We start from the raw sequence: 47,336 nt of genomic DNA, 5'->3' as shown, positions 1-47,336 counted from the left end.
CGCGCAAACAGCGCCATGTCGGTACAACTGGTCGCCCCGCACAACGTCGCCATCAGCGCAATGAACAAAATCTCCGTAAGATCGTGCAGCGCATTGTCTGCGCGCGGGTCGGGCAGGTCTTCGAAGCACTCCGAGAATCGATCCATCGGCAGCTCCTTACATCTCAGGACCACCTTCAGAATCGATTTTTGACCGGATCACAATGCCTTACAGCGTAATTTCACATGCGATTGCCCTGCCCTCCAGGGGAGGGTGGCAGCGGGGCTGCACGCCGCGGAAGCGCTCGCGAGGCGGGTAGACGCGATTCCGTGGAAGCACGTTATGTTGAGGGGACGGCGGTCTTCAAGGCGGCCGCGGCGCGCTCCGCCGCTTCGACACGCCGCGTCCGGAAGGGCGCGATCCGCTCCAGCATGCGTGACAGCACCTCCGGTGGCGCCGTGTCCGGCGAGCCCGCGGTGAAGGGCGGCTCGGGGTTGTATTCGAGCCTGAGCTGAATCGCTTCGGCCGTCGGCCGGTCGACGAGCTGCGCCACGACGGTCAGCGCGAAATCGATGCCCGCGGTGACGCCGCCGCCCGTGATGCGGTTGCGGTCGATGCAGACCCGTTCCTTGCTCACGGTTGCGCCGAACAGCGGCAGGCACTCGCGCGCGCTCCAATGCGTCGCGGCGCGATAACCGTCGAGCAGACCGGCCGCGCCGAGCGCCAGCGAGCCCGTGCATACTGAGGTGATGTATTTGGCTCCCTCGGCCTGGCGGCGGATGAAGCCGATCACCTCGGCATCCCCGAGGATGGCGTCGACACCGAACCCGCCGGGAATGCAGATCACATCGGCTTGCGGGCAATCGGCGAAGGTCGTCGTCGGCATCAAGGTGAGCACGGAGTCCGTCGGAATCGGCTCGATTCGCTTCCAGACGAGATGCAGCGTGGCCCCGGGCACGCTCGAGAACACCTGGACCGGGCCGGTGAGGTCGAGCTGGGTCAGGTTGGGAAACAGGACGAGGGCGATGGACAGCGGTTCGGCCATGACTGCGCTCCCTGACGTTACGGGTTGACGGGAAACACCCTGCATGATCCGCTGCTTGTCTCATATGGCGAATTTCCCTCGATTTCAGCCAAGCCATTCAGTTAGTCCCTTGGTGGAGCGACCCGCATGATCGGCGTGCTCATCTTTCCCGACTTCCAGCTGCTCGATGCCGCCGGGCCCATCTCGGTGTTCGAGATCGCGGCCCGCTACACGGGCGCCGCGCCTGCGATCAGGGTGGTCGCCGCGACGCCGGGGCCGGTGCGGTCGTCATCGGGCGCCGAGATGCTGGCGCGCAAGTTTGGTCGGGTGTCGGGACTGAAGACCCTGCTGATCGCCGGCGGCGAGGGCGTGGAGGCGGCTAGCCGCAATGCCTGCACGCTCAATTTCGTGCGCAAGGTCGCCCAGCGCGGCACCCGCATCGCCAGCATCTGCTCCGGCGCCTTCGTGCTGGCCGAAGCCGGCCTGCTCGACGGACGGCGGGCAACGACGCATTGGCAGCGCACCCGTCAATTCCTGCGCATGTATCCGAACGTCAAACTGGAGCCGGACAGCATCTATGTCCGTGACGGCCAGGTGTGGAGCTCGGCGGGCATCACCGCGGGCATCGATCTCGCGCTCGCCATGGTGGCGGACGACCACGGCGAGGAGATCGCGCAGAAGACGGCGCGGCAGCTCGTGCTGTATCACCGGCGCAGCGGCGGCCAGTCGCAATTCTCCTCGCTGCTCGAGCTGAAGGCGCCGAGCGGGCGTTTCGCCGAGCTCTTGACCTGGGCGCGCGAGCATCTCGACGAACCGCTGACGGTTGATGATCTCGCGGATCGCGCCGGCATGAGCACGCGCCACTTCACTCGTGCTTTCGTCGCCGAGACCGGCACCACGCCGTCGAAGGCGATCGAGCGGCTCAGGCTCGAGGTCGCGCGCGATCACGTCCAGGCCTCGCATCAGCCGATCGAGCTGGTGGCGGAGACGACCGGTTTTCGCGATCCCGAGCGGATGCGCCGCGCCTTCATCCGCGCCTTCGGCCAGCCGCCTCAGGCCTTGCGGCGTGCGGCGCGGGCCGGATAGGCTCAGCCGAGGTCCGTAAGAGATCGCGGAGGTCGCGCGATGGCCGGCACTTCGATGAGCTTGGGGATCATCGTCCCGTCGCCCTATGTGATCGAATTCTCCAAGCTGCGGCAGCAGCTGGAGGAGGCGCATCTCGCCTGGGCGCTCGAATGGAAGCGGGAGCAGCAGGACTTCGTGATCGAGAACATCCGCTTCGCGCATGACCCGCACTGGAAGCAGCGCGTGTTCAGCGTGCAGGCGGCGCGCGACGGTAACAATTGGATCTGGCGCGCGACGCGCGTCATTCTCACGTGCAGCGGATTGTCGGTCTGAGCGGAGCGGCGTGGTCTCACCAGATGAAACTCGCAGCCGCAGAAGGTCCGCTGCAGGGCCGGCGTGCTTTGTAGATGTTCAGGCATGTCGGCGCGTGGTTTGCATCCGGCGATGCCGGACCTATAGTTCGCGGCTTGAAGATATCAGCAGATCGGGGTCATGCGCGTTTCCATCATCACCGGCAGCGGAGCCGGCATCGGCGCTGCCGTCGCGCGCCGTCTCGCAGGGCCGGGGCAAGGCCTGATGCTTCACGGCCAGGGCGCTGATGAAGCTGGGCTTGCGAGGTTGCATAAGGTCGCCGAGAGCTGCCGTGAGGCCGGGGCCGAGGTGGCCATCTATCGCGGCGATCTCGCTACCGCGGGCGCTGCATCTGATCTCGTCGGGGCTGCGCGTACCAAGTTCGGCCGTATCGATGCGCTGGTCCATGCGGCGGGCTTCGCCGATCGCCGCGGCTTTCGCGACCTGCCGCGCGAGGGGCTGGAGCGCTCGCTCCAGGTGATGCCGGCGGCCTTTCATGAGCTCGCGAGCGCGGCGCTGCCGGAGCTGTTGCAGAGCGCGCAGGCGCGGGTCGTCGCGATCTCCAGCTTCGTGGCGCATCGCTTCGTGCCGGGCGGCACCTTTCCCGCGTCGGCCGCCGCCAAGGCGGCGCTGGAGGCGCTGGTGAAATGTCTCGCGATCGAATTGGCCGCGACCGGCGGCTCCGCGAATGTCGTGATGCCCGGCTATACGCGCAAGGACGAGGGCCGGCTCGGCTCGCTCGATCCGGCGGCGTGGCAGAAGGCGGCGGCGGCCAATCCGCAAGCGCGCTTGGCTGAGCCCGACGATATCGCGGCCGCCGTGACCTTCCTGCTGTCGCCCGACGCCGGCCACATCACCGGCGCGGTGCTGCCGGTCGATGGCGGCCTGACCCTGATGTAAATGGATCGATTGATGATGCAGAATGGACTTGAGACCGCCGACGTGGTCGTGCTCGGCGCCGGAATCGTCGGCGTCTCCACAGCCTTCGCCAACCGGGAGCGCGGGCTTTCGGTGGTGCTGGTCGACCGCAAGCTGCCGGGCGAGGAGACCTCCTACGGCAATGCCGGCATTCTGTCCTCGGGCTCGATCCTGCCGCTCAACAAGCCCTCGCTGTTCAAGGCGCTGCCGTCCTATCTCGGCAATCAGAACGCGGCGCTGCGCTGGAATCCGTCCTGGACGTTGCGCAACCTCGACTGGGTGCTGCGCTTTCTTGCGAATGCGGTGGAGTCCCGCGTCAAGCCGCGCGCGATTGCGCTGCATGGGCTGATCGGCGCCTCGCTCAAGCTGCATCGCGACTGGATCGTCCGCGCCGGCGAACCGCAGCGCATCCGCGAGACCGGCTGGCTCAAGGCGTGGCGCAGCGATGCGCTGGCTGCCGCCAAGGCCGAGCAGGCGTTCCTGGCTGAATACGGCATCAAGAGCGAGGTGCTCGATCGGCAGGGCATCTCGGCGCTCGAGCCCAACATCGTGCCGGTCTACAAGGTCGGGCTGCAGCACAGCCAGACGGCGTCGGTGGATTCGCCCGGCAATGTGACGAAAGCCTATGCGCGGATGTTCGAGGGGGCGGGCGGCGTGCTGCGCCAGTCCGAGATCCGGGCGCTGCTGCCCGACGGCGACGGCTGGCGCGTGCTGCTCGGCGACGGCGAGATCCGCGCGCGCAACGTCGTCGTCGCGCTCGGGCCGTGGTCGCCGGATCTTTTGCGGCCGCTCGGCTACAAGGTGCCGATGGCGTTCGAGCGCGGCTATCACCAGGAGTTCACGCCGAACCCGAACCGCACGCTGTTGCGGCCGATCAACGATGCCGAGGGCAGCTTCCTGATGACGCCGATGGAGAACGGTGTGCGCGTCACCTCCGGCGTCGATCTGACCGATCGCGACGCGCCGTCGAACTTCTCTCAGCTCGAACAGGTGGTGCCGCAGGCGCGCGGCGTGATCGAGTTCGGAGAGGCCGTGGCGCAGCCCTGGCGCGGCGCGCGGCCGACCTTGCCGGACTCGCTGCCCATCATCGGGCGGGCGCCGCGGCATTCCGGCCTGTGGCTTGCATTCGGCAACCAGCACATCGGCTTCACCACGGGGCCGGCCACGGGAGCTGCGATCGCCGCGATGATCGCGGGCGAGGCGCCGTCCTTTGACGCCTCCGCCTTCGCGCCGAGCCGGTATCTCTGATGAGCCGCGACCGCGTCACGCCGGAGCCAAGATGAACTACACCTGGGACTTTGCCATTCTCACCAAGTACAGCCATCTGTTCTGGGTGGGGCTCGGCTGGACCATGGCCTATACGCTCGGCACGATCCTGCTCGGGACGGTGATCGGCCTGCTCGTCGGGATCATCCGGCTGCGCCGCCTCGCGGTGATCGACTGGCTCCTGATCGGCTATATCGAGCTGTTCCGCTGCACGCCGCTGCTGGTGCAGATCATCTGGTTCTACTACGCATTCCCGGTGGTGATCGGCGTCAACATCCCGGCGCATGTCGCGGCCGTCACGGTGCTGTCGCTGTATGCTGGCGCGTTTTATGCCGAGATCGTGCGCGGCAGCATCGAGAGCGTGCCGCGCGGGCAATGGGACGCGGCCCGGGCGCTGGGATTGCGTCCCTGGCGGATGATGCGGCTGGTGATCCTGCCGCAGGCGCTGAAGCCGATGCTCGCGCCTTACGTCAACCAGTCGGTGACGCAGCTGAAGAACACCTCGCTGGTGTCGGTGATCGCGGTGCCGGATCTCGTCTACAACGCGACCCTGATCAATGCTGATACCTACCGACCGCTCGAGGTCTACACCATCATCGCGATCATCTATTTCGCGATCCTGTTCCCGGCGACGTTGTTGAGCCGCCGGTTCGAACGGGGGATGAGCTACGACAAGGCGTGAGTTCGTTGCATTGGCCCCGCCGTCATTGCGAGGAGCGAAGCGACGAAGCAATCCAGAGTCTCGCGCGCGGTCCTGGATTGCTTCGCTTCGCTCGCAATGACGGCGGAGAGAGCCGCAGCTTCCCTCAGATATTCACTTCCACCGGCACGTCCTCGGCCTTGACGCCGGCCAGGCCAAGGCCCTTGACGAACCATTCGCGCATCTGGCCGATGCCGCGGTTATAGTCGACCCACACCGCGAGGAAGTCGCGCCAGCGCTTGTCCTGTTCGCGGCGGACGCCCATGCTGGAGGGGATCGCGACTGACGGCGACTGCAGGATCTTGTAGGTGCCGAGATTGGGGTTCTTGGCGATCGCCGTCAGCCCCAAAATCAGCGCGTTGACGACGACGTCGACGCGGCCCGAGGCCATCTCCAGCATCACCTCGTCGCGCGACTTCAGCGACTTGATCGTCGCGTTCGGCGCAAACCGCCGCGCCACGGCTTCGTTGGCGGAGCCGACGTCGACGGCGATCTTGACCTCGGGCTTGTTGATGTCGGCCCAGGTCTTGGCTTCCATGCCCTTCTTCAGCATGGCGCCGAACGGATGCGGGAACACCGTGCCGCAGAAGTCGATGACGAGCGCGCGCTGCGGCGTCGGATTGAGCGCGAAGCCGAGATCGATCTTGCCGGCCTGCAGGTCGAGCACCGAATTGCCGTAGGTCGATTCGACATATTCGAGCTTCACGTCGAGCAGCTTGGCGATGTCGTTGGCCATCTCGATCGAGAAGCCCGACCAGGTGCCGGACGCCAGGTCCTTGTTGAAATAGGGCAGCTCGCCGGGCAGCACTGCGATGCGCAGCACCTTGTTGGCGCGGACGCGGTCCAGCGTGTTGTCGCCGGCCGCCTGCGCCGAGGCGGGCGTCGTCGTCATCGCCGACGCGAGCGCCGCGCCGGAGCCGATCGCGAGCGCATAGCGCAAGGCCTCGCGGCGGTCCTCGGAAATCTTCTGATCGTCTGATGTGGTCACATCAACCTCCTGCACCAATGGCGCGGAGCGTAGCGTCGGCGCCGCACGCCAGCAACAAGCATCTCGGTGCTGATAGCTGTCCTACGCACGACACGCAGCCGCGATGCTGCGCTGCCTCATTCGCGTGCAGGGCTGATCGCCCCGTGATCAGTCCCGCCGGATGGAAGTGATGAGGATCGCAAGCGGTCGACGACAGGTCGCAACAGTTGCGGCGCGAGGTGAATGGGAAACTGGCTCATCGCAAAGTAGAGCCAAGTCATGCCGGGAATTGCGCCGTCGGTCGCCGCGAGCATCAGCCCCATGTTGCGAAGCGACACCATCACGCCCAGCGCCATCGCCCGCTCGCGGCCAAAGCGGCGAAACAGCAGCATCGTGATACCAAGAAGCAGGAAGAACACCGCGAAGGCGAGCACGGCCAGTCCCAGCATGCGGAACGGGCTCGCGACCAGGTCGATCAGGAAATGCGCCATGATGGCGGAGGCGAACACGAACAGGATGAGGATATTGAAGCCGTCGATCGGCGCGCGGTAGCGGCGGATACGGTCGCTGCCGAAGGCGAGGCGGATCACGGCGGCGACCGCCAGCGCGGCTGCGAGGATGCCGGCGAGCTTCAGCCCCAGCGCGGCCGGCGACAGCGCCAGTGTCTCTCCGAGAAAGACATAGGCGAACAGCGGCGCCGTGAAGGGCACCAGCGCGGTCGATGTCACCAGCGTGATCAGCACGAGCGTCGCATCCAGCCCCATCAGCGCCGCGAGCGCGGGCGAGGCCATCATCGGCGAGGCCGAGGCCTGCAGCATCAGCGCGAGATAGAGACCCGGCGCGGCGGCATCGGCGCCCGTGATGTGCCCGATGCTACCGACCAGGGCAGGGACCGCGATCGTGGTCCAGGCGGTTGCCAGGAGCACCAGCCGCGGCCGGCGCAGATGCGCCGACAGCATCGCGATGTCGACGCGCATGAAGGAGATGCAGAGCAGCAGGAAGATCGCGTGCGTGACGTAGGGTCGCGTCAGCTCGCCGACCGGCGGCACGGCGATCGCGACCAGCAGCACCGCCGCAACGGCGCGGGTGCCCTGGTCGCCGAGCCAGCTCAGGGCCCGCAGCGGAACAGCGAGTGGCCCGGAGAACGGCATCGGAATTCCAGTCGATGTGAATCAATGAACGCGCGAACCATGGGCTGGCCGCGCGTTCATGCAAAGTCACATCTGGTTACGGACGATGTCGGCGCCTGATCTCACTGCGCGCTGGAGCCGCCGACCACGATCTTCTCGTTGAGTTTGAAGTCGACGGTCTGCACGGTCTGGTCGATCTCGGGATTGGGCATGCCGATCTGCTGCGCGATCAGCTTCACCAGCAGGTCGACACGCTCGATGAAAGGCGCGCCGGCGGCGACCGCGCGCGCCGCCGACGACGGCTTGAGCAGGCTCTCGGCCGCCTTGGCGTATTTCTCGAACGGCACCTGGTCGCTGGGATCGGCGCCGAGCTTGCGCGCGATCGCATCGACATGCTCGTAGATCGCCTTGGACTGCGCGAGATTGCCGTGCACGGCATCGCGGATCGGCTGCGGCTCGCCGCGCGTGATGCAGCGGTAGTTGCCGGTCAAGAGCATCGACCATTTCGCCAGCGGCACGAACAGCGAGTCGAACACCTTCAGCTTGACCGGCACATCCTGGCCGTCGAGCGTGACGGCATCGATGTCGCGCTCCAGCTCGCGCAGCAGCGCATTGTGCTTGGCGTCCTCGAAGGCCGCGGCCTTGAAGTTCGTCGGCAAGCCGACATGCAGCACGTTGGCGCCTTCCTCCGGAGGACGAAACGCCTGCGGATCGGGCGAGCACAGCGTGACGAGGCCGGGCGTGAAGCGCTCCCACACCGAGGCATTGGTGTAGGCCTCCTCAAGGTCGACGTTGGCCAGCGCCGGAATGCGCTTCAGATAGGGCAGCGGCGGCATGTTCATGATCGAGAGGCACGGCAGCTTCGCCTCGGCGATCTTGACCATCAGCACACGGATCGTGTGATTGGTGTATTGCGGCTCCTGCATCGCCAGGCCGACGAGATCGTAGCGGGAGAGATCGACGGCGTCGGGCGAGACGGCGTCGAGCTTGCCGGGCAGGTCGCGCGAGAAGATCGAGCGATGCGCGGGCTCGTCGCGCAGCTTGATGCGGACCTCCGTGCCCTCGCGATTGATCAGCTCGGCGGTCTTCTTGCGGCACACCAACGTCACGTTGTGGCCGGCCATCAGCAGCTTGGTGCCGAGCAGGGAGCCGTAGGAGGCTCCGAGAATCAGGATATTGCGTGCCATTCCTTGGTTTCCCCAGTGATTGGTTTGCGTTCGCGCTTTTTTATTGGCGATCATGTCGCTCAGACGCCGCCGGACGCCACGGGCCCGGCGAAGCGGTATCCCCGGCTTCGATGTCCGTGGCATACCACGGCTTTCATCCCATGGAATGGGCGATCTGGCAAGTGCAGCGCACCAAAACCGCGGGCCGGCGCGGCCTTCAGCTCAGCGCCATATAGCGCCCTGGCTTGTGGTTGATCGCGATGATGATGTTGACGATCACGATGCCGAGCACCGACAGGGCCAGCCGGTCGACCGGGATGACGAAGAACGCCGCGAGCATGATGAGCCCGTCGACGGCGAGCTGGAAGTAGCCGGCGCGGATCTTCCAGTTCTCCTGCAGGTAAAGCGCCAGGATGTTGATGCCGCCGAGGCCGGTGCGGTGGCGGAACAGCATCAGCAGTCCGGTGCCAGTCAGGCCGGCGCCGATCACCGTCGCGTAGAGCGGGTCGATATGGCTGATGTCGACCCACAAGGCCGTCAGCCGCGAGAACAGCGCGACGAGCCCAACCGCGACGAAGGTGCGGATCGTGAACGGCCAGCCCATGCGCCGCACGGCCAGCGCATAGAACGGCAGGTTGATCAGGAAGAAGCTGACGCCGAAGCCGTAGCCGCTGACATAGCTCAACAGCAGCGACAGGCCGGCGGTGCTGCCGACCAGCAGCAAAGTCTTGCTGTAGATGAGCATGCCGAGCGACACGAACAGCGTGCCGAGCGTCAGCGCCATCGCGTCCTCGTAGAGCTTGTGACGCTCCTGCACCGCGGCCTCGGTCACGCCGGTCATCTCGACGCTCGCTGCCCTCAGAGCGACTTGAACAGGCCGGCGACGCGCGCGACGTCGGCGAGCTTCAGGCCGGCGATGTTGATGCGGCCGGAGGTCGGCATGTACACGCCGTGCTTCTCGCGCAAGGTCATGACCTCCGCCGGCGTCACCGGCAGCAGCGAGAACATGCCCTCCTGGACGCCGATCGCCACGGTGTTGGACCAGCGGCCGCCGAGCGCCTCTGCGAAGGCGCCGCGCAGCGCCGCCAGGCGCTGGCGCATGGTTTCCAACTCGCTGCTCCAGTCGGCGTACAGCTCCGGCGTGCCGAGGATCGTCTTCACGATCGCCGAGCCATGGTCGGGCGGCATCGAATAGCTGGTGCGGGCGAGCGCGACGAGATTGGAGCGCGCGGTCTCGGCCGTGGCCTGCGCCGCGGCGACGGCGTACAGCGCGCCGGTCCGCTCGCGATAGAGGCCGAAGGATTTCGAGCAGGACACCGCGAGCAGCGCCTCGGGGACGGCTGCGATCATTGCCCGCAGGCCGGCGGCGTCGCCGTCGAGGCCGGCGCCGAACCCCTGATAGGCCGAGTCGATCAGCGGCACGAGGCCGCGCGATGCGATCACGTCGGTGATGCGGGCCCAGTCCTGCGCGGTCAACGGGGCCCCGGTGGGGTTGTGGCAGGAGGCGTGGATGAGGACGGCATCGCCCGGCGCGGCGCGCCGCAGCGCCTCCAGCATGCGATCGAGCTGGAGCGTCTGCGAGGTGACATCGAAATAGGGATAGGTCTCGATCGCGAGGCCCGCGGCTTCGAAGATCCCGGCGTGATTGGGCCAGCTCGGCAGGCCCAGCCAGATCTTACCGGTGCCGGCCTGGCGGATCAGGTCGGCGGCGAGCCGGAGCGCGCCGGAGCCGCCGGGGGTCTGCACGCCCGCGGCATGGACGGAAGAGGCCTTGCCGCCGACCATCGACCACAGCAGGTCGAGGAAGGCCTGGTCGCCTTCCGGTGCCACATAGGCCTTGCTGCTCTGGCTCTCCCAGATCAGGCGCTCGGCTGCCTTCACGGCGCGAAAGATCGGCGAATTGCCGGCCTCGTCGCGATAGACGCCGACGCCGAGATCGACCTTGTCGGCCCGCGTGTCGGCCTTGAAGATGCCGATCAAAGCGAGCAGGGGATCATCGGGCTGGCGGGTCAGTCGTTCGAACATCGGGGCAATCCTGTCGGCTGGCAGCCCTGCGGGCGGCCATTGCCGTCCTCGCGGGCGCGCGGACATTATCCGGGTTGCAGCGCAAAAACAGCCGGATTTTCCGCAACGCTCGGCCGCACCCCGCGAATGCGCAATCGGCAAACCATCATCCGCCCAGCGGGGTCAGATTCGCGGCTTCGGCGCGGGCACGCGGTCGGCGTCGCCGGAGTTCGGTTCGCCCTTGGGTTCGATGAGGAGCACCTTGACCTCCTTTGCCGCGCGCGGGCGGTGAACGACGCCTTTGGGGACGACGAACAACTCGCCGGCCTTCACCGTCCGCGACGGCTGCCCCTGGATGTCCATTTCCATTTCGCCTTCGAGCACGAGGAAGAAGTCGTCCGTCGTGTCATGCTTGTGGAAGGGAAATTCGCCGATGAATTTCACGACCATCACGTCATTGTCGTTGTAGTCGGCGACGACGTGCGGGTCCCAATGGCTCGTGAATTGGCTCAGCTTGTCGGCGAGGTTCACGGTCTTCATGGGGAAGTCTCCTGCTGCGAACAAGACAAATGTGAGCGGTACGGTCGGCTTGCACGGCATGTCGTCGCTGTTCACGCGCGAGCAAGCCGCTCTCGCACGAGCGGAATTCATCACATCCGAGAACGCGCCCCGCGAAATCGCCGGGCGTGTGCCATCTCGAGCGCAGCGTGGGGATGCTCAGATGCCGCTTGGACGATCCAGCTGCTTCAGCCATGCGCCGATGTCGCGCGCGGCTACATTGGCCTGGTCGAGCAGCTTGCCCATGGTGAAGAAGCCGTGGAATTGGCCGGGATGGGTGCGATGCGTGACCGGCACGCCGGCCTCGCGCAGGCGGCGCGCGTAGTCGTCACCTTCGTCGCGGAGCGGGTCGGCGCCGGCGGTGAGCACATAGGCGGGCGGTAAGCCGGCGAGCGTCTCGGCCTTCGCCGGCGAGGCGCGCCAGTCATGGATGTCGGCGGCGCTGTTGAGATAGTGATCGCGAAACCAGCGGATGACCGAATGCGTCAGCAACACGCTGGTCTCGGGCTCGCTGTGCGAAGGATGGCTCATCGCAAAGTCGGTGGCCGGATAGATCAGCACCTGGCCGGAGAGCTTCGGGCCGTTGCCGTCACGTGCTGAGAGCGCGACCACGGCGGCGAGATTGCCGCCGGCGGAATCGCCGCCCACGCTGAGGCGTGACGCATCGATGCCGAGCGACGCCGCATGGGCGGCGACCCATTGCGTAGCCGCGAACGCGTCGTCGACGGCCGCCGGAAACTTGTGCTCGGGCGCGAGACGGTAATCGATCGAGACGACGATCAGCTCGCTTTCATGCGCGAGCGCACGGCAGACCACGTCGTGCGAGTCCAGATTGCCGATCACCCAGCCGCCGCCGTGGAAGAACACGAGGCCCGGCGCGAGGCCACCGAATTGTCGCACGGATTTCGGCCGATAGAGCCGGGCGAGGATCGCGCCGTGCGGGGCGGGGATGGCGAGGTCCTTGACCTCCGCGAGCTCCGCCGGCTCCGGATTGCTTACGGTGCGCGCGGCGAGATAGTAGTCCCGCGCCTCCTGCGGTGTTAGCGTCTCATAGGCCGGACGGCCGGCCTCCTGGAACGCCTTGTAGACGGCGGCGGCATCGGCATCGAGTTGAACGGGCATCGCAGAGAACCTGTCGCTTTGAAGAGAGCTGTTAAGGTGAAAGATTGTCAGGCGGCGGTGCGGCCGCCGTCGACGGTGTAGGCGGCGCCCGAGACGTAGCTCGCATCGTCCGAGGCGAGGAAGGCGACGATTGCCGCCACCTCCGCGCCCTGTCCGAGGCGGCGTGCCGGCACGCGGTCCACGACCTTCTCGATCGGAACGGCAGGTCCGCTGCGCCCCTCGATAATCGCGCTGAGCATGCGGCTGTCGATCAGGCCGGGGCAGATGCAGTTCACGCGCACGTTCGTGCCGGTGCATTCCCATGACGCGCTCTTGGTCAGGCCGATCACCGCGTGCTTGCTGGCGCTGTAGACGGCGATCTGCGGCGAGCCGATCAGGCCGGCGATCGAGGCGGTGTTGATGATCGAGCCGCGGTTCTGCTTCAGCATCACCGGCAGCACGTGCTTCAGGCCGAGGAAGACGCCGACGACGTTGACGTCGAGCACGCGACGGAAGGCGTCGAGCGGATAGTCGGTGATCGACTTGATCTCGCCCTCGACGCCGGCATTGTTGAAGAACACATCGATGGTACCGAAGCGATCGCAGGCCTCGCGGACATAGGATGCGACCTGCGCCTCGTCGGTGACATCCGCCGTGATGGCGAGTGTCTCGGCGCCGGCGGGGAGGGCGCGCGTCGCTTCGTTGAGGTCCTGCTCCCGCCGGTCGACGGCGACAATGCGGGCGCCGCGCGCGGCGAGGAACTGCATGGTCGCGGCCCCGATCACCCCGGCCGCGCCGGTGACGACGGCGACCCTGCCGTCGAGACGGATCGAATCAGGCATCTGTTTCCTTCCCGTGCGCCGCGGCTCGGGGCCGCGGTCTTGTCGCGTGTTGGTTTCACGCTATGTCTTGATCATGCAACTATCTCATTGGATGAACCAGATGGCCACCTCGCGGTGCGCTGGTAAGTCGCCCTTTCCCCGCCGTATTCGGCGTGTTAACGGGAGGGCTGATCGAGAGCGGCGGATGGGTCATGACGCGATTTGATTGTCCCGAACCCCGATTCGCCTGATAAAGCCGCGCGAGATGCACCGAACAATCGCCCTGACCGGTATCGCGGCATTGCTGGCCGCCACATCCCTCACGCTGGCTGCGCCTGCGCACGCGCAGATCGGCACCATTTTCTCCGATCCTGTTCCCCGGCCGCCCGGCAACATTCCGCGTCGCGGAGAACCAATGCCGCCGCCCGACGAGGAGGAAGAGGTTCCCGAGCTGCCGCAGGGGCGTGTGCTGCCGGCGCCGACGCGGCCGCCGCCAGGGCAGGGCGCCGCCTTGCCGGGACCGGTGCAGTCGCAGCCCTTGGCGCCGCCTCCAGGAACGACGATCCTGCCGCAGAACAATCCGCCGGTTGCGGCCGCGCCGCCGGGCGGCCAGCCCGGCGCTGCGCCCGGTCAGCGGCCGGCCCCCCGTGGCGCGCCCCAGAACGCGGCCATTCCGCCGAACGGTGCCGTGCCGCAGACGCCGGCGACCATTCAGCCGGGCGACGAGGTGGTCACCGAGCTGCCGACGCAGAAGATCGTGAACAAGAAGGCGAGCTTCTCGGGGCTCGACAAGATCACCGGACGGATCATCAATTTCGACGAGGATATCGGCGAGACCGTGCAGTTCGGCGCGCTCCGGGTGAAGACCGACGCCTGCTACACGCGGCCGGCCACGGAAGCCGCCAACACCGACGCTTTCGTGCAGGTCGACGAGATCACCTTGCAGGGCGAGGTGAAGCGGATCTTCTCCGGCTGGATGTTCGCGGCCAGCCCCGGCCTGCACGGCGTGGAGCACCCGATCTACGACATCTGGCTGGTCGACTGCAAAGAGCCGCAGAACACGGTTGCGAGCGCCGCGCCCGATCAGAAGCCCGCGGCAGCCCCGCAGCCGGCGCAAAAGCGCCCGCCGCAGCAGAAGCAGGCCGCGCCTCGGCCGCCAGGACCACCGCCGCAGTACCAGACGCAGCAGGTGCCACCGCCGCCCCCGCCGCCCCAGTCGGGCGGACCGTTCGGCGGCGTGTTCCGATAGACGGCCTCAGCCGCGCGCGGCAATGATCGCGAGCGCGTCGGCCCCCGCAAGGGGCCGGTCTACCGGTAGCCTAACGAAATTCGCGGCCGGCCCGGTCAGCGCCTTTTCCAGCAGCACCGTGTAACGGCGGCGTGGAATCTCCACGGCGCCGAACGTCTTCAGGTGATCGGTCACATACTGCGTGTCGAGCAGCTCGAAGCCGCCGGCGATCAGCCGGGCCACAAGATGCACCAGCGCGACCTTCGAGGCGTCGCGGGCGCGGTGGAACATGCTCTCGCCGAAGAAGGCCCGGCCCAGGCTGACGCCGTAGAGGCCGCCGACCAGCTCGCCGTCCTGCCAGCACTCGACGCTGTGACAATGGCCCATCGCATAGAGGCCGCTGTAGAGCTCGCGGATGCGCCGGTTGATCCAGGTGTCCTCGCGGCCGGGCTGCGGCTCGGCGCAGCCATCCATCACCGCCTTGAACGCCTGGTTCACGGTCACCGTGAACGCGTCGGAGCGCACGGTGCGGGCGAGCCGGGAGGCGACGCGGAAGCCGTCCAATGGAATGAGGCCGCGCAGCTCCGGCTCGACCCAGAACAGCGAGGGGTCGTCGGCGCTTTCGGCCATCGGGAAGATGCCGCAGGCATAGGCACGCAGCAGGACCTCGGGCGTGATCTCGGACGCTGCGGAGTCGCGCGAATTCATGGTGTGAGCATAGCAGGCGGCGACGCGTCGCGCGACGGTCGCGTGGCGGCTAGCCGACGGCGGCGGCGGCCGGCTTCGGCGCATCCTTTACGAGGCGGAAGCGGACCACGATCTTGGTGCCGGAATGGCTCGGATCCGGACCGAACGTCGCATCGAGCTTGGTCGCCATCGCGCTGACGATGCGCTGGCCCATGCCGGTTGAGCGCGGGTCGCTGGTGGCGTTGAGGCCGACGCCGTTGTCGGCGATCGACAGCACGATGTCGTCACCGATGAGCTTCAGCTCGACATGGATCGGACCGGGTCCATCGGGATAGGCGTACTTCACCGCGTTCATGACCAGCTCGTTGACGACGATGCCGATCGCCACCGCGCGGTCCGGATCGATCTCGACCGGCTCCGCCTTCAAGGTCAGCCGCGACATCCGGTTGCCCTCTGCCGACCGGCGAAGGTCGTCGAGCAGGGAGTCGAGATACTGGTTCAGCATCACGCTCTTGAGGTCCTGCGACGTGTAGAGCCGGCGGTGCACCTGGGCCACGGCGGCGACACGGCCCATGGCGTTGGTGAGCGCGGCCTTGACGTCGTCCTGGGTGCTCGAATTGGCCTGCAGATGCAGCAGCGAGGCGATGATCTGCAGCGAGTTGCCGACGCGGTGGTTGACCTCGCGGAGCAGCACCTCGCGCTCGGCGGCGAGCGCGGCAAAGCGGTCGCGCGAGGCGCGCACTTCGGCCTCCGCCTCGTCGCGGGCCTTCTGCAACCTCGCCTGGCGCACCGCACCTTCGGCCGCGACCTGCAGCAGCGGAACGAACTCGCCCTGCACGTCCTTGACGAGATAATCCGCGGCGCCCGCCTTCAGTGCGGTGACCGCGATCTTGGAATCCTGCGAGGCGGTGACGAACACCACCGGCGGCGCCTCGGGCAGCGCCATGATGCGTTCCAGCGTCTCCAGCCCGTCGAGACCCGGCATGTACTGATCGAGCGCGACGACATCGATGCCGCCGCTCTTGAGCCGATCCAGGCCCTTGCTGCCGTCGAGGGCGTGCTCCACCGTGAAGCCCAGGCGCTTGAGCCCGCGCTCCACCAGCCGTGCCAGCGCCGCGTCGTCGTCGATGTAGAGCAGCGTGGGGCCGGCGGTTGTCATGCTGCGGGCGGAACCTGGATGACGGAGAAGAACAGGCCGAGCTGGCGGATGGCGTTGGCGAAGCTCTCGTAGTTGACCGGCTTGGTGATGTAGACGTTGCAGCCGAGCTCGTAGCAGCGCTTGATCTCCTGGGAGTCGTCGGTGGTCGTCAGGATGACCACCGGCGCGCTCTTCAGGTAGCTGTTCTGCTTGACCATCTTCAGGATGTCGATGCCGGTCATGTCCGGCAGATTGAGGTCGAGCAGAATCAGGAGCGCATTGCCTTTGTGATCGAGGCCCGTGCCGTCAGCGCCCATCAGATACTTCACCGCATCTGTACCGTTGGTGAACGGCTTGATCTCGTTGTTGACGCCGGAACGGCGGATGTTCCGCTCGATCAAGCGGGCGTGGCCTTCGTCGTCCTCGATCATGATGATCGTCACGGGCATGGTCATCTATCTGAGTTCCGGTTAGAGGCGTTCCAGTTGATCGGGAGCGTGATGGTGAACGTGCTGCCCTGGTCGAGTTCCGAGGCGACCGACATGGTTCCACCGAGCCGGCGCACGAGAGCGCGTACATGGGCCAATCCGATCCCCTGACCCGGACGGTCCTGGGTCCCGGCGCGGCGGAACAGATCAAAGATACGCTGGTGGTCACGGGGATCAATCCCCCGGCCGTTATCCGTGATCTCGAAGATCGCAAAACCGAGCTTGGTGCGGGCGCGGATGGCGATGTCGCCGGGAACCCCCGGCTTGAGATATTTGATCGCGTTGTCGATCAGGTTCGAGAAGATCTGCTCCAGCGCCAGGCGGTCGCTGACGATGGCCGGCAGGGGTTCAACGCGGATCGTGGTGTCGGTTTCCGCCGCCTGATGCGCCATCGTCGAGACGATGCCTTCGATCAGTTCGCGGGTGTCGATGCGGATGGGCACGAATTCGCGGCGGCCTTCGCGCGTCAGATTGAGGATCGCGTTGATCAGCCGGTCCATCTTGCCGATCGAGGACTTGATGAAGCCGAGGGCCTCGGAGAAATCCTCCGACAGCTGCTTGTCGGCGCCCTCGAGTTCCGGCTCGCTGCCCTCGGCCGGCGGCGGCGCGTCGGACACGGCCCGCGCCAGGGTCGCGATGCGGCGGAAGATGTCGTTGCGCAGCTCGTCGAGCTCGCTGGTGAAGCCCATGATGTTGACCAGCGGCGAGCGCAGGTCGTGGCTCACAATGTAGGCGAAGCGCTGGATTTCCTCATTGGCCTCGCGAAGATCGGCGGTGCGCTCGTCGACGGTCGATTCGAGGTTCAGGTTGCTCTCGCGCAGCTTGGCCTCGGCCTCGTCGCGCGCCTGCGTCGAGCGCCGCACCAGGAGCACCGAGATGATGGCGAGCAGGACCACCAGCGCAGAACCGGTGACGGTGACGATGGTCGCGAGCTGCTGGCTGTGATCCGCCGCGGTGGTGCGCGTGGCGAGCAGGCGCTCCTCTTCGATGCGCATCGCTTCCGCCGCGGTCCGCATCGTGGTGCTGCTGTCGGTCGAGGCGGCGTCGCGTACCAGGGCGATTGCGGCCGGGAGATCACCGGAGGCAACGAGGGCCTTCTCGCGGTCGAACTGCGAGAGCCGCATCTCGATCACGCTGCGCAGCCTGGCGAGGTTGTCGACCTGTACCTGGTTGTCGGCGACGAGCGTTGCGAGCTTGTCGAGCAGCGGCCGGATCGCGCTCACGGCGTTCTCGTGATCCCGCAGGAAGTCAGGGCTCTGCGTCAGCAGGTAGGCGCGCGCGCCGCTCTCGGCGCGGCGCACCTCCAGCAGCACGGCGTTGATCTGGTTCTCGGCCTCGACGGTATGGACGACCCATGCGCTGTCGCTGCGGGCCTTGTTGACCAGCAGGACCGAAGCGGTGCTGACGATGACCAGCACGAGAAATCCCGCCGACAACAGCAGGATTTGTCCCAGCGTGCGCCGATGTCTGACCTCAGGCGCCACCGCTTACTCGCATGTCGATGATAATTCTTGCCCCCTCAGCGGAACCGCCGACACAGCCAAACGCGTGGCCGGTTGAAGAGTTCCCGGTCGGGGACGCGAATTTTGCGCTTCCAGCTCAGTCGGTCTTCTGGCCGGCCAGATACTGCTCCAGCCAGTGGATGTGGTAGTCGCCGTCGATGATGGCGGGCTCGCGCACCAGCGCGCGGAACAGCGGCAGGGTGGTCTCGATGCCGTCGACCACCATCTCGTCCAGCGCCCGGCGCAGCCGCATCAGGCATTCGACCCGGCTCTTGCCGTGGACGATCAGCTTGCCGACCAGCGAGTCGTAATAGGGCGGGATCACGTAGCCCTGGTACACGGCGGAGTCGATGCGGACGCCGAGGCCGCCGGGCGGGTGGTATTGCTGGATCTTGCCGGGCGAGGGGCGGAAGCTGACCGGGTTCTCGGCGTTGACGCGGCACTCGATCGAGTGGCCGTTGATGACGACCTGGTCCTGGGTCATCGGCAAATCGCCGCCGGCGGCGATGCGGATCTGCTCCAGCACGAGATCGATGCCGGTGATCATCTCGGTGACGGGATGCTCGACCTGGATGCGGGTGTTCATTTCGATGAAATAGAACTCGCCGTCCTCGTAGAGGAATTCGATGGTGCCGACGCCGATATATTTCAGCTCCTGCATCGCCTTGGCGACGGTATTGCCGATTTTCGCACGCGCGGCTGCGTCCAGCACGGGCGAGGGGCCTTCCTCCCAGACCTTCTGGTGGCGGCGCTGCAGCGAGCAGTCGCGCTCGCCAAGATGGATGGCGCCGCCGCGGCCGTCGCCGAGCACCTGGATCTCGATGTGGCGCGGCTTCTGCAGATACTTCTCGAGATAGACCGAGGCGTCGCCGAATGCCGACTTGGCCTCGTTGGCCGCGGTGGTCAGCGCCAGCTGCAGGTCGGCCTCGGTGTGCGCGACCTTCATGCCGCGGCCGCCGCCGCCGGCGGCTGCCTTGACCAGCACCGGGAAGCCGATCGCCTTGGCGATGGCCATCGCGTCCTGATCGGGCGTCACCGCGCCGTCGGAGCCCGGCACAACGGGAATCCCGAGCCGCTTGGCGGTCTTCTTGGCCTCGATCTTGTCGCCCATCAGGCGGATGTGCTCGGCCTTCGGGCCGATGAAATGCAGATTGTGGTCACCGAGGATCTCGGCGAAGCGCGCGTTCTCGGACAGGAAGCCGTAGCCCGGATGCACGGCGTCGGCGCCGGTGATCTCGCAGGCGGCGAGCAGGGCGGGGATGTTGAGGTAGCTGTCCTTCGACGGCGGCGGCCCGATGCAGACGCTCTCGTCGGCGAGGCGAACATGCATCGCATCGGCGTCGGCGGTGGAATGCACCGCCACGGTGGAGATGCCGAGCTCCTTGCAGGCCCTGAGGATGCGAAGAGCGATTTCGCCGCGGTTGGCGATGAGGATCTTGTCGAACATGGTGCCTCGGGCGCGAGTAGCGGATAGTGATGCGCGGGCGGGGGGAATGCAGACTAATCGCCGCGCGCGATCCGCGCTTATTCGATGATGACGAGCGGCTCGCCGAACTCGACCGGCTGGCCGTCCTCGACCAGGATCTGCGTCACCGTGCCGGCGCGCGGCGACGGGATCTGGTTCATCGTCTTCATCGCCTCGATGATCATCAGGGTCTGGCCGACCGACACCTTGGAGCCGACCTCGACGAACGGCTTGGCGCCGGGCTCCGGCGCCCAATAGGCGGTGCCGACCATCGGCGAGGGCACGACCCCGGGATGCTTTGAGAGGTCGGCGCCGGCGGCAGCCGCCGTGGCGGCGGCCATCACGGGGACGCCCGAGGCCGCGGCCGGGACCGCGGACGGCACGGCCGCTGCGATGGTCACGTTGCGGGCGACGCGGATGCGCAGGCCGGCCCGCTCCAGCTCGATCTCGGTCAGGCTGGTCTCGTCCAGAAGCGCGGCGAGCTCGCGGATGAGCCGGCTGTCTTCGGACTTCGCGGTGGTGGTGTCGTCGGTCTGGGGCGCCATGATCTGATCCGAAACGTTGGGTGGCGTGAAAGCGAGGACGTCAGGCTTGCGCTAGATGTCGGTGGTCGTGGTGGCCAAGGGAGCGGCTTTGGCACCGATCTTGGCGGCAAGGCCGGTGATCGCGAGTCGGTAGCCGTCGATTCCAAAGCCGCAAATCGACGCAAACGCGGCCTTCGCGGTGAAAGAATGGTGCCGGACGCCGCCCGCGCGGGCGTGGATGTTGCCGAAATACACCTCGACCGTGGGGATTTTGACTCCCGTCAGGGCGTCATGCAGGGCGATCGAGGTATGCGAGTAGGTGCCGGCATTCAGGACGATCCCGGGCACGCCGCGGCTGCGAGCCTCATGGATGCAATCCACAAGCGCGCCCTCGTGGCTGGACTGCCGGCAGTCCGTCACCAGTCCGAAACGGGCCGCCGTCTCGACGCAGAGCCGTTCGACGTCGGCCAAGGTGGCACGGCCATGCGTCTCCGGCTCGCGGGTCTCCAACAGATCGAGGTTGGGTCCGTTGAGGACGAGAATCGTCTTTTCCGCGTCGTCGGCCATTCCTATCCCGGGCGGTGTGGCTGCAGTGGGCGGCGTTATAGGTAACAAACCCGCCAAGGGGAAGCCTTTCGGCGCCCGGCAGGGCTCGGTCCATGCTGCTCCGCCACGCGAAAAAATCCGGCCAAGCCTCGGAAATCGCTGGTTAACCAGACCGGCGGACAGGTCTGCACGTCTGGCGTGTGGCGGCGCGCCGCCGCTCTTTGCACAACAAAGGGGCGGGCATCGCTGCCCGCCCCTTTTTCTCGTCACCCGCCTGGTCGGGGATCAGGTGTCGAGGACTGCAACGATCTCGTGGGTTCGCGGATCGAGCACGATGATCTGCTCACGAACCAGGATGTAGTCATATCCGCGCCATTCCGGATAGATCGTGACCACTTCGGTCGGGAGTGGGTAGAAGCGGACGTCCCGCGGCACCCGGGTGCCGACGGAGATGTTGAAGTTGACGTTGGTCACCGGCTCGACGCGCTGGCTGCGGATCACGCTGGTGATCTTGGTGCGCTGCTCGGTTGTCAGCTTGGCGCTGGCGCCGGCCTGTCCGGTGGTGGTCTGCGAGCGGTCGCCGCCAGTCTTGGTCTCGGCATTGGTGCTGGTGCCGGTCTTGCTGTCGCGGCCCTCGGCCTTCATGTTGTTGTCACGGCCTTCGCGACCCTCGGCCTTCATGTTCTTGCCGCCGCTCTTGTCCATCTCGGAGCTGGCGCCCTTGGTGGCCGGTCCCTTCATGTTGTCCTCGGCGTGCTGACCCTTGGTCGCGCCGGACTTCTGCTCAGACTGGCTCGAGCGCATCTCGGACGAGCCGCCGGCCGACGGCGAGGCGCTGTCGCGATTCATGGCGCCGCCGCCGCTCATGCCACCGCTCGTTGCGCCGCCGGAAGCGCCACCTGCCGCGCCGCCCTGCATCGCCGCGCCGCCGGACTGACCGCCTGCGCCGCCTGCACCACCAGCGCCCTGCGCGTGAGCGAAGCTTGCGCCGGCCAGGAGCGCGATCGCGGCAACGGATACCATCAACCGATTAGTCATCCTCTATCCTCCTCTGTATTGGCACTGCCCGCGCCGACAACTGCAGGACATTGGAGTCGTTCCGCACGCCGCTGATGGTTCCTCAGATTTGTCGCGGCTCGCGACTTTATGAATGGATGCTCATCGTCATGAACGCAGCATGACGAGGCGCAGTCGGTGAGCTATTCGCGCACAGCCGAGTGGATCTCACGCGGCGTGTGCGCCGCGCTCGTCGCGGTGACGTTCCCGCGCGTAGCGCACCAGCGCCATGAAGCGATACAGTCCGTGCACGAACTTGCCGTAGGGCAGCGTGACGAACAATGCGAAGACAGCGCCGAGATGCAGGGCGAGCAACACGCCCATCGCGCTGGTTTCCCGCAGCAGCAGCAGGGCGAGACCGGTTGCGCCGGTCAGGGTCAGCATCGCGAGAAACGCGACGTCCATGCCGCGGCTGCCGCCGTCGAGCAGCGCCGGATCGCGCTTGCGCTTGGCAGCGTAAAGTCCGAGCGGACCGATCACGATGCCGATGCCGCCCAGCGTCCCAAGGACGACCGGCAGATCCCAGAGCGGGTAGGGCGCCTCGCGTTGCAGCAGGTAGTGATAGAGCGTCGCGACGGTGGTGGAGGCGAAGCAGAGCAGGAAGCCGTAGAACGTCAGGTGATGATAAAATCGCCTGATGTCGTCGGGCTTTTCATCCTCGTTGTAGCAGCCGACACCGCCGCCATCGAGATAGCGCAAGGTCGTGGCGTCCTGTATCGCGCGGAGCAGCGGTCGTGGCCGGACGAGCGTCGCGCCCGGCTCGCCGATGTCCTTCCAGAAGCCGCTGATGCCGATGATGAGGGCGACGATGGCCCACAGGAAGGCCGCGCCAAACAGCAGCGCCATCGCGTGATGCGGCATCAGCGCGTAGAACGATCCCGGACCATGGCGGACGGCGAACAACGCCGTGGAATCGTTGACGGCGACGAAGCCGAGAATGAACGCGGCGATGCTGACTGCGGCGATCAGCGCCACCGCCAGCCCGTTGCGCTGGAACAGGGGCGCGAGCGCACGCGGCCAGGCATAGTCGGCATAGCTTTCATGCCGCACGCGGGCGAGCACCGCGGGCACGCGGACGTCGAACTCGTGCGGCGGTGAGAACTGGCAGTCGACGTAGCAGGCGCCGCAGGAATGGCAGAGATTGGCGAGATAATTGAGGTCGCCTGACGTGAAGGCGCGCCGCATCTCCATCGCAGGAAACACCGCGCAAAGTCCCTCGCAATAGCGGCAGGAGTTGCAGATCGTCATCAGCCGATCTGCCTCGGTCAGGGCCTCACTGCGCTGCATGTGTCGCTGCTCCCACGCCGGCGATGCGTCCGAACACGCTGCCGATGGTCATGCCGATGCCGGCGGCGTAGCCGCGACCAAGCACGTTGCCGGCCATGATCTCGCCGGCGGCATACATGTTGGCGGCGGGACCGCCGGATTTCATCATCATTCTGGCGGCGTGATCGACGCGCACGCCGAGATAGGTGAAGGTGATGCCGGGCCGCACAGGATAGGCGTAGTACGGGCCGGTCTCGATGCGCCGCGCCCAATGCGATTTCGGCGGCGTCAGGTTCTCGGTGTGACAGTCGTCGAGGATGTCGGGATTGAAATGCCCCTCGCGCACCGCCGCGTTGAACTCGGCAACCGTCGCTGACAACTGATCGGGATCGAGCTCGAGCTTGCCGGCAAGCTCGGTGATGCTGGCCGCCTGAATCGCCGGGTAGAGCGAGGGCATGAACAGCGTCGACGACTTCGCATCGAAGATGATGTAGGCGATCTGGTCCGGCTGCGCTGCCACGAGCCGCCCCCAGATCGCATAGCGCTTCGGCCAGACGTCCTCGCCCTCGTCGTAGAAACGCTTGGCGTGCTTGTTGACGACGATGCCGAACACGACGCAGTCGAGCCGGGTGATGATGCCGCCGTCATATTTCGGCGCACGCGCGTCGATCGCGACCGCGTGACACTGGGTCGGATCGCCGATGCTGTCGACGCCGGCGCCGAGCAGCATGTCGAGCACCGTGCCGCGGTTGTTGGGCGTGCCGCGGACCAGGAAGTTGCGGGCGATCTCGCCCCAGCCCTCGACCAGCTTGTCGATGTTGGATTCGAAGCCGCCGGCTGCGGCGACCAGTGCCTTGCCGCGGACACGCATTCTGCCGTCCTGTCGCTGGATGATCGCCGTGCGGAAACGATCCTCGTCGACGTCCAGCGCGACGACCTCGGCCTCGTAGAGCACGTCCACGCCCAGCCGCTCCGCGGTCAGATAGAGCGCATTGAGCATGGCGCGTCCGCCGCCGAGAAAGAACGAATTGGTGCGTCCAAGGCTCAGCGTACCGCCGAGCGAGGGCTGGAAGCGCACGCCCTGTTCGACGATCCAGTCCAGCATCTGCTTGGACTCGCGGATCATCAGCCGCGCCAATTGTTCGTTGGTCTGGCCTTCCGTGACGCGCAAGAGATCGTCCCAGAACTCCTCCTCGGTGTAGGGGCCGCTCAACGTCGCGGTGGCCGCGTCATGGGCACAGCGCATGTTGCGGGTGTGACGCGTGTTGCCGCCACGGTAGAATTTGGTGGCGGCCTCCAGCACGATGACCGACGCGCCCGCGCGGCGCGCCGCAATGGCGGCGCAGAGGGCGGCATTGCCGCCGCCGACGACCACGACGTCGTAAGTGGCGGGATAGTCGATGCAGTGGTCTTCCGAAGTCATCCGATCTGCCCAGCAGCCAAAAACGTCCCGCCGCTCGGCAGCGTCACGCCGAGATAATTTTTGTATACTATTGTATACGAAACCATGCAAGAAGTGCTGTTGTTCCACCCGCGCATGTGAGACATTCGCCGGATGTCCTCAGAAGGCCCGCAACTCACCCTCGATCGCGACAACGTCTCGCTCGGCGAAGCCGTGTTTCGTGCCCTGTGCTCGGCGCTGGAGACCGGCCTCTATCGGTCCGGCGACCGGTTGCGCGAGGACGAGGTGGCGCAGAAGCTGAATGTCAGCCGGACGCCGGTCCGCGAGGCTTTCGGCAAGCTCGTCGCCAAGGGCTGGGTGCAGCCGGGGGGCGGGCGCGGGCTGATCGTGAGGAGCCTCGACCCAAACGAGATCCTCGAGCTCTATGCAATGCGCGAGATCCTGGAGGGCGCCGCCGCCCGGCTCGCCGCGCAATATGCCGTGCCGGCCGAGATCGCCGCGCTGCGCGACATCCATGAGCGCTTCTGCCGGGGAGAGGCCGATGCGGCCGAGTTGGCGCGGCTCAACCGGATGATGCACAGCGCGATCCAGCGCGCCGCGCGCAACCGCTATCTCGACGCCGCCCTCGCCGACATGCATGTCGCGATCGCGCTCCTGGGCGCCACGACCTTCGCGGCAGAGGGACGCCCGGCGACGGCGGCGGCCGAGCACGGCGAGCTGATCGAGGCGATCGCGGCGCGCGATCCCGACCGCGCCGAGGCGATCGCACGCAGCCACATCCGCGAGGCGCTACGCACCCGGTTGGGCATGCGGCTGACGGGGTAGGAGCGCGGTCGCCGTCCGGCGTTGGCGTTGCCGCGAACAACCTTCATCAACGCAAAAGGCCGGCTGATCCAGCCGGCCTTTCATGGATGTTCGTGCGAGGAAGCGTGGCGTCAGCAGCTCGCCTTGCCGCAGCGCGCCGTGCTGATCTTCTCGCGGAGACCTTCGACCCCGACGGCGCCGATCACGACCTGCTTGCCGATCACGTAGCTGGGCGTGCCGTTCATGCCCATTTCCTCGGCGAGCTTGAAGTTCTCCTCGATCGTCGCCTTCGCCTCGGGGCTCGCCATGTCCTTCTCGACGCGGGCCATGTCGAGCCCGAGCTCCTTGGCGACGGCGAGCGCGTGCGCCTTGTCGGCCTGGCCGCGGCCGCCGAGCAGTTTCTGGTGGAAGTCGAGATATTTCTGCGGCGCCTGCATGCGCACGGCGACGGCGACCTGCGCGGCCTCGACCGAGCCCTGGCTCAGCACCGGAAACTCCTTGAGCACGACCTTCAGCTTCGGGTCGCTCTTCATCAGCTCCATCATGTCGAGCATCGCGCGCTTGCAGTAGCCGCAATTGTAGTCGAAGAACTCGACGAAGGTGACGTCGCCGTCCTTGTTCCCCAGCACGACGCCGCGCGGCGAGTTGAAGATGGTCTCGGCGTTCTTGGCCACGCCCGCCGCCTGCTTGGCCGCCTCGGCCGCCGTCTGGCGCTTCTGCAGCTCGGCCATCGCTTCCTCGAGCACCTCGGGATGCGCGATCAGGTAGTTTCGGACGATCGTCTCGATCTCGCTCCGCTGGCTGTCGGAAAAGCTCTCAGCCGATGCCACCTGCGGCACGCCGCAGAGCGAGAGCGCGAGCAGCGCTCCGGAGATGAGCGTGCGGAATGACGGCATGAAGGAGGTCCTTTGGGTCAAAATGATCGGGTCCTTGTCGATGGCGTGAAAGGTATTTCGATAGTCTGGTTCGTGATCATAGCAAGGTATCCGGCGGCGCGCCCTGCGCCAAACGCCGCTCTCCGACACCTATTGGTTCGAAAGCGGCTTTGACGTGACGATGTCGTCGGCCTTGACCCATCCCGGCGAGCCCACGGCGAACCGCGTCTTCGCGCGGGAGGCGAGTTCACGCGCCGTCTTGTTGTCACCGCGCAGGAACGCCGCCTGGGCCGAGGCCAGATCGGCCTCCGCATAGTCGCCCTTGCGGCCATAGGCCATCGCGAGCTGGGAGTAGCCGAGCGGCGCCTCGGATTCGCGCGCAACGGCCGCGCGCAGGATCGTGATCGCTTCCTCAGTGTAGGCCTTGTTCTCGGACGCCACCAAGGCTTGGCCAAGTAACATGTTGATGAGCGGCGCGTTATTGGAGAGCTGGGCGGCCTTGCGCAAGGGCGCGATCGCCTCGGCCGGCCGGCCGCCCTCGAGCAGGGCCTGGCCGCGAACCTCGTAGAAATAGGGGTTGTTGGGCTGCGCCTGGATCAGGCCGTCGATCTGGGTGAGGGCGCTGCGCAGGTCGCCGTGCAGATAGGTCGAGATCGCCCGGGCGTAGCGTGCCGGCATGCTGCCATCGGATAGCGGATAGCGCCGGGCGACCGTGTCCGGCCGCTCCATGAAGGCCGAAATCTTGGCGCGCACCATGTCGTGGCGCAGTTGCAGCGCGGCGTCATCCTTCTTGTCCCAATAGGGGCTCTGCCGCGCCAGGCCTTCCAGCGCCTCGACGCGGTCGGCCGGCATCGGATGCGACTGGAGGTACGGGTCGGCGCCGCGCGCGGCGAACAGGCTCTCATTGGTGAAGCGCTTGAAGGTCTCGTACATGCCCTTCGGCGACTGTGCCGTGGCGGTGAGGAATTTGACGCCGGCGCGGTCCGCGTTCTCCTCCTGCTGGCGCTGATAGGACAACAGCGAGCGGCGGATGACTTCGCCGGGTGCCGACAGCGTTGCGGCGCCTGCATTGGCGAGGCCGCTGCCGCCCCCGCGCGCACCCATGGCCAGGGCGCCGGCGCCGAGGATGGTGGCGATGATCATCTGGGTCTGCGCGGTCGCGAGCTGTTGGCGCAGCTTGGCGAGATGACCGCCGGCGAGGTGCCCCGTCTCGTGCGCGAGCACGCCGATCAGCTGGTTCGGATTTTCAGATTGCAGGATCGCGCCGTAGTTGACGAAGATGCGGCGGCCGTCGGCCACGAACGCGTTGAAGCTCGCATCGTTGATGATGACCATCTGGATGTTCTGCTTCTCGAGCCCGGCGACACGCAGGATCGGCCGAGTGTACTCGCGCAGCAGCACTTCCGTCTCGGTATCGCGCAGAATCGGCGGCCCCTTGCCCTGCTGCGCAAAGGCGGGCGCGACCGGCGACAGAGTCATGGCGGCTGCGACGATCGCGGCAAGCCCGCCGGAGAATTTCTTGCGAAGCACGATACGGAGCAACATCAGGCGATCTTTGCAATTGGCGCGAGGCTGAAGACGGGCTATTGCCCACCAAACGGCGGAATGCGGCTCATCTGCGGCGAATGAGGCCCAAGTGCGGCCCATCGATCGGCTCAGAGAGCGGGTCCGAACAGCCGGGGTCAATAGCAGAGTTCGATGGTGGATGCGACAGTGATACCGACGTTGGAACAGCGGATCGCCAGCCTGACCGCGCCGTCCGCGCGCAGCAATGTTCCGCCGTTCATGGTGATGGACGTCATGGCGGCGGCCGAGCGGATCGAGGCGGGGGGAGGGCACGTCATCCACATGGAGGTGGGGCAGCCGGCGGCGCCGGCGCCGCGCGCTGCGATCGTTGCGGCCCATGCCGCGCTCGATCAGGCGCGCATCGACTACACCTCCGCGCTCGGCCTCTCGTCGCTGCGGCAACGCATCGCGCGGCACTATCGTGAAACCCACGGCTGCGAGATCGATCCTGCCCGGATCGTGATCACCACGGGATCCTCGGCCGGATTCATTCTGGCCTTCCTGGCCATGTTCGAGCCGGGCGATCGGGTCGCCGTCACGGTGCCCGGCTATCCGCCCTATCGCCACATCCTGACGGCGCTCGGCTGCGAGCCGGTGCTGATCGAGACCACGGCCGAGAACCGCCACGCGCTGACCGGCGAGGCGCTGCTCGCTGCCCATCGCAAGGCGCCGCTCAAGGGCGTGCTGGTCGCAAGTCCCGCAAATCCCACCGGGACGATGATGTCGCGCGAGGCGCTCGGCAGCGTCATCGCGGCCGCGCGCGACGCCGGCATCCGCTTCATCTCGGACGAGATCTATCACGGTCTCGACTATGCCTTCCCTGCGGTCACCGCGGCCGAGCTGTCGGCGGAGGCGCTGATCATCAACTCCTTCTCGAAGTACTTCTGCATGACCGGCTGGCGCATCGGCTGGATGGTGGTGCCGGAGGCGCTGGTGCGGCCGGTCGAGCGTCTCCAGCAGAACCTGGCGATCTCCGTTCCCACGCTGTCGCAGATCGCGGCGGAAGCGGCGTTCGAGGGACGGGCGGAAATGGAGGCCATCAAGCACGGCTACCAGGAGAACCGCCGCATCCTGATCGAGGGTTTTCCGAAGGCCGGCCTGACCCGGTTCCTGCCGGCGGACGGCGCATTTTACCTTTACACCGACGTTTCCGACTTTACCTCCGACAGCTACGCGTTCGCCAAGCGGATGCTGGAGGAAACCCATGTCGCCGCAACACCGGGCGTCGACTTCGATCCGATCCATGGCCGCAGCTATGTGCGCTTTTCCTATGCACGTTCGGCTGAGGATATGCGCGAAGCCGTTGCACGGATCGCACGCTGGCTGGGTTAAGGGGTCGGATTAGCCGGAAACAGCCAATCCTCCCATCGCCAGCATTGACTCCGCGGCGGATTTGCCCGAGTTGGCCGCGGCAGGGCTGGGACATCGGCCCGTTGGTCTAAGGTGGATGAGGAAGGGCCCATGGTGGCAGCGACTGAAGTCGGGACGGGAAGCGTTCCGTCGCAAACGGGCAAGAAGGCCTGGTACAGCATTCTCTATGTCCAGGTCCTGATTGCCATCGTGATCGGCGTCCTGGTGGGGTGGTTGTTTCCCAACTTCGCCACCAACGACTGGATCAAGGCGCTCGGTGACGGCTTCATCAAGCTGATCAAGATGGTGATCGCGCCGATCATCTTCTGTACCGTCGTATCCGGTATCGCGCATATCGAAAGCGCCAGCAAGGTCGGCCGTGTCGGCATCAAGGCGCTGATCTACTTCGAGATCGTCTCGACCTTCGCCCTCGTGATCGGTCTCATCGTCGGCAATCTGGCGCCGATCGGGCACAATCTCGCCGAGAAGCAGGATGCCGCGGCGGTCGCCGGCTTCGTGAAACAGGCCCAGGCGCAGAAGTCGGTCGACTTCGTCCTCAACATCATTCCCGACAGCGTGGTCGGCGCGCTTGCGCGCGGCGACATCCTGCAGGTGCTGCTGTTCGCGATCCTGTTCGGCTTCGCGCTGATGGCGCTCGGCGAGCGTGGGCATCGGCTGCGCGACGTGATCGACGATACCGCGCACGCGGTGTTCGGCGTGATTGCCATCGTCATGAAGGCGGCGCCGGTCGGTGCGTTCGGCGCCATGGCCTTTACGATCGGCAAGTACGGTCCGTCGGCGCTCGGCGACCTGATCGGGCTGATTGCGGTGTTCTACATCACCGCGGCTCTGTTCGTCGTCATCGTGCTCGGGCTGATCGCGCGCTTCGTCGGCTTCAGCATCTTCAAGTTCATCGCCTACATCAAGGACGAGCTGCTCATCGTGCTCGGCACCAGCTCCTCCGAGAGCGCGCTGCCGCAGCTGATGGAGAAGCTGGAGCGGCTCGGCTGCTCCAAGCCGGTGGTCGGCCTGGTCGTACCGACCGGGTACTCGTTCAACCTCGACGGCACCAACATCTACATGACCTTGGCGACGCTGTTCATTGCCCATGCGCTCGGCGTCGAGCTCACCTGGGGACAGCAGTTCACCATCCTCGTGGTTGCGATGCTGACCTCGAAGGGCGCGAGCGGCGTCACCGGTGCGGGCTTCATCACGCTGGCTGCGACGCTGACCGTGGTGAACCCGGCGCTGGTGCCGGGCATGGCGATCGTGTTCTCGATCGACAAGTTCATGAGCGAGGTGCGGGCGCTGACCAACATCACCGGCAACGGCATCGCCGCCGTGTTCGTGTCGTGGTGGGAGGGCGAGCTCGATCACGATCTGCTGCAGAAGCGGCTCAATCAGGAGATCGATCCTTCCGACGTCGAGACGGCGATCACCACCGGCTGAACCGCATCGCAGCCGCGAACCCGACACCAAATGAAAACGCCCGGCCGCAAGGCCGGGCGTTTTGCGTTGGAGCATCGGTCGAGCGCGCGGGCCTTACTGCCCGCCGCCGAAGCGACGGGACCACCAGCCGGCGCGCCGTGGCGCCGTCGGCGTCGTGGTTTCCGGAGCAGCCGGCTCGGTGGTCGCCGGTTCGGATGCCACCTGATCGGTCACCGCTGCGGGTGCGTTGCTCTCGGCAACGTTCACGGCCGAGACGGCGCTGTCCGGCTTGGGCTCGGTGACAAAGCTCACCTTCTCGCGAACGGTGGACCGCCGCGGAGCCTTCTCGGAGTCGGATTTCGGCACGTCAGCTTCCTCAGCCGCCGGCTGCTGCGCAGCCTGAGGCGCGGGTGCTGCGGCGGCAGGTTCGTCGCTCTCGGCGACGACCGGTGCTGCTTCCGCTGCCGTCGCGGGCTCCGCCGGCTCGTCATCATGATGCGGACCGCCATTGCCGTCGAAATCCGCCACAGCCGCTTCCGCTTCCGATGCCGAAGCGGGCGCGAGCTCGTCACCGATCGAGGCGGCGAGCCCTTCTTCCGCGCCACCGCGCCGGCGGCGGCCGCCGCGACGTCCGCGGCGGCGGGGACGCCGCTCGCCGTTCGGCTGGTCCGTCTGTTCGCCCTGCGCAAAGGCGGGCTGCTCCTCGGCTTCGTCGTCCTCGACGTCTGAATCCTCGGTCGGCTGCTCGGAAGCGAGACCCGGTTCGGAGGGCTGCAGTCCGGCGGTGCCCTCGGGCAGCGCCCCTTCGCGAGTCTCGCCGCCGCGGCCACGCCGGCGCCGCCGCCGCTTGCGGCGGGAGCCTTCGCGCTCGCCGTCGCCTCCGCCGTTCTCGGCGGCTTCCTCGGCGAGACCTTCGGTTTCCTCGGTCTCGACCTCGGACTCCGTCTCGACGTCGAACGGCTCCTCGTCGTCAAAGATCTCCTCGGCCACCAGCGGCGGCGCCGAGGCCTGGGCCACGAGCAGCGCCTTAGCCGCCTCGAGCGTGTGCACCTGCTCGCCGCGGTCGATGATGAAGGATTGCTGGCCGCTCACATTCGGATCGGCGATGACGGCGAGCGAGACCTTGAAGCTGTTCTCGAGGTCGCGCAGATGACCACGCTTGTGGTTGAGCACATAGAGCGCCACCTCGGTGCGGGTCCGGACCACGAGGTTGTGAGTCGCGCCCTTCATCAGCGTCTCTTCGAGGCTGCGCAACAGCTGCAGCGCGACCGACGACACCGAGCGGACGTGGCCGGTGCCGCCGCAATGCGCGCACGGCTCGGTCGAGCTTTCCAGCACGCTGGCGCGGATGCGCTGGCGCGACATCTCCAGCAGGCCGAAATGCGAGATGCGGCCGACCTGGATGCGCGCGCGGTCCTGCCGCAGGCAGTCCGACAGCTTGCGCTCGACGGAACGGTTGTTCCGCTTCTCGTCCATGTCGATGAAGTCGATGACGATGAGACCCGCGAGGTCGCGCAGCCGGAGCTGCCGCGCGACTTCCTCGGCGGCCTCCATGTTGGTCTTGAGCGCGGTGTCCTCGATGTGATGCTCGCGCGTGGCGCGGCCGGAGTTGACGTCGATCGAGACCAGCGCCTCGGTCTGATTGAGCACGATGTAGCCGCCCGAGCGCAGCTGCACGGTCGGCGAGAACATCGCGTCGAGCTGGCTTTCGACGCCCATGCGCGAGAACAGCGGCTGGCCGTCACGATACTGCTTCACCGCCCGGACGTTGGTCGGCATCAGCATCTTCATGAAGTCGTGCGCCTCGCGGTAGCCGGCTTCGCCGGCCACCAGGATCTCGTCGATCTCCTTGTTGTAGAGGTCGCGCAGCGAGCGCTTGATCAGCGAGCCTTCCTCGTAGACCAGGGTCGGGGCCTGCGACTTCAAGGTCATGTCGCGGACCGTTTCCCACAGCCGCAGCAGATATTCGAAGTCGCGCTTGATCTCGGGCTTGGTGCGGTTGGCGCCGGCGGTGCGCAGGATGACGCCCATGCCCTCGGGCACGTCGAGATCCTGCACCACTTCCTTCAGGCGCGAGCGGTCCTGCGCCGAGGTGATCTTGCGGCTGATGCCGCCGCCACGCGCGGTGTTGGGCATCAAGACGGCGTAGCGGCCGGCGAGCGACAGGTAGGTCGTCAGCGCCGCGCCCTTGTTGCCGCGCTCTTCCTTGACGACCTGCACCAGCATCACCTGGCGACGCTTGATGACTTCCTGGATCTTGTACTGGCGGCGCGGACGGAAGGTGCGCTCCGGCACCTCCTCGAGCACATCGTCGCCGCCGACGGATTCGACGACCTCTTCCTCGATTTCCTCGCCGTCCTCGTCGTCGTCCTCATGGTCGACGGCCGCCGGCTCGGCGCCATGCTCGTCCGCGGGCACGAGGCCGACGTCGCCGCCGTCATGCTCGGCGACCGGCGCGAGGTCCTCGTCGTGTTCGTGGTGATCGTGCTCGTCATGGTCGTGATCATGGTGGTCATGATCGTGATGATCATGGTCGTGCTCGCCATGATCATGGGTCTCATGGTCGTCCGCCTCAGCCGCCGGGGCGGATTCGGCCGTCTCCGCGACGGGAATTCCCGCGGCCTGAGCGGGCTCCTGACCTGCAACGTCGCCGACGGGCTGTTCGGCAGCCGCGGCGTGTTGCACGTGGTCGTCGTCAGCGCCGACAGCCGGGGGCTGGTCGACGTGATCGTGCGATTCGGCGGCCGGGTGCGCAGCCTCGGCTGCGTCGTGACCCGCGGCCTCAGCGAAGCCATGCGCCTCCGAATGCTCGGCGGCTTCGGCATGCGGCTGATCGGGATGGTCGTCGTGGACGTACCCCTCGTGATCGTGCGTCTCGTTCTCGGCCTCATGGCCTTCCGCGTGCGCGGCGAGGCCGGTCTCCGCGGACTCGACGATCTCGCTCTGCACCCGCTCGCCGCTGCCACGGCGGCGCGAACTGCGATGACGGTTGCGCCGACGGTTGGAGCGGTTCTCGCTCTCTTCCTCGGCTTCGCGATGGGCGCGTTCCTCGGCTTCGATCAGCGCCTGCCGATCGGCGACGGGGATCTGATAGTAGTCGGGATGGATTTCGCTGAAAGCCAGGAAGCCATGGCGATTGCCGCCGTACTCGACGAAGGCGGCCTGCAGCGAAGGCTCGACGCGGGTGACCTTCGCCAGGTAGATGTTGCCCCGGAGTTGCTTGCGCTGGGCAGTTTCGAAATCAAATTCCTCGACGCGGTTGCCGCGGACGACAACCACCCGGGTCTCTTCCGGGTGGGTAGCATCGATCAACATCTTGTTGGGCATATTGGAACTCTTGGAGGCGACGGACGCGGTTGGCCGCGAGCGCGTGGCGCGCTGTCGGATGACGCGACGGTCCACCTGATTCGGGGGTGAGGGGAAGGCCTAAACGCAGCTGGTCGCGCCGTGCCCACCTTGCCGGCGGGGCGATTGGCCGGGCGGGGGTCTGGCCCCGCATCGGCGCGGATCGTCCGCTGGTCTTGGTTGGCATTTCAGTCTGGCGCATCAAGCGTCGGCCCGTCTGGAATATGTGGGCGGCAGCGGGTGCCACCTGTCTCTTGCCGAAGGCCAGATCGCGCCGAGACGCTTGCCCTGGGATCAAATACCCATCCCGGCAGGGATGCGGTATTAGGCTACGCCGTGTCTGACCTTGGCCAAATCTGACCTCGTGCCCGGGCGGTCGTTGCGAGCAGAGCCCTTGGCAGGGACCACTCGTCGGACCGGCTCTCCGCCGTGGCCGCGCGGGAGCGCGCAGGCTTGGTGGAGCGTCGGAAAGTCGCTGGAATCTTCGCTTGAGATCAAAGACCCGATCACGAAGCTTCCGGCGTTTCACCGGGAGGTTGAACGCGACACAACCGGCAGTAAGGAATAGCCTTCAGCCATTCGTACATACGTGGATTGGTCAGGCCGTGCAAGGGAAGCGTCGCGGAACCGCAACAATCGGTGGCCTTTAACGAAAATGACAAAATTAGGCGATTAACCCCTGGGATTGGTTGCGGTAAGACGATCCCGCGGAGGCATTGATTTGGCATCTGGCCGGTCAGACTACCTATCTTTGCTGGGATGCGCGTCGCTCTGCGTCACGCAAATGTTATATGCCGTGCCTTCGCCTGCGCTGGCCCAGAGTGCCGTCGTCGGGCAGGGGGTGCCGGCCATGGCCGGTCCGGGGTTCCCGATCGCGTCAGATGCGAGGGTGGCAGGTGATTCCCGCCAGACCCGCTTCGTGCTCGACCTGGACCGTACGGTTCCCTTCCGGGCGTTTCTGCTCAGCGAGCCCTACCGTGTCGTCGTCGACCTCCCACAGGTCAGCTTTCATCTGCCCACCGGGGCGGGCACGGCGGGACGCGGGCTGGTGAAGGCCTTCCGCTATGGGCTGGTGATGCCCGGCGGGTCGCGAATCGTGTTCGACCTGACAGGGCCTGCCCGAATCGCGAATTCCACGGTCCTGGACGCCGCCAATGGCCAGCCGCCGCGACTGGTCCTGGAGCTCGAGGAGGTCGATGAGGCGACCTTTGCCCGGGCGATCGGGGTCGACAGCCGGATGGCCGCGAAGCCTGCCGAATCGAACACAGCGACCGTGCCTTCGGTCGCCGGCAGCGGCGGCGCTGTGCCGCCCGCGATCCGGCCGCCGGCAACCGCTGTTGGCGCTGCGACGGCGCCTCCGGGCGGACCGCCGGATCCGCGGCCGGTCGTCGTGATCGATCCTGGCCATGGCGGCGTCGACTACGGCACCCAGGGCGGCGAAGTTCCCGAGAAGAACATCGTGCTCGCCTTCGGTCAGGCGTTGCGCGACCGGCTGGAGCGGACCGGCAAGTATCGCGTGGTCATGACCCGCGACGACGATACGTTCATTCCGCTGGGCGACCGGGTGCGGATCGCGCAGAAGCAGTCGGCGGCTTTGTTCGTTTCGATCCATGCCGATGCGCTGCCGCGCGGCGAGGGCAATGCCCAGGGCGCCACGATCTACACGCTCTCGGACAAGGCCTCCGACGTCGAGGCGGAACGGCTGGCGGAAAGCGAGAACCGCGCCGACCAGATCGGGGGCGTCAACCTGACCGAGGAACCGGCCGACGTGGCCGATATCCTGATCGATCTGGCCAGGCGGGAAACACGCACGTTTTCCAACAGGTTCGCCCGCCTGCTCATGAACGACATGAAGACCGCGGTGCACATGCACAAGCGGCCGCTGAAATCGGCCGGTTTCCGCGTGCTCAAGGCGCCGGACGTCCCTTCGGTGCTGGTCGAACTGGGCTATGTCTCCAACAAGGGCGACATGGGGAACCTAGTCTCGGATACGTGGCGGTCGCGCACTGCGGAGGCGATGGCGCGGGCGATCGACGCCTTCCTGGCCAAGCGGGTGGCCACCGTGGGTGGCGAGCGGGCCGACAAGCCAGCGGCGGCGCCGCGCGCAAAGCCCTAGTTTGGCCACAGCAACCGCCGTATAAACGCGCTGCGAGGCACCAGGAATCAGGTGAGGATTCCTTCTCTGCAGACTTGTGATAGGCTTGACCGCTGATGGGCTTGACCGTGCGGTTCTCTGGCATGGATCACGCGGCATTATGGCCGAACCGGGTTGATTTGGCGGCGGCGCCCGGGGGCGCGCCGCATCCGAGCCGAGAGACGAACAAGAGTTAGGACGGATATTTGCCGATGCGCTTTCTGGTGCGATTTCTCGGATTCCTGTTTGCGGCGGGTACCGTTGTTTTCCTGGTCGGTGTGGCGGCGGCAGCCGGCCTGATCTGGCATTTCTCCAAGGATCTGCCCGACTATTCGCAGCTGCAGGATTACGAGCCGCCGGTCATGACCCGCGTGCACGCGGCGGATGGCTCGCTGGTCGGTGAATACGCCAGGGAACGCAGGCTGTATCTGCCGATCCAGGCGGTTCCCAAGCTCGTCATCAATGCCTTCCTGGCCGCCGAAGACAAGAATTTCTACGAGCACGGCGGCATCGACTTCACCGGCATGGCGCGCGCCGCGGTGGTCTACGCCCAGAACTTCGGCTCGAACCGCCGTCCGCAGGGCGCGTCCACGATCACCCAGCAGGTCGCCAAGAACTTCCTTCTGACCAACGAAGTGTCGTTCGCGCGCAAGATCAAGGAAGCGCTGCTGGCGATGCGCATCGAGCGCACCTATTCCAAGGACAAGATCCTCGAACTGTATCTGAACGAGATCTATCTCGGCTCCGGCGCCTATGGCATCGCCGCGGCATCGCTGGTCTATTTCGACAAGTCGGTCAACGAGCTCACGGTGGCCGAGGCGTCCTATCTCGCCGCGCTGCCGAAGATGCCGGGCAGCCTGCATCCGATCCGGAACCGCGACCGCGCCATCGAGCGCCGCAACTATGTCGTCGACCGCCTCCTGGAGAACGGCTGGATCAAGCAGGCCGACGCCGAGAAGGCGCGCAAGGATCCGCTGACGATCGCGACCCGCAACACGGGCGCACACGTCTTCGCCGGTGAATATTTCGCCGAGGAAGTGCGGCGTGACATCTTCGAGCGCTACGGCGAGAAGAAGCTCTACGAAGGTGGCCTCTCGGTCCGCACCACGCTCGATCCCAAGGTCCAGGTGATGGCGCGCAAGGCCATGGTCGCCGGCCTCGTGCGGTATGACCAGGAACAGGGCTATCGCGGTCCTGTGTCCAAGCTCGACATTTCCGGCGACTGGGGGCTTAAGCTCGCCGAGATCAAGTCGCTCTCCGATATTTCGCCCTGGCGGATGGCCGTGGTGCTCGAGACCAGCGACCAGTCCGCCCGCATTGGTTTCCAGCCGCCGCGCGAGCTCGGCGGCGCCGTCAGCAAGGAACGCCAGACCGGCCTGATCACGCTCGATGGCGTGAAGTGGGCGCGCGCGGCGACCGGCAACGGTCGTGGCAAGGTGCCGACGTCCGTCGCGCAGGTTCTGCAGCCCGGCGACGTCATCTACGCCGATCCGCTGTTCAAGGAAGGCAACCCGGTCGAAGGCCAGTACCGCCTCGAGCAGTTGCCGGAAGTCTCCGGCGCGATGGTCGCGATGGACCCGAACACCGGTCGCGTGCTCGCGATGGTCGGCGGCTTCTCGTTCGACCAGAGCCAGTTCAACCGCGCGACGCAGGCCTACCGGCAACCTGGATCGTCGTTCAAGCCGATCGTCTATTCGTCGGCGCTCGACAATGGCTACACGCCGTCGACGCAGGTCGTCGATGCTCCGATCGAGATCGACCAGGGGCAGGGCGGTCAGGTCTGGCGCCCGGACAACTTCTCCAACGGCAAGTATCTGGGACCGACGACTCTGCGCAACGCGCTGAGGCTGTCGCTGAACACGGTGACGGTGCGGCTGGCGCAGGACGTCGGCATGCCCCTGATCTCGGAATATGCACGCCGGTTCGGCGTCTACGACGAGCTGCCGAACTATCTCTCCTACGCCCTCGGCGCGGGTGAGACCACGGCGATGCGCATGGTCACGGCCTATTCGATGATCGCCAATGGCGGCCGCCGGGTGAAGCCGACCTTGATCGACCGCATCCAGGACCGCTACGGCCACACCATCTTCAAGCATGACGCCCGCGAGTGCCGCGGCTGCGACGCCCCGGACGGCTGGAAGAACCAGAGCGAGCCGCAACTGGTCGACCGCCGCGAGCAGGTGCTGGACACGATGACGGCCTACCAGATCACCTCGATGCTCGAGGGCGTGGTTCAGGCCGGTACGGCCACCGTGCTCAAGGAGGTCGGCAAGCCGATCGCCGGCAAGACCGGCACCACCAACGAGGCCAAGGACGCCTGGTTCGTCGGCTTCTCGCCGGACCTCGCGGTCGCGATCTACATGGGCTACGACAAGCCGCGTCCGCTCGGCAAAGGCAACGCTGCGACCGGCGGCCATCTCGCAGCTCCGATCGCCAAGGACTTCATGAAGCTCGCGCTGGCCGACAAGCCGGCCACCCCGTTCAAGATCCCGGCCGGCATCAAGCTGGTCCGTGTCGATGCCAAGACCGGCATGCGCGCGAGCCCCGGCGACGGCGGCCGGACGATCATGGAGGCGTTCAAGCCGGGCACGGCGCCGCCGGACAACTACTCGGTCATCGGCGTCGCCGATGCCGACGGTCGCGTGATGCCGTCGCAGAGCGGCGGGCAGCCGGATGCCGGCAGCTTCATTATCCGTCCAGGCACGGGCAGCCTGTACTGAGCGCGTTGAAACTGGTGCCGACGCGGTGCATCGCGATTGCGCTTTGCACCGCGCGCCGCTACATCCCCCATCAGACCTGATCGCCGCGGCCGTTTCGGCCGGGGCCTGAAGAGAGCGACATGCGCGCCGAAATCGAAAAAATCGTAGAAGAGATAAAGCAGTCGGTCGGGCTGCTGAGGAGGCATCTTTGACGTCGAAACATCGACGGCAAGGCTGGCCGAGCTGAACAAGCTCGCCGAAGATCCCAATCTCTGGAACGATCCCCAAAAAGCTCAGCGGTTGATGCAGGAGCGGACCTCTCTGGAGGATTCGCTGACCGGCATCGGCAAGGTCGAACGTGAGCTCAGCGACAACATCGAGATGATCGAGCTCGGCGAAGCCGAGAACGATTCCGGGGTGGTCACCGAGGCCGAGAACGCGCTCAAGGAGCTGAAGAAGGAGGTCGCGCGCCGCGAGCTCGAGGCGCTGCTGTCCGGCGAGGCCGACAAGTTCGACACCTATCTTGAAGTGCATGCCGGCGCCGGAGGCACCGAGAGCCAGGACTGGGCTCAGATGCTGCTGCGCATGTATGTGCGCTGGGCTGAGACCCACGGCTTCAAGGTCGAGTATCTCGAAGAGTCCTTGGGTGAAGAGGCCGGCATCAAGTCGGCCACGATCCAGATCTCCGGCCACAACGCCTATGGCTGGCTGAAGACGGAAGCGGGCGTGCATCGCCTGGTCCGCATCTCGCCGTTCGATTCGAATGCGCGCCGGCACACCTCGTTCTCGTCGGTGCAGATCTTCCCGGTCATCGACGACTCGATAAAGATCGACATCAAGGAGTCCGACGTCCGCGTCGACACGATGCGGTCCGGCGGCGCCGGCGGTCAGCACGTCAACAAGACCGAATCGGCGGTGCGTCTGACGCACATCCCGACCGGCGTCGCGGTGGTCTGCCAGGCCGGCCGCTCGCAGCACAAGAACCGCGCCCAGGCCTGGGACATGCTGCGTGCCCGCCTGTACGAAATCGAGCTGAAGAAGCGCGAGGAGAAGGCGGCGGCGGACCAGGCCGCCAAGACCGAGATCGGCTGGGGCCACCAGATCCGCTCCTACGTGCTGCAGCCGTATCAGATGGTGAAGGACCTGCGCACGGGCGTGCAGACCTCCGACACGTCCGGCGTGCTCAACGGCGACCTCGACGAGTTCATGGCCGCGACCCTGGCGCAGCGTGCCTTCGGCACGTCGCCGGGCGCCGTCATCGACGACGTGGATTAGCCGGTGGCGCGCGTCGCGTTCATCGGGCTGGGGCGGATGGGCCATGGCATGGCCGGCCGTTATCTCGATGCCGGCTATTCGGTGGCGGTCTGGAATCGCAACCAGGCCAAGGCCGAGGATTTGATCGCGCGCGGCGCGCGCTGGTCGACCTCGCCGGCGGATGCCGCGATCGACGCCGATGCCGTCGTCACCATGGTCGCCGATGATGACGCCTCGCGTTCGGTGTGGCTCGGGCCCGATGGTGCCGCGGCCACGATGCGGGTCGGCACCATCGCGATCGAATGCTCGACCGTCTCGCGCGACCATGCGCTGCGGCTGTCGCGCGAGCTGAATGCCCGCGGTGTCACCTATCTCGATTGTCCGGTGACGGGTCTTCCCGACGCCGCCGCGAGCGGCAAGCTCACGCTGCTGGTCGGCGCCGATCCCGCCGATCTGGATCGCGCGCGGCCCTATCTGACGCCGATCGGTTCGACCATCCGCCATTTCGGTCCCGTCGGTGCCGGGACCGTCTACAAGCTGATCAACAACCTGCTCGGCGCGATGCAGATCGCGGGACTGGCCGAGGGGATTGCGATCGCCGAGCAGGCCGGGCTCGACATGAACCTTGTCCTCGAGGCGATCCAGAGCGGCGTGGCAGCGAGCCCGCAGGTGCTGCGTCATGCCCCGCGGATGATCGCGCGCGACTTCGCCAATGCCAGCTTCACGGCGGCGCTCCGCCACAAGGATGCGGCCTATGCCTTGCGGCTCGCCGAAGAGCTGCTCGGCGCCCGTCCCGTGATGGCGCAGGCGGCCGTCGATGCCTATGCGCAGGCCAAGGCAGCGATGCCCGACGAGGACGAAGGCCGCATGATCGAGCTGGTCTCGCGGCCAAAGGGCTGATTTGGGCTGCGAGCCGTTGCATCGACGGAAAGCGGGTGGACAGTTTTCGGCGGCCGCTGCAACGATCAGGCAATATTCCAACAGCGGCGGGCGGTGATGGCAGTTCCCAACGACAGGATGGACCCGCGCGACTGGTCGCTGCTCGGCCTGCTGTCGCTGCTGTGGAGCGGCTCGTTCATCTTCAATGGCCTCGCCCTGAAGGAGCTGCCGCCGCTGACGCTCGTGCTGCTGCGCATCGCGCTGGCGGCCGCGATCCTGCTGCCGGTCTCGCGGCTGAGCGGGATCGGCATGCCCAGGGGGATCGGTGGCTGGCGGCCTTATTTTGCTGTCGCGCTGTTCAACAATGTTGTGCCGTTCTGTTTGATCGTGATCGGCCAGACCTACATCACGTCGGGTCTTGCCGCGGTTCTCAACGCCACCACGCCGCTGTTCACGATCGCGGTGATGGCTGCGGCGGGAGAGGAAAGCCTCTCGGCGCGCCGTGTCGCCGGTTTGATCGTGGGCCTCGCCGGCGTCGTGATCCTGCGGGGCGGGTCGGACATGGATGCCGGCTATGGCATTCTGTTCGGTCTCGGCGCATCGCTCAGCTACGGCATCGCCGCCCTGCTGGTGCGGCGTCACCTCGCCAACTCGCCGCCGCTTGCGACCGCGACCTTCCAACTGTCCGCGTCGAGCGTGATGATGCTCGTGATCGCGGGGATCGTCGACCAGCCCTGGCAGCTGCCGATGCCCGGATTGCAGACCTGGCTTTCGATCTGCGCCCTCGCGGCGCTGTCGACGGCGTTTGCCTACATCGTCTTCTTCCAGGTCCTGCGCCGTTCCGGTGCGACCAATGTGACCCTGGTGACGCTCATGATCCCGCTGACCACCATCCTCCTCGGATATCTCGTGCTCGCGGAGTCCATTGCCTTGCGGGAGATCCTCGGCGCGCTGGTGATCGGGAGCGCGCTGCTGGTGATCGACGGACGCATCTTCAACGTTCTGCGCGTCGCGCCGCGCGCGTCCTGACACTTCCCTGTGCAAGTCGTCACGCGGTCGCATCGATCGCGGCGTCCTACTTCGTGCCGAACATCCGGTCTCCCGCGTCGCCGAGGCCCGGCACGATATAGGCGTGGTCGTTGAGCTTCTCGTCGATCGCCGCGGTCCAGATCGGGATGTCCGGGTGCTCCTTTTCGAACTGCGCGATGCCCTCCGGCGCGGCGAGCAGGCAGACGAAGCGGATGTCGCGGGCGCCGCGCGCCTTCAAAAGCTCGGCCGCGGCGCAGGCTGAATTGCCGGTGGCGAGCATCGGGTCCATCAGGATCACGGTGCGGTCGGTCAGGTCCTGCGGCGCCTTGAAGTAGTACTCCACGGCCTGCAGCGTGTTGGGATCGCGGTACAGCCCGATATGGGCGATGCGCGCCGATGGCATCAAGGCCAGCATGCCGTCGAGGAAGCCGACGCCGGCGCGCAGGATCGGTGCGAGCGTCAGCTTCTTGCCGGCGATCTTCGGCGCCTTCATCGCCGCGATCGGGGTCTCGATGTCGACGAGCTCGAGCGGCAGATCGCGCGTGACCTCGTAGGCCAGCAGCATGCCGATCTCGTTCAACAGCTCGCGAAACCCCTTGGTCGAGCGGTCGCGCTCGCGCATCAGCGAGAGCTTGTGCTGTACCAGCGGGTGATCGACGACGTGAACGTTGGAATTGGCCATGATGTGGGTCTAACGGGCTCGGAGGTGGGGGAGGTGGGGAGCGAAGCTGTCAGCGCGTCTCACGGCAGCACCTCGCGACGGTCGGCCAGCATCGCTTCGGCCTGGCTTCGACGCTCGGACAACAGGCCCGCGCTGGAATCCTGGATCAGATTGAGCAGCACCTGCGCATCGCTGAGCCGCGGCACGGTCACGTAGTCGGCGCCGGCATTGTAGAGGTCGTTGACGTCGGCGAGCAGGTCCGCGGTGGCCACGATCTTGGCCTTGGCATTGATGCTGCGGACGTGCCGCACCAGCTTCTCGTTGTTGGCGCCCTTGAGCAGAGAATCCGGGATGCTCAGAATGATCAGCTCGGCCTGACCGACGCCGGCATGGACCAGCGTGTCGACATTGCTGATGTCGCCATAGGTCACCTGGATGCCGCGGTCGGACAGCGTGCGGAACACCACAGGATTGAAATCGACCACGCCGATCTGCTCCAAGAGCGCCGGCTGGTTGCGCTCGATCTCGCTGAGCAGGGCGCTGGCCGTGCGGAAGAAGCCGAGCAGCACGATCGGACGGCCCGCGCCGTGCCCGCCGCCTTCATGGCCTGCCTCACCCTCCCTGCTGTCGTCGAGATCGTTCAATCCGACCCGCTTCAACAGCGGGATGGTCCGCCGCGCAATCGGGTCGGAGCGGACGATGACGAAGGTCGAGAGCACCGCCAGCAGCACGAAGGCGAAGGAGGCCGCGCTCGATGTGCCCGGCTTGAGATGGCCGGCGGCGGCGCCGGTCTGGATGATGACCAGCGAGAACTCGCTGATCTGGGCGAGGTTGAGCGCGGGCAGCAGGCTCGCGCGCAGGCCCTGCCGCATCATGTAGAGCGGCGTAAAGGTGGTCAGCAGCCGGCTGGCCACGGTGAACCCCGCGATGACAAGCGCCAGCCCGACCACCGACATCGTAGGGATCGGGATGGTCATGCCGAGCGCGACGAAGAACAGCGTGATGAAGAAATCCCGCAGGGTGGTGATCTTGGCGGTGACGTCGAGCGCATAGGGAAAGGTCGACAGCGAGACGCCGGCGATCAGCGAGCCCATCTCGCGCGACAAATGCAGCCGCTCGGCGATCTCGCCGATCAGGAAGCACCAGGCGAGCGCGCCGAGCAGGATCAGCTCGGGGGTGCGGGCGATGCGGTGGAACAGCGGCGGCAGCACGTAGCGGCTGAGCAGCAGCGCGATCGCGACCAGCGCGCCGGCGCGGGCGAAGGACAGCAGGATCACGCTGACATGGAGATCGTCGAGGCTCGGCTGCACCGCCAGGAACAGGATTGCGAACACGTCCTGCAGGACCAGCACGCCGAGCGTGATGCGGCCGGGCAGGGTGTCGAGCTCCCGCTTCTCGTACAGCACCTTGACGATGATGACGGTCGAGGACAGCGCGCAGGCGACGCACAGATACAGCGCGTCGTAGCTCTCGGCGCCCATTCGCATGCCGATGGCGACGAAGAACAGGATGCCGAGCGCGGCGCCGCCGAGCAGCTGGACGCCGCCGGCGATCAGGATCACCGGGCCGGCGCGGATGATCTTCTTCAGGTCGATCTCGAGCCCGATCATGAACAGCATGAAGATCAGGCCGAGCTCGGAGATCACCGAGATCGATTCCTGGGACTTGACCCAGCCGGTGCCGAAGGGGCCAATGGCGAAGCCCGCGACCAGATATGCGAGAATCGAGGGCTGGCGCCAGTAATGCGCCGCCAGTCCAAGCACCCACGCAAACAGGATGCAGAGCGTGATGTCGCCGATCAGTTCATGCATGAAGCAACCCCCAAGGTGGCAACTTATGTCGCACCGCCGCGCAAGGAAACCCGCAATCTGTCACATCTTGACTGCGGTCCTCGCGCTGGGGCTCGCCGGCACCGCCGTGATGAGCGCGGCCCGGGCCGCCGACGCCATCACCACGACCTTCGCGGCCTCGCTGACCGCGGTTCCGGCGGATGCGGCGACCGTCACCGGCGCGGTCTATGTTCCCGTCTATTCCAGCGTTGCGATGACCCCCGGCAAGATCCAGGCGGATTTCTCGGTCACCCTGAGCGTCCACAACGCCTCCGAGCAGCGGCCGCTGATTCTCCGGCGCATCAACTACTATGACACGGCCGGCAAACTGGTTCAGGCGCATCTGACCGAGCCGGTGGCGCTGAAGCCGTTCGCGACCATCGAGGTCTTCGTGCCGACCAAGGACACCCGCGGCGGCACCGGCGCCAATTTCGTCATCGACTGGGCGGCGACCGGCGAGATCGCCGAGCCGGTGGTCGAGGCGCTGATGGTCGGCGGCATCGGCGCCGGCCACTACGCGTTCATCAGCCAGGGCCGCCCGATCCGGCAGATCGGGCGGTGAGAGAAGCGGCTCAGGCCGCGCGAACGTTGCTGAGGAACCTGTTGACCTCCTGCCGCAGCCGGTCGCTCTCGTGCGACAGCGACTGTGCCGCCGACAGCACGTTGCCCGAGGCGGTGCCGGTCTGAGAGGCGCCGCGCTGGACGTCGACGATGTTGGTGTTGACCTCGGAGGTGCCGCGCGATGCTTCCTGGATGTTCCGCGAGATCTCCTGCGTGGCCGCGCCCTGCTGCTCGACAGCGGCGGAGATCGTCGAGGAGATTTCCGACAGCCGCTCGATCGTCGTGCTGATCTCCTTGATCGCGGTCACCGATTCCTGGGTCGCCGATTGGATACCCGAGATCTGCTGGGCGATCTCACCGGTGGCCTTCGAGGTCTGCTCGGCGAGTGCCTTGACCTCGGATGCGACCACGGCGAAGCCGCGGCCCGCATCGCCGGCGCGCGCCGCCTCGATCGTCGCGTTCAACGCCAGCAGGTTGGTCTGGCCTGCGATGGTGTTGATGAGCTCGACGACGTCGCCGATCCGCGCGGCCGCCTTCGACAGCTCGTTGACCCGCTCGTTGGTGGTGCGAGCCTGCTCGACGGCCCCGTTGGCAATGCGCGCCGATTCCAGAACCTGGCGGCTGATCTCGTTGACCGACGAGGTCAGCTCCTCCGTGGCCGAGGCGACGGACTGGACGTTGGTCGAGGCCTGCTCGGATGCAGCCGCCACGGTGGTGGCCAGCTCCTGGGAGCGGGAGGCGGTCGAGGACAGCGTGCCGGCGGAGGTCTCGAGCTGCGACGACGCCGACGACACGGTTTCCACAATGCCGCCGATGGCGCCTTCGAACTCGCTGGCGAGCTTGTCCATGCCGGCTTTGCGCTTGACCTCGGCCGAGCGCTGCACCGCCTTCACTTCCTCGCTGTTGAAGCGGACGATTGACTGCACCGTCTGCAGATTGCGCAGCGCTTCACCGACCTCGTCGTCGCGCTCGACCGGAATGCGGTTGTCGAGCTTGCCCTGGGTGATGTTCTGCATCGCATCGTTGAGAACCCTGACCGGGCGAAGCACTGCGCGGATGGTCTGCGCGCTGAACAGCACGCCGAGACCGATTCCGGCGATGATCAGTGCCGCGACCAGCGAGAGCACGACGTAGTACTGGTGTTCGGCGTCCTCATACAAGGCCTTTGCTTCCTTGATCTGGATGGCGACCAGCTTGTCGAGATCGTGTTTCGCGGCCTCGAACAGGTCGTGCCCTCTGGTCGCGATGTGCTGGCTCGCCTCGTCGAATTTGCGCTGCTGAAGCAGGGCAAGCGCGGGCTTGATGCCTTCCTCGAGATACGTCTTGCGCTTGGCGGCATAGGCATCCGCGGCGGCCTTTTCCTCAGGCGTCAGCTCGGTTGCCATATAGTCGGCCCAGAGCTTGGAAATGCGGGCGCTGTTCTGGTCGATCAGGGGGCCGATTCCGTCGATGGGTTTCCCGGCCTTTCCGTTCGCTGCCGCGGATTGTTGCGACGACATGTTCTGCAGATTGCGGTCGTTGATCTCGAACAACTGCACCAGCGGCAAGGCGCGGTCCTCGTACATCGACTTCAAGCCGGCGTTGCTGGTGCGAATGGACACCAGGCCGGCGGTGCCAATGATCAGCATGAAGATACCAAGCACTGCGGCCAGTGTCGTCAGTCTAGCCCTCACGGTGCCCGTAAACAACGACAGCATGTCGAAAACCGAGCGGCGACGGATGACGCCGGCGCTGATCGTGTAGTCCTGCGCCTTGTTCTCGTTGAGCAAGCCGTAGACCTTCTCGGCTTCGGCACGCTGATCGGCAGGAAGCTTGGTACGGATCGAGGTATAGCCGGTGATCTGGCCGTTTTCGCGAATCGCGGATGCGGTCGCCAATACCCAATAGTAGTCGCCATTCTTGCGGCGGTTCTTGACCGCGCCGGCCCACGGCTTACCCTGCTTCAGCGTATCCCATAGATTGGCGAATGCCGCCGGCGGCATGTCGGGATGACGGATGATGTTGTGCGGCTGGCCCATCAGCTCGTCGGGCGTGAAGCCTGCGGCATCGACAAACTGGTCGTTGAAGTAGGTCAGCCTCCCCTTGAGATCAGTGCGCGAGACGATGAGTGTCTCATCGGTGATGGGATACTCATTCTGTGTGATCGGAAGGTTCTTGCGCACGGATATGATCTCCAGGTGCTGTGCGTATTCGTGGATTTGAGTTCCAAATCGCAGCGGGCAAGGAGGCACGCGATCGTTAAATGATGCGTAAAATGTCATCCACGTAAGATCACGGTAGGGGGCGTGGTGTACTTCAAAACTGGCATGCATGACGCAGAATGCCTCGCGACGCGGCAACGTCCGAGTTGTGGTCGTCGGCCCTCCAGAACGAGGGCGCGGGGAATGCCGGGTGAAGGCCTCACCCATGGCCCGCCTGCAAACAAGAAAGCAGGCGGCAGTCACCACAGGTTCAGCCGGTTCGACCCGGCATTCCCCGCACGATGGTTTTACGGGTAGAGTCGAGGAAGGGCGCGGTGGCTTGGGCCATGCGGCAACGCCCCGTTTCCCTTCCCCGCTCATCGAACCGGA

The 47,336-nt window shown here is 66.3% G+C and carries 41 protein-coding genes; 15 read left to right on the top strand and 26 right to left on the bottom strand.

The genetic code is table 11. The annotated features are described in order from the left end of the window. Together ACQR1L_RS34190 and ACQR1L_RS34185 are read right to left on the bottom strand one after the other, a co-directional pair. Positions 1-146, bottom strand: a 146-nt coding sequence (locus ACQR1L_RS34190; protein WP_434862307.1) for a transposase family protein, incomplete at its 3' end; no start/stop codon positions are given. A 173-nt stretch (positions 147-319) separates the two neighbouring features. Continuing rightward, positions 320-1,024 carry a DJ-1/PfpI family protein gene (locus ACQR1L_RS34185; protein WP_434862305.1) on the bottom strand — a complete coding sequence of 235 codons (705 nt, stop codon included), beginning with the start codon at positions 1,022-1,024 and terminating at the stop codon, positions 320-322. A 126-nt stretch (positions 1,025-1,150) separates the two neighbouring features. Here ACQR1L_RS34185 and ACQR1L_RS34180 point away from each other — a divergent pair, with 126 nt between their 5' ends. The 5 genes from ACQR1L_RS34180 (at position 1,151) to ACQR1L_RS34160 (ending at position 5,285) form a co-directional block, all read left to right on the top strand. After that, positions 1,151-2,089 (top strand): GlxA family transcriptional regulator, encoded by a 939-nt coding sequence (locus ACQR1L_RS34180; protein ID WP_434862304.1) that lies wholly within the window; start codon positions 1,151-1,153, stop codon positions 2,087-2,089. Between the two features lie 39 nt (positions 2,090-2,128). Continuing rightward, positions 2,129-2,401 (top strand): hypothetical protein, encoded by a 273-nt coding sequence (locus ACQR1L_RS34175; protein ID WP_434862303.1) that lies wholly within the window; start codon positions 2,129-2,131, stop codon positions 2,399-2,401. Positions 2,402-2,560: 159 nt separating this feature from the next. Beyond that, positions 2,561-3,319, top strand: coding sequence for an SDR family NAD(P)-dependent oxidoreductase (locus ACQR1L_RS34170; protein ID WP_434862302.1), 759 nt, complete (start codon positions 2,561-2,563; stop codon positions 3,317-3,319). Positions 3,320-3,334: 15 nt separating this feature from the next. Continuing rightward, positions 3,335-4,585, top strand: coding sequence for an NAD(P)/FAD-dependent oxidoreductase (locus ACQR1L_RS34165; protein ID WP_434862301.1), 1,251 nt, complete (start codon positions 3,335-3,337; stop codon positions 4,583-4,585). A gap of 31 nt (positions 4,586-4,616) precedes the next feature. Continuing rightward, complete coding sequence (locus ACQR1L_RS34160; RefSeq protein WP_434862300.1) at positions 4,617-5,285, top strand: amino acid ABC transporter permease; 669 nt, start codon at positions 4,617-4,619, stop codon at positions 5,283-5,285. A 124-nt stretch (positions 5,286-5,409) separates the two neighbouring features. Here ACQR1L_RS34160 and ACQR1L_RS34155 read toward each other — a convergent pair whose 3' ends face one another. The 8 genes from ACQR1L_RS34155 to ACQR1L_RS34120 form a co-directional block, all read right to left on the bottom strand. After that, positions 5,410-6,291 carry a transporter substrate-binding domain-containing protein gene (locus tag ACQR1L_RS34155; RefSeq protein WP_434862299.1) on the bottom strand — a complete coding sequence of 294 codons (882 nt, stop codon included), beginning with the start codon at positions 6,289-6,291 and terminating at the stop codon, positions 5,410-5,412. Positions 6,292-6,407: 116 nt separating this feature from the next. Next, positions 6,408-7,421, bottom strand: coding sequence for a Na+-dependent transporter (locus ACQR1L_RS34150; RefSeq protein ID WP_434862298.1), 1,014 nt, complete (start codon positions 7,419-7,421; stop codon positions 6,408-6,410). A 101-nt stretch (positions 7,422-7,522) separates the two neighbouring features. Continuing rightward, positions 7,523-8,587: a ketopantoate reductase family protein gene (locus ACQR1L_RS34145; protein WP_434862297.1), complete on the bottom strand. Its 1,065-nt coding sequence runs from the start codon at positions 8,585-8,587 to the stop codon at positions 7,523-7,525. A gap of 196 nt (positions 8,588-8,783) precedes the next feature. After that, entirely contained in the window at positions 8,784-9,407 is a 624-nt protein-coding gene (locus ACQR1L_RS34140; protein ID WP_434862296.1) for a YitT family protein, read from the bottom strand. Positions 9,408-9,424: 17 nt separating this feature from the next. After that, entirely contained in the window at positions 9,425-10,591 is a 1,167-nt protein-coding gene (locus ACQR1L_RS34135) for an amino acid aminotransferase (RefSeq protein ID WP_434862295.1), read from the bottom strand. A gap of 162 nt (positions 10,592-10,753) precedes the next feature. Further along, positions 10,754-11,110: a cupin domain-containing protein gene (locus ACQR1L_RS34130; protein WP_434862294.1), complete on the bottom strand. Its 357-nt coding sequence runs from the start codon at positions 11,108-11,110 to the stop codon at positions 10,754-10,756. Between the two features lie 177 nt (positions 11,111-11,287). Continuing rightward, positions 11,288-12,250, bottom strand: coding sequence for an alpha/beta hydrolase (locus ACQR1L_RS34125; protein WP_434862293.1), 963 nt, complete (start codon positions 12,248-12,250; stop codon positions 11,288-11,290). A 47-nt stretch (positions 12,251-12,297) separates the two neighbouring features. Further along, positions 12,298-13,071 carry an SDR family NAD(P)-dependent oxidoreductase gene (locus tag ACQR1L_RS34120; RefSeq protein WP_434862292.1) on the bottom strand — a complete coding sequence of 258 codons (774 nt, stop codon included), beginning with the start codon at positions 13,069-13,071 and terminating at the stop codon, positions 12,298-12,300. Positions 13,072-13,315: 244 nt separating this feature from the next. Between ACQR1L_RS34120 and ACQR1L_RS34115 the strand changes: the two genes are divergently transcribed. Continuing rightward, positions 13,316-14,299, top strand: coding sequence for a DUF2155 domain-containing protein (locus ACQR1L_RS34115; RefSeq protein ID WP_434862291.1), 984 nt, complete (start codon positions 13,316-13,318; stop codon positions 14,297-14,299). Positions 14,300-14,305: 6 nt separating this feature from the next. Here the strand turns inward: ACQR1L_RS34115 and aat are convergent, their stop codons facing one another. The 10 genes from aat to tcuA all read right to left on the bottom strand — a co-directional run bounded on the left by aat (position 14,306) and on the right by tcuA (position 24,373). After that, positions 14,306-14,986, bottom strand: a complete 681-nt coding sequence (gene aat, locus ACQR1L_RS34110) for a leucyl/phenylalanyl-tRNA--protein transferase (protein WP_434862290.1) — start codon at positions 14,984-14,986, stop codon at positions 14,306-14,308. A gap of 49 nt (positions 14,987-15,035) precedes the next feature. Next, positions 15,036-16,124 carry a sensor histidine kinase gene (locus ACQR1L_RS34105; protein WP_434862289.1) on the bottom strand — a complete coding sequence of 363 codons (1,089 nt, stop codon included), beginning with the start codon at positions 16,122-16,124 and terminating at the stop codon, positions 15,036-15,038. Further along, positions 16,121-16,558 (bottom strand): response regulator, encoded by a 438-nt coding sequence (locus ACQR1L_RS34100; RefSeq protein ID WP_434862288.1) that lies wholly within the window; start codon positions 16,556-16,558, stop codon positions 16,121-16,123. The genes ACQR1L_RS34105 and ACQR1L_RS34100 overlap by 4 nt, the downstream gene beginning before the upstream one ends. Beyond that, the gene (locus tag ACQR1L_RS34095; RefSeq protein ID WP_434862287.1) at positions 16,555-18,075 is read right to left on the bottom strand and encodes a sensor histidine kinase; all 1,521 of its coding nucleotides are present in this window, start codon (positions 18,073-18,075) and stop codon (positions 16,555-16,557) included. Before ACQR1L_RS34095 ends, ACQR1L_RS34100 begins: the two co-directional genes overlap by 4 nt. A 115-nt stretch (positions 18,076-18,190) precedes the next feature. Beyond that, the gene (gene accC, locus ACQR1L_RS34090; protein WP_434862286.1) at positions 18,191-19,540 is read right to left on the bottom strand and encodes an acetyl-CoA carboxylase biotin carboxylase subunit; all 1,350 of its coding nucleotides are present in this window, start codon (positions 19,538-19,540) and stop codon (positions 18,191-18,193) included. Positions 19,541-19,617: 77 nt separating this feature from the next. Beyond that, on the bottom strand, positions 19,618-20,103 hold the full coding sequence (accB, locus tag ACQR1L_RS34085; protein ID WP_172109440.1) for an acetyl-CoA carboxylase biotin carboxyl carrier protein: 486 nt from the start codon (positions 20,101-20,103) through the stop codon (positions 19,618-19,620). 51 nt (positions 20,104-20,154) lie between these two features. Continuing rightward, the gene (locus ACQR1L_RS34080; RefSeq protein ID WP_434862285.1) at positions 20,155-20,649 is read right to left on the bottom strand and encodes a type II 3-dehydroquinate dehydratase; all 495 of its coding nucleotides are present in this window, start codon (positions 20,647-20,649) and stop codon (positions 20,155-20,157) included. A gap of 264 nt (positions 20,650-20,913) precedes the next feature. Then, the gene (locus tag ACQR1L_RS34075; protein WP_434862284.1) at positions 20,914-21,666 is read right to left on the bottom strand and encodes a DUF1236 domain-containing protein; all 753 of its coding nucleotides are present in this window, start codon (positions 21,664-21,666) and stop codon (positions 20,914-20,916) included. Positions 21,667-21,852: 186 nt separating this feature from the next. Next, positions 21,853-22,971 (bottom strand): tricarballylate utilization 4Fe-4S protein TcuB, encoded by a 1,119-nt coding sequence (gene tcuB / locus ACQR1L_RS34070; protein ID WP_434862283.1) that lies wholly within the window; start codon positions 22,969-22,971, stop codon positions 21,853-21,855. Further along, positions 22,958-24,373, bottom strand: coding sequence for an FAD-dependent tricarballylate dehydrogenase TcuA (gene tcuA / locus ACQR1L_RS34065; protein ID WP_434862282.1), 1,416 nt, complete (start codon positions 24,371-24,373; stop codon positions 22,958-22,960). The genes tcuB and tcuA overlap by 14 nt, the downstream gene beginning before the upstream one ends. A 132-nt stretch (positions 24,374-24,505) precedes the next feature. Between tcuA and ACQR1L_RS34060 the strand changes: the two genes are divergently transcribed. After that, on the top strand, positions 24,506-25,177 hold the full coding sequence (locus ACQR1L_RS34060; RefSeq protein WP_434862281.1) for a GntR family transcriptional regulator: 672 nt from the start codon (positions 24,506-24,508) through the stop codon (positions 25,175-25,177). Between the two features lie 110 nt (positions 25,178-25,287). On the opposite strand, the gene ACQR1L_RS34055 is transcribed toward ACQR1L_RS34060, so the two are convergent. Both ACQR1L_RS34055 and ACQR1L_RS34050 read right to left on the bottom strand, forming a co-directional pair. After that, the gene (locus tag ACQR1L_RS34055; protein WP_434862280.1) at positions 25,288-26,052 is read right to left on the bottom strand and encodes a DsbA family protein; all 765 of its coding nucleotides are present in this window, start codon (positions 26,050-26,052) and stop codon (positions 25,288-25,290) included. Between the two features lie 129 nt (positions 26,053-26,181). Then, positions 26,182-27,576 (bottom strand): M48 family metalloprotease, encoded by a 1,395-nt coding sequence (locus ACQR1L_RS34050; RefSeq protein WP_434862279.1) that lies wholly within the window; start codon positions 27,574-27,576, stop codon positions 26,182-26,184. A 153-nt stretch (positions 27,577-27,729) separates the two neighbouring features. On the opposite strand from ACQR1L_RS34050, the gene ACQR1L_RS34045 reads away from it, so the two are divergent. Both ACQR1L_RS34045 and dctA read left to right on the top strand, forming a co-directional pair. Continuing rightward, positions 27,730-28,929, top strand: coding sequence for a pyridoxal phosphate-dependent aminotransferase (locus tag ACQR1L_RS34045; RefSeq protein ID WP_434862278.1), 1,200 nt, complete (start codon positions 27,730-27,732; stop codon positions 28,927-28,929). A gap of 129 nt (positions 28,930-29,058) precedes the next feature. Beyond that, positions 29,059-30,396 carry a C4-dicarboxylate transporter DctA gene (gene dctA / locus ACQR1L_RS34040; RefSeq protein ID WP_434862277.1) on the top strand — a complete coding sequence of 446 codons (1,338 nt, stop codon included), beginning with the start codon at positions 29,059-29,061 and terminating at the stop codon, positions 30,394-30,396. 93 nt (positions 30,397-30,489) lie between these two features. Here dctA and ACQR1L_RS34035 read toward each other — a convergent pair whose 3' ends face one another. Then, complete coding sequence (locus ACQR1L_RS34035) at positions 30,490-33,702, bottom strand: Rne/Rng family ribonuclease (protein WP_434862276.1); 3,213 nt, start codon at positions 33,700-33,702, stop codon at positions 30,490-30,492. Between the two features lie 802 nt (positions 33,703-34,504). Between ACQR1L_RS34035 and ACQR1L_RS34030 the strand changes: the two genes are divergently transcribed. From ACQR1L_RS34030 to ACQR1L_RS34010, 5 genes are all read left to right on the top strand, one after another. Continuing rightward, positions 34,505-35,836: an N-acetylmuramoyl-L-alanine amidase gene (locus ACQR1L_RS34030; protein ID WP_434862275.1), complete on the top strand. Its 1,332-nt coding sequence runs from the start codon at positions 34,505-34,507 to the stop codon at positions 35,834-35,836. Positions 35,837-36,066: 230 nt separating this feature from the next. Continuing rightward, complete coding sequence (locus ACQR1L_RS34025; protein ID WP_434862274.1) at positions 36,067-38,574, top strand: penicillin-binding protein 1A; 2,508 nt, start codon at positions 36,067-36,069, stop codon at positions 38,572-38,574. A gap of 119 nt (positions 38,575-38,693) precedes the next feature. Then, a protein-coding gene (prfB, locus tag ACQR1L_RS34020; RefSeq protein ID WP_434862273.1) for a peptide chain release factor 2 occupies positions 38,694-39,828 on the top strand; the annotation gives its coding sequence in 2 pieces (ribosomal slippage) (positions 38,694-38,762 and positions 38,764-39,828; 1,134 coding nt in all). 3 nt (positions 39,829-39,831) lie between these two features. Further along, entirely contained in the window at positions 39,832-40,707 is an 876-nt protein-coding gene (locus ACQR1L_RS34015) for an NAD(P)-dependent oxidoreductase (protein ID WP_434862272.1), read from the top strand. 96 nt (positions 40,708-40,803) lie between these two features. Next, positions 40,804-41,715, top strand: coding sequence for a DMT family transporter (locus tag ACQR1L_RS34010; protein WP_434862271.1), 912 nt, complete (start codon positions 40,804-40,806; stop codon positions 41,713-41,715). 46 nt (positions 41,716-41,761) lie between these two features. Here ACQR1L_RS34010 and upp read toward each other — a convergent pair whose 3' ends face one another. Together upp and ACQR1L_RS34000 are read right to left on the bottom strand one after the other, a co-directional pair. Further along, on the bottom strand, positions 41,762-42,397 hold the full coding sequence (upp, locus tag ACQR1L_RS34005; RefSeq protein WP_434862270.1) for a uracil phosphoribosyltransferase: 636 nt from the start codon (positions 42,395-42,397) through the stop codon (positions 41,762-41,764). A gap of 59 nt (positions 42,398-42,456) precedes the next feature. Next, on the bottom strand, positions 42,457-44,187 hold the full coding sequence (locus ACQR1L_RS34000; RefSeq protein ID WP_434862269.1) for a cation:proton antiporter: 1,731 nt from the start codon (positions 44,185-44,187) through the stop codon (positions 42,457-42,459). A gap of 25 nt (positions 44,188-44,212) precedes the next feature. Here ACQR1L_RS34000 and ACQR1L_RS33995 point away from each other — a divergent pair, with 25 nt between their 5' ends. Further along, positions 44,213-44,767, top strand: coding sequence for a DUF3124 domain-containing protein (locus tag ACQR1L_RS33995; protein ID WP_434862268.1), 555 nt, complete (start codon positions 44,213-44,215; stop codon positions 44,765-44,767). A gap of 10 nt (positions 44,768-44,777) precedes the next feature. Here the strand turns inward: ACQR1L_RS33995 and ACQR1L_RS33990 are convergent, their stop codons facing one another. Continuing rightward, positions 44,778-46,928, bottom strand: coding sequence for a methyl-accepting chemotaxis protein (locus tag ACQR1L_RS33990; protein WP_434862306.1), 2,151 nt, complete (start codon positions 46,926-46,928; stop codon positions 44,778-44,780). Positions 46,929-47,336: the final 408 nt, after the last annotated feature.

The organism is Bradyrhizobium sp. HKCCYLR20261 (assembly GCF_051168435.1).
Classification (GTDB): domain Bacteria; phylum Pseudomonadota; class Alphaproteobacteria; order Rhizobiales; family Xanthobacteraceae; genus Bradyrhizobium.
The sequence above is the reverse complement of the archived record's forward strand: the minus strand, read 5'-3'. Positions and strand labels throughout refer to the sequence as shown.

Excerpts from the sequence above, each read along its gene's own strand:
- ACQR1L_RS34185 (WP_434862305.1), bottom strand. The coding sequence starts at position 1,024 with ATGGCCGAACCGCTGTCCATCGCCCTCGTCCTGTTTCCCAACCTGACC.
- ACQR1L_RS34180 (WP_434862304.1), top strand. The coding sequence starts at position 1,151 with ATGATCGGCGTGCTCATCTTTCCCGACTTCCAGCTGCTCGATGCCGCC.
- ACQR1L_RS34175 (WP_434862303.1), top strand. The coding sequence starts at position 2,129 with ATGGCCGGCACTTCGATGAGCTTGGGGATCATCGTCCCGTCGCCCTAT.
- ACQR1L_RS34170 (WP_434862302.1), top strand. The coding sequence starts at position 2,561 with ATGCGCGTTTCCATCATCACCGGCAGCGGAGCCGGCATCGGCGCTGCC.
- ACQR1L_RS34165 (WP_434862301.1), top strand. The coding sequence starts at position 3,335 with ATGCAGAATGGACTTGAGACCGCCGACGTGGTCGTGCTCGGCGCCGGA.
- ACQR1L_RS34160 (WP_434862300.1), top strand. The coding sequence starts at position 4,617 with ATGAACTACACCTGGGACTTTGCCATTCTCACCAAGTACAGCCATCTG.
- ACQR1L_RS34150 (WP_434862298.1), bottom strand. The coding sequence starts at position 7,421 with ATGCCGTTCTCCGGGCCACTCGCTGTTCCGCTGCGGGCCCTGAGCTGG.
- ACQR1L_RS34145 (WP_434862297.1), bottom strand. The coding sequence starts at position 8,587 with ATGGCACGCAATATCCTGATTCTCGGAGCCTCCTACGGCTCCCTGCTC.
- ACQR1L_RS34140 (WP_434862296.1), bottom strand. The coding sequence starts at position 9,407 with ATGACCGGCGTGACCGAGGCCGCGGTGCAGGAGCGTCACAAGCTCTAC.
- ACQR1L_RS34135 (WP_434862295.1), bottom strand. The coding sequence starts at position 10,591 with ATGTTCGAACGACTGACCCGCCAGCCCGATGATCCCCTGCTCGCTTTG.
- ACQR1L_RS34130 (WP_434862294.1), bottom strand. The coding sequence starts at position 11,110 with ATGAAGACCGTGAACCTCGCCGACAAGCTGAGCCAATTCACGAGCCAT.
- ACQR1L_RS34125 (WP_434862293.1), bottom strand. The coding sequence starts at position 12,250 with ATGCCCGTTCAACTCGATGCCGATGCCGCCGCCGTCTACAAGGCGTTC.
- ACQR1L_RS34120 (WP_434862292.1), bottom strand. The coding sequence starts at position 13,071 with ATGCCTGATTCGATCCGTCTCGACGGCAGGGTCGCCGTCGTCACCGGC.
- ACQR1L_RS34115 (WP_434862291.1), top strand. The coding sequence starts at position 13,316 with ATGCACCGAACAATCGCCCTGACCGGTATCGCGGCATTGCTGGCCGCC.
- aat (WP_434862290.1), bottom strand. The coding sequence starts at position 14,986 with ATGAATTCGCGCGACTCCGCAGCGTCCGAGATCACGCCCGAGGTCCTG.
- ACQR1L_RS34105 (WP_434862289.1), bottom strand. The coding sequence starts at position 16,124 with ATGACAACCGCCGGCCCCACGCTGCTCTACATCGACGACGACGCGGCG.
- ACQR1L_RS34100 (WP_434862288.1), bottom strand. The coding sequence starts at position 16,558 with ATGACCATGCCCGTGACGATCATCATGATCGAGGACGACGAAGGCCAC.
- accC (WP_434862286.1), bottom strand. The coding sequence starts at position 19,540 with ATGTTCGACAAGATCCTCATCGCCAACCGCGGCGAAATCGCTCTTCGC.
- accB (WP_172109440.1), bottom strand. The coding sequence starts at position 20,103 with ATGGCGCCCCAGACCGACGACACCACCACCGCGAAGTCCGAAGACAGC.
- ACQR1L_RS34080 (WP_434862285.1), bottom strand. The coding sequence starts at position 20,649 with ATGGCCGACGACGCGGAAAAGACGATTCTCGTCCTCAACGGACCCAAC.
- ACQR1L_RS34075 (WP_434862284.1), bottom strand. The coding sequence starts at position 21,666 with ATGACTAATCGGTTGATGGTATCCGTTGCCGCGATCGCGCTCCTGGCC.
- tcuB (WP_434862283.1), bottom strand. The coding sequence starts at position 22,971 with ATGCAGCGCAGTGAGGCCCTGACCGAGGCAGATCGGCTGATGACGATC.
- tcuA (WP_434862282.1), bottom strand. The coding sequence starts at position 24,373 with ATGACTTCGGAAGACCACTGCATCGACTATCCCGCCACTTACGACGTC.
- ACQR1L_RS34060 (WP_434862281.1), top strand. The coding sequence starts at position 24,506 with ATGTCCTCAGAAGGCCCGCAACTCACCCTCGATCGCGACAACGTCTCG.
- ACQR1L_RS34055 (WP_434862280.1), bottom strand. The coding sequence starts at position 26,052 with ATGCCGTCATTCCGCACGCTCATCTCCGGAGCGCTGCTCGCGCTCTCG.
- ACQR1L_RS34050 (WP_434862279.1), bottom strand. The coding sequence starts at position 27,576 with ATGTTGCTCCGTATCGTGCTTCGCAAGAAATTCTCCGGCGGGCTTGCC.
- ACQR1L_RS34045 (WP_434862278.1), top strand. The coding sequence starts at position 27,730 with ATGGTGGATGCGACAGTGATACCGACGTTGGAACAGCGGATCGCCAGC.
- dctA (WP_434862277.1), top strand. The coding sequence starts at position 29,059 with ATGGTGGCAGCGACTGAAGTCGGGACGGGAAGCGTTCCGTCGCAAACG.
- ACQR1L_RS34035 (WP_434862276.1), bottom strand. The coding sequence starts at position 33,702 with ATGCCCAACAAGATGTTGATCGATGCTACCCACCCGGAAGAGACCCGG.
- ACQR1L_RS34030 (WP_434862275.1), top strand. The coding sequence starts at position 34,505 with ATGTTATATGCCGTGCCTTCGCCTGCGCTGGCCCAGAGTGCCGTCGTC.
- ACQR1L_RS34025 (WP_434862274.1), top strand. The coding sequence starts at position 36,067 with ATGCGCTTTCTGGTGCGATTTCTCGGATTCCTGTTTGCGGCGGGTACC.
- ACQR1L_RS34010 (WP_434862271.1), top strand. The coding sequence starts at position 40,804 with ATGGCAGTTCCCAACGACAGGATGGACCCGCGCGACTGGTCGCTGCTC.
- upp (WP_434862270.1), bottom strand. The coding sequence starts at position 42,397 with ATGGCCAATTCCAACGTTCACGTCGTCGATCACCCGCTGGTACAGCAC.
- ACQR1L_RS34000 (WP_434862269.1), bottom strand. The coding sequence starts at position 44,187 with ATGCATGAACTGATCGGCGACATCACGCTCTGCATCCTGTTTGCGTGG.
- ACQR1L_RS33995 (WP_434862268.1), top strand. The coding sequence starts at position 44,213 with ATGTCGCACCGCCGCGCAAGGAAACCCGCAATCTGTCACATCTTGACT.